This is a genomic window from Faecalicatena orotica, assembly GCF_003149245.1.
GTDB classification, from domain to species: domain Bacteria; phylum Bacillota; class Clostridia; order Lachnospirales; family Lachnospiraceae; genus Faecalicatena_A; species Faecalicatena_A orotica.
This window is the reverse complement of record NZ_QGDL01000010.1, coordinates 171,261-223,632: the sequence shown is the minus strand read 5'-3', so window position 1 is coordinate 223,632 and position 52,372 is coordinate 171,261. Positions and strand designations below refer to the sequence as shown.

46 protein-coding genes, 7 tRNA genes and 1 riboswitch are annotated in these 52,372 nt (G+C 44.5%); of the genes, 9 read left to right on the top strand and 44 right to left on the bottom strand.

All coding sequences use genetic code 11. From position 1 onward, the window contains the following. From A8806_RS27140 to A8806_RS17085, 6 genes are all read right to left on the bottom strand, one after another. Window positions 1-60: GTP-binding protein (locus A8806_RS27140; protein WP_141724521.1), on the bottom strand; the 60-nt coding region annotated here is incomplete at its 3' end. A gap of 365 nt (window positions 61-425) precedes the next feature. After that, on the bottom strand, window positions 426-800 hold the full coding sequence (locus tag A8806_RS17100; RefSeq protein WP_057491876.1) for a TnpV protein: 375 nt from the start codon (window positions 798-800) through the stop codon (window positions 426-428). A gap of 73 nt (window positions 801-873) precedes the next feature. Further along, window positions 874-1,041: a hypothetical protein gene (locus A8806_RS26280; RefSeq protein ID WP_181368762.1), complete on the bottom strand. Its 168-nt coding sequence runs from the start codon at window positions 1,039-1,041 to the stop codon at window positions 874-876. 154 nt (window positions 1,042-1,195) lie between these two features. Further along, window positions 1,196-2,674 carry an ABC transporter substrate-binding protein gene (locus tag A8806_RS17095; RefSeq protein ID WP_181368761.1) on the bottom strand — a complete coding sequence of 493 codons (1,479 nt, stop codon included), beginning with the start codon at window positions 2,672-2,674 and terminating at the stop codon, window positions 1,196-1,198. Window positions 2,675-2,737: 63 nt separating this feature from the next. Next, on the bottom strand, window positions 2,738-3,622 hold the full coding sequence (locus A8806_RS17090; protein WP_109732404.1) for a carbohydrate ABC transporter permease: 885 nt from the start codon (window positions 3,620-3,622) through the stop codon (window positions 2,738-2,740). Window positions 3,623-3,639: 17 nt separating this feature from the next. Next, a complete protein-coding gene (locus A8806_RS17085; RefSeq protein WP_207657869.1) occupies window positions 3,640-4,560 on the bottom strand; it encodes an ABC transporter permease in 921 nt (306 codons plus the stop codon). Between the two features lie 307 nt (window positions 4,561-4,867). On the opposite strand from A8806_RS17085, the gene A8806_RS17080 reads away from it, so the two are divergent. Beyond that, window positions 4,868-5,815, top strand: a complete 948-nt coding sequence (locus A8806_RS17080) for a type I phosphomannose isomerase catalytic subunit (RefSeq protein WP_109732403.1) — start codon at window positions 4,868-4,870, stop codon at window positions 5,813-5,815. Window positions 5,816-5,873: 58 nt separating this feature from the next. Here A8806_RS17080 and A8806_RS17075 read toward each other — a convergent pair whose 3' ends face one another. The 5 genes from A8806_RS17075 to A8806_RS17055 all read right to left on the bottom strand — a co-directional run bounded on the left by A8806_RS17075 (window position 5,874) and on the right by A8806_RS17055 (window position 11,496). Continuing rightward, a complete protein-coding gene (locus tag A8806_RS17075; RefSeq protein WP_109732402.1) occupies window positions 5,874-7,043 on the bottom strand; it encodes an ABC transporter permease in 1,170 nt (389 codons plus the stop codon). Further along, on the bottom strand, window positions 7,040-7,714 hold the full coding sequence (locus tag A8806_RS17070) for an ABC transporter ATP-binding protein (RefSeq protein WP_109732401.1): 675 nt from the start codon (window positions 7,712-7,714) through the stop codon (window positions 7,040-7,042). The genes A8806_RS17075 and A8806_RS17070 overlap by 4 nt, the downstream gene beginning before the upstream one ends. An 11-nt stretch (window positions 7,715-7,725) precedes the next feature. Continuing rightward, window positions 7,726-9,480, bottom strand: coding sequence for an efflux RND transporter periplasmic adaptor subunit (locus A8806_RS17065; RefSeq protein WP_181368760.1), 1,755 nt, complete (start codon window positions 9,478-9,480; stop codon window positions 7,726-7,728). A gap of 122 nt (window positions 9,481-9,602) precedes the next feature. Beyond that, the gene (locus A8806_RS17060; protein WP_109732399.1) at window positions 9,603-10,820 is read right to left on the bottom strand and encodes a sensor histidine kinase; all 1,218 of its coding nucleotides are present in this window, start codon (window positions 10,818-10,820) and stop codon (window positions 9,603-9,605) included. Next, window positions 10,813-11,496: a response regulator transcription factor gene (locus A8806_RS17055; protein ID WP_109732398.1), complete on the bottom strand. Its 684-nt coding sequence runs from the start codon at window positions 11,494-11,496 to the stop codon at window positions 10,813-10,815. Before A8806_RS17055 ends, A8806_RS17060 begins: the two co-directional genes overlap by 8 nt. A gap of 502 nt (window positions 11,497-11,998) precedes the next feature. Here A8806_RS17055 and A8806_RS17050 point away from each other — a divergent pair. Continuing rightward, on the top strand, window positions 11,999-12,640 hold the full coding sequence (locus A8806_RS17050; protein ID WP_109732397.1) for a hypothetical protein: 642 nt from the start codon (window positions 11,999-12,001) through the stop codon (window positions 12,638-12,640). 871 nt (window positions 12,641-13,511) lie between these two features. Here the strand turns inward: A8806_RS17050 and A8806_RS17040 are convergent. After that, window positions 13,512-14,906, bottom strand: coding sequence for an MFS transporter (locus A8806_RS17040; RefSeq protein WP_109732395.1), 1,395 nt, complete (start codon window positions 14,904-14,906; stop codon window positions 13,512-13,514). Window positions 14,907-14,921: 15 nt separating this feature from the next. After that, window positions 14,922-16,739 carry a beta-glucuronidase gene (gene uidA, locus A8806_RS17035; RefSeq protein ID WP_109732394.1) on the bottom strand — a complete coding sequence of 606 codons (1,818 nt, stop codon included), beginning with the start codon at window positions 16,737-16,739 and terminating at the stop codon, window positions 14,922-14,924. Between the two features lie 193 nt (window positions 16,740-16,932). Here uidA and A8806_RS17030 point away from each other — a divergent pair, with 193 nt between their 5' ends. Together A8806_RS17030 and A8806_RS17025 are read left to right on the top strand one after the other, a co-directional pair. Further along, window positions 16,933-18,171, top strand: coding sequence for a helix-turn-helix domain-containing protein (locus tag A8806_RS17030; protein WP_109732393.1), 1,239 nt, complete (start codon window positions 16,933-16,935; stop codon window positions 18,169-18,171). Window positions 18,172-18,301: 130 nt separating this feature from the next. Continuing rightward, window positions 18,302-20,572: a glycoside hydrolase family 2 protein gene (locus tag A8806_RS17025; protein WP_109732392.1), complete on the top strand. Its 2,271-nt coding sequence runs from the start codon at window positions 18,302-18,304 to the stop codon at window positions 20,570-20,572. Between the two features lie 71 nt (window positions 20,573-20,643). Here the strand turns inward: A8806_RS17025 and uxaC are convergent, their stop codons facing one another. From uxaC to uxuA, 4 genes are all read right to left on the bottom strand, one after another. Beyond that, window positions 20,644-22,056: a glucuronate isomerase gene (gene uxaC, locus A8806_RS17020; protein WP_109732391.1), complete on the bottom strand. Its 1,413-nt coding sequence runs from the start codon at window positions 22,054-22,056 to the stop codon at window positions 20,644-20,646. A gap of 27 nt (window positions 22,057-22,083) precedes the next feature. Beyond that, window positions 22,084-23,109 (bottom strand): sugar kinase, encoded by a 1,026-nt coding sequence (locus A8806_RS17015; RefSeq protein ID WP_109732390.1) that lies wholly within the window; start codon window positions 23,107-23,109, stop codon window positions 22,084-22,086. A 98-nt stretch (window positions 23,110-23,207) separates the two neighbouring features. Continuing rightward, entirely contained in the window at window positions 23,208-24,821 is a 1,614-nt protein-coding gene (locus A8806_RS17010; RefSeq protein ID WP_109732389.1) for a mannitol dehydrogenase family protein, read from the bottom strand. Window positions 24,822-24,823: 2 nt separating this feature from the next. Continuing rightward, window positions 24,824-25,891, bottom strand: coding sequence for a mannonate dehydratase (uxuA, locus tag A8806_RS17005; RefSeq protein WP_109732417.1), 1,068 nt, complete (start codon window positions 25,889-25,891; stop codon window positions 24,824-24,826). Between the two features lie 294 nt (window positions 25,892-26,185). Between uxuA and trhA the strand changes: the two genes are divergently transcribed. Next, complete coding sequence (trhA, locus tag A8806_RS17000; RefSeq protein ID WP_109732388.1) at window positions 26,186-26,845, top strand: PAQR family membrane homeostasis protein TrhA; 660 nt, start codon at window positions 26,186-26,188, stop codon at window positions 26,843-26,845. A gap of 108 nt (window positions 26,846-26,953) precedes the next feature. On the opposite strand, the gene A8806_RS16995 is transcribed toward trhA, so the two are convergent. The 7 genes from A8806_RS16995 to A8806_RS16965 all read right to left on the bottom strand — a co-directional run bounded on the left by A8806_RS16995 (window position 26,954) and on the right by A8806_RS16965 (window position 33,748). After that, the gene (locus tag A8806_RS16995; protein ID WP_109732387.1) at window positions 26,954-27,520 is read right to left on the bottom strand and encodes a nucleotidyl transferase family protein; all 567 of its coding nucleotides are present in this window, start codon (window positions 27,518-27,520) and stop codon (window positions 26,954-26,956) included. Between the two features lie 134 nt (window positions 27,521-27,654). Continuing rightward, window positions 27,655-28,281, bottom strand: coding sequence for a GTP pyrophosphokinase (locus tag A8806_RS16990; protein WP_109732386.1), 627 nt, complete (start codon window positions 28,279-28,281; stop codon window positions 27,655-27,657). Between the two features lie 144 nt (window positions 28,282-28,425). Then, a complete protein-coding gene (locus A8806_RS16985; protein ID WP_109732416.1) occupies window positions 28,426-28,959 on the bottom strand; it encodes a DNA-deoxyinosine glycosylase in 534 nt (177 codons plus the stop codon). After that, complete coding sequence (gene bilS, locus A8806_RS16980) at window positions 28,956-29,462, bottom strand: flavodoxin family protein BilS (RefSeq protein ID WP_109732385.1); 507 nt, start codon at window positions 29,460-29,462, stop codon at window positions 28,956-28,958. Before bilS ends, A8806_RS16985 begins: the two co-directional genes overlap by 4 nt. Before the next feature lie 156 nt (window positions 29,463-29,618). Further along, entirely contained in the window at window positions 29,619-31,859 is a 2,241-nt protein-coding gene (gene pflB / locus A8806_RS16975; RefSeq protein WP_109732384.1) for a formate C-acetyltransferase, read from the bottom strand. Between the two features lie 208 nt (window positions 31,860-32,067). Next, a riboswitch (ZMP/ZTP riboswitch) is annotated at window positions 32,068-32,149 on the bottom strand. Between the two features lie 114 nt (window positions 32,150-32,263). After that, a complete protein-coding gene (locus A8806_RS16970; RefSeq protein ID WP_109732383.1) occupies window positions 32,264-33,043 on the bottom strand; it encodes an SDR family NAD(P)-dependent oxidoreductase in 780 nt (259 codons plus the stop codon). Between the two features lie 81 nt (window positions 33,044-33,124). Next, entirely contained in the window at window positions 33,125-33,748 is a 624-nt protein-coding gene (locus A8806_RS16965; RefSeq protein WP_109732382.1) for an HAD family hydrolase, read from the bottom strand. Between the two features lie 118 nt (window positions 33,749-33,866). Here A8806_RS16965 and A8806_RS16960 point away from each other — a divergent pair, with 118 nt between their 5' ends. Continuing rightward, on the top strand, window positions 33,867-34,664 hold the full coding sequence (locus A8806_RS16960; protein ID WP_109732381.1) for a DeoR/GlpR family DNA-binding transcription regulator: 798 nt from the start codon (window positions 33,867-33,869) through the stop codon (window positions 34,662-34,664). Between the two features lie 7 nt (window positions 34,665-34,671). On the opposite strand, the gene A8806_RS16955 is transcribed toward A8806_RS16960, so the two are convergent. The 4 genes from A8806_RS16955 to A8806_RS16940 all read right to left on the bottom strand — a co-directional run bounded on the left by A8806_RS16955 (window position 34,672) and on the right by A8806_RS16940 (window position 38,965). After that, window positions 34,672-35,151, bottom strand: a complete 480-nt coding sequence (locus A8806_RS16955; protein ID WP_109732415.1) for an NUDIX hydrolase — start codon at window positions 35,149-35,151, stop codon at window positions 34,672-34,674. Between the two features lie 213 nt (window positions 35,152-35,364). Further along, window positions 35,365-37,107, bottom strand: a complete 1,743-nt coding sequence (locus tag A8806_RS16950) for a S8 family peptidase (protein ID WP_109732380.1) — start codon at window positions 37,105-37,107, stop codon at window positions 35,365-35,367. Window positions 37,108-37,182: 75 nt separating this feature from the next. Next, a complete protein-coding gene (gene rbr, locus A8806_RS16945) occupies window positions 37,183-37,788 on the bottom strand; it encodes a rubrerythrin (RefSeq protein WP_109732379.1) in 606 nt (201 codons plus the stop codon). A gap of 160 nt (window positions 37,789-37,948) precedes the next feature. Next, window positions 37,949-38,965, bottom strand: a complete 1,017-nt coding sequence (locus tag A8806_RS16940) for a glycosyltransferase family 2 protein (RefSeq protein ID WP_109732378.1) — start codon at window positions 38,963-38,965, stop codon at window positions 37,949-37,951. Window positions 38,966-39,129: 164 nt separating this feature from the next. Between A8806_RS16940 and A8806_RS16935 the strand changes: the two genes are divergently transcribed. After that, window positions 39,130-40,377: a 6-phosphofructokinase gene (locus tag A8806_RS16935; RefSeq protein ID WP_109732377.1), complete on the top strand. Its 1,248-nt coding sequence runs from the start codon at window positions 39,130-39,132 to the stop codon at window positions 40,375-40,377. Between the two features lie 27 nt (window positions 40,378-40,404). Further along, the gene (locus tag A8806_RS16930; RefSeq protein ID WP_109732376.1) at window positions 40,405-40,983 is read left to right on the top strand and encodes a hypothetical protein; all 579 of its coding nucleotides are present in this window, start codon (window positions 40,405-40,407) and stop codon (window positions 40,981-40,983) included. Between the two features lie 63 nt (window positions 40,984-41,046). On the opposite strand, the gene A8806_RS16925 is transcribed toward A8806_RS16930, so the two are convergent. From A8806_RS16925 to A8806_RS16855, 16 genes are all read right to left on the bottom strand, one after another. Next, window positions 41,047-41,126, bottom strand: a tRNA-Leu gene (locus tag A8806_RS16925). Window positions 41,127-41,192: 66 nt separating this feature from the next. Continuing rightward, window positions 41,193-41,265: transfer RNA gene (locus tag A8806_RS16920), tRNA-Lys, on the bottom strand. A 39-nt stretch (window positions 41,266-41,304) separates the two neighbouring features. Beyond that, window positions 41,305-41,376, bottom strand: a tRNA-Gln gene (locus A8806_RS16915). Window positions 41,377-41,423: 47 nt separating this feature from the next. Continuing rightward, window positions 41,424-41,497: transfer RNA gene (locus A8806_RS16910), tRNA-His, on the bottom strand. A gap of 5 nt (window positions 41,498-41,502) precedes the next feature. Beyond that, window positions 41,503-41,576, bottom strand: a tRNA-Arg gene (locus tag A8806_RS16905). Window positions 41,577-41,625: 49 nt separating this feature from the next. Beyond that, window positions 41,626-41,696 (bottom strand) — tRNA-Gly (locus A8806_RS16900). Between the two features lie 4 nt (window positions 41,697-41,700). Next, window positions 41,701-41,775, bottom strand: a tRNA-Pro gene (locus A8806_RS16895). Between the two features lie 156 nt (window positions 41,776-41,931). Further along, window positions 41,932-42,414 (bottom strand): metallophosphoesterase family protein, encoded by a 483-nt coding sequence (locus A8806_RS16890; RefSeq protein WP_109732375.1) that lies wholly within the window; start codon window positions 42,412-42,414, stop codon window positions 41,932-41,934. 81 nt (window positions 42,415-42,495) lie between these two features. Then, window positions 42,496-43,113, bottom strand: coding sequence for an XTP/dITP diphosphatase (locus A8806_RS16885; RefSeq protein ID WP_109732374.1), 618 nt, complete (start codon window positions 43,111-43,113; stop codon window positions 42,496-42,498). 11 nt (window positions 43,114-43,124) lie between these two features. Further along, complete coding sequence (locus A8806_RS16880; protein ID WP_109732373.1) at window positions 43,125-44,273, bottom strand: THUMP domain-containing class I SAM-dependent RNA methyltransferase; 1,149 nt, start codon at window positions 44,271-44,273, stop codon at window positions 43,125-43,127. A 194-nt stretch (window positions 44,274-44,467) separates the two neighbouring features. Further along, complete coding sequence (locus A8806_RS26020) at window positions 44,468-44,692, bottom strand: hypothetical protein (RefSeq protein WP_146203306.1); 225 nt, start codon at window positions 44,690-44,692, stop codon at window positions 44,468-44,470. A 395-nt stretch (window positions 44,693-45,087) separates the two neighbouring features. Beyond that, window positions 45,088-45,558 (bottom strand): DUF1700 domain-containing protein, encoded by a 471-nt coding sequence (locus A8806_RS16875; RefSeq protein ID WP_109732372.1) that lies wholly within the window; start codon window positions 45,556-45,558, stop codon window positions 45,088-45,090. 219 nt (window positions 45,559-45,777) lie between these two features. Continuing rightward, complete coding sequence (pepD, locus tag A8806_RS16870; RefSeq protein WP_109732371.1) at window positions 45,778-47,214, bottom strand: beta-Ala-His dipeptidase; 1,437 nt, start codon at window positions 47,212-47,214, stop codon at window positions 45,778-45,780. Window positions 47,215-47,289: 75 nt separating this feature from the next. Beyond that, on the bottom strand, window positions 47,290-48,885 hold the full coding sequence (locus tag A8806_RS16865) for an OPT/YSL family transporter (protein WP_109732414.1): 1,596 nt from the start codon (window positions 48,883-48,885) through the stop codon (window positions 47,290-47,292). A gap of 155 nt (window positions 48,886-49,040) precedes the next feature. Continuing rightward, window positions 49,041-50,105, bottom strand: coding sequence for a 2,5-dihydroxypyridine 5,6-dioxygenase NicX family protein (locus A8806_RS16860; RefSeq protein WP_109732370.1), 1,065 nt, complete (start codon window positions 50,103-50,105; stop codon window positions 49,041-49,043). 35 nt (window positions 50,106-50,140) lie between these two features. Beyond that, on the bottom strand, window positions 50,141-51,208 hold the full coding sequence (locus A8806_RS16855) for an aminopeptidase (RefSeq protein ID WP_242996154.1): 1,068 nt from the start codon (window positions 51,206-51,208) through the stop codon (window positions 50,141-50,143). A 193-nt stretch (window positions 51,209-51,401) separates the two neighbouring features. On the opposite strand from A8806_RS16855, the gene A8806_RS16850 reads away from it, so the two are divergent. Next, window positions 51,402-52,328 (top strand): LysR family transcriptional regulator, encoded by a 927-nt coding sequence (locus A8806_RS16850; protein ID WP_109732369.1) that lies wholly within the window; start codon window positions 51,402-51,404, stop codon window positions 52,326-52,328. The last annotated feature ends 44 nt before the right edge of the window (window positions 52,329-52,372 follow it).

The following is a 52,372-nucleotide window of genomic DNA, read 5'->3' as shown; positions in this document are numbered from 1 at the left end:
CGTTAAGGTTGTCTTTCCTGCGTCAACGTGAGCCAGAATGCCTAAGTTAATTATTTTCATGTGATTTTCCTCCTATTAACACCCAAAAAAGGGCATAAAAATACCCAGTGATAAATACTCCTATCACTGGGTAAATAACTCCAATAGCCCCAAAACACTTATATGTTTTCGGGCATATAAAATTACATGATAAAAGTATTCTTAAACTGGGTACAAAAAACTAAGCCCCATATTAAAAGTGAAACGAGACTGCTACTTTTGTTCCCACTATCAAATTGACAGTTTATTTAAGAATACCTTGCCGCATATTTATTAACTCCTTGTATAAAACTGAATTTAATTATATTCCTTAACCCTTTATTTGTCAAGCTGACAAACTAAAGCAGAAAAAGCGGCAGGATTTCACCCTGCCACTAATCATCTGTTTATGCAAAAATAATTTCTTTCCCCACAATCTCCCTCGCACAAGCCCTTATGTTATTCGTTCTTCCAGTCCATTCTAAGGCGTTTTCTTCCTTTAGGCATTCCGTTATGCCCTGTGCTTGCTTCATGCCCTCTATGAGCCGTTCAAAGTGTTCCTGTGCCTGTCTGTCAATGTCGGCAAGGTAAGCATTGAGCCTGCCGCTTGTGAGAAGATTGGTGTATGTAATTTTGCGGTACTCCCGCAGATAGTCCAAGTGCCGCCGTCCGAATAAGTCTATCGACTGTTCCTTTTCGGGTGGTATGGTAAGGCAGGGTAAAATGTATTCGCCTTGCCGTTCGTATCTGCCGCCCATTTCCTCAAAGATTGATTGTACCATTTGTTTTTCCTCCAAATAAGATATTCACTCCATACTCATGTCTGCTATCATTAACACAATTTACGTTTTCTCCTTATCTGGTTTCATACATGATGGAAAAACATAAAATAACAACTATAAACATCGCAATGGTTATGGTCAGGAAAATTTTTCTAAATGTCCGCTTCTGTTCAATTTTCCGAATGATTTTTCTGTTTCTTTTCCCATCGGCTCCCACCGTCTTCTTCGTAAACTTTTTCATAAACATCCATCCCCCATGTGCTTATTTTAAAGTATATTACTTCCCATATCAACAACGAAATCTGACACTCACACAGTTTCCCAACACTTTTTAATATAGCACAAAGCACCCGGCTGTTTATCACAGCCAGGCACTCTGCCTGTTTGCCCGTTATTTATTTTGCTTCCATAAAAGCATCTACCTGTTTCTGCATTTCCGCAAGAACAGTATCTATCCCCGCAACTTTTAACTTCTCAACAAATTCTGCGTTTGTCTCTTCAACAGGAAGCTCTCCGCCTGTAAGGCTTTCGTACTCCTTGACAACCTTGGACACACTCGCAATTTCCATCTTCACCGGATCGGGGTCGAAAGAAAATCCCAGAATCGGAGAAATCTTGGCACTGTCATTCAGAGCCTTTGTCTGCTCCCAGACATCTTCCGGCTGCCCTTCAATTGCATAAGAATTGAATACATTTCCAAATGCCCATGCCTGGCCGTGGGAATATCCACTATTTTCAATTGGTTTAATCATATTGTCAGATATCTTTTCATAATGAGTCCCTTCAATACCGTAAGAAAGGAGATTCATAACATACGGGTCTGTATTTACCAGTTCAAGATACTTTAAAGTCTCTTCCGGATGTTTTGAAGTCGTTGAAATACCATACATCGTAGCTATTACTGAATTTGTTGTAATCAATGGCTCTGTTTTAGACTTTGCAAATACCATATCATATCCTGCACGCGTAGATTCTTCCGCTTCTACACCCGGTTTATATGTTCCGGAAAAGTAAGCTGATGTTTTCTTTCCGATCCTCTGGCTTTCACCATATTCCGGGTTATATGCACACTGCCCGTCTAATAAGCCTGCTGAATTCAGATCATAAGATTCTTTTAACATTGCCTTCCACTCATCTGTTTCATAGAAGTTAACAACCTTGGCACTTTCGTCCCCCATCTTAATAGCACCTGCTGACATATAATCACTTATATGCTCATATCCGCAGTAATCGGCTGCCTGCTGCACATTGACACCACCCACTTTTGCACTGTAGTTGTCAAACGCATATTGAGCATAATCCTTCATTTCAGTCAGTGTCTGCAGATTTTCCACTTTTTCGCCTGATGCGTCTACGAATTCTTTTGGCATAAGCGCTCCAATCTGGCGTGCAGCAATCTGTTGGTTTGGAACCGCATAGATTCCGCCGTTTACAGTCACGGCTGTCCAGAAGGATTCCGGCATGCTCTCCATTAAGTCAGGAGCAACTTCCGGAAGCATTTCTTTAATATCGACAAATGCGCCCTTTGCAACATTTGTATTATAAGGATTTAACCAGTTTGAAGTAAAGCAGGCATCATACTCTTCTCCTGATGCAATAATAACCTGAATCTTATCCGCATAGGAACCACCGTGGAACACATAATCGACTGTCACCCCGATTTTTTCTTTCGTATACTCATTTACGGCTTCCATAACTTTAGCCTGGTCCTTTTGCTCCGGCACCATAACGTGGATTTTCAGATTAACAACATCTCCCTCCTTCTTTCCGCCGTCACCCTTATCACTTCCACCGTCGCTGCCTCCGCACCCTGCCAATGTACCGGCTGCTATTGCCAGCGTTAACAGAAGTGCTGTAATCTTTCTTCTTTTCATCACTTTTTTCCTCCTCTTAATGTGATTTTTATTGTAATTTGCCATGCAAATATACATTCCTGATTAACCTTTGACCCCGCCTACCGTAAGGCCTTTTACAAAATACTTCTGGAAAAATGGGAAAATCACCAACATCGGTCCTGCTGCAATTACGCACATTGCCATACGCATTGATTCTGTGGGGAGATCTGCTATGCTGATTCCCATTCCTGAAATTGAAGAGTTCTTTATCATTTCCTGAACATCCCTCATTAATATATAGAGACGGTACTGCAGATTGTACAGTTCTGAATTGTCAATATACATCAAAGGCTGAAACCAGTCATTCCAGTAATTCAGTGTAATAAACATTCCTACAGTTGCCAACGCCGGTTTTGCCAATGGAAGAACTATTTTCACAAATATCGTTAATTCGCTTGCGCCGTCCACCGTTGCTGCTTCAATCAGCGATGACGGGATCTGTGAGAAAAAGGTTCTCAGGAGAATAATAAACCATGGCACGATCAGCATCGGAAGAATCATAACCCAAATTGTATTCTTTAGGTGCAAATATTTAGTAATCCAGATATAGGTCGGTACCAGACCGCCGTTTAACACCATCGGGATAATAAGAAACACTGTGAGCTGTTTCTTATATTTATAATCTTTTCTGGACAGTACATAGGCTATCATTGCATTAAAAGACAACCCCAGTACACATCCGGTAACAGTAACAAAGATAGATATTCCATACGATCTTAATATAGATTCCATATCCTTCAGGACATATTTGTACGCTTCCAGCGTAAAGCCTTTTGGCAGTATTCCATATCCATCTTTTATAATCGCCATATCTGTAGAAAAAGAAATGGAGATAACCGTGATAATCGGTATGATACAAATGAGGCAGATTAATATCAGTACCCCATAAATAATCACTCTCTGATAAACAGGTAATTTTTTATTCATCAGTTTTTCTCCTCCCTTTAGAACAATGCACTCTCACTGTCAATCTTACGTACAATAAAGTTACTGACCATAATTAGTATAAACCCGGCCACCGCCTGGAAACAGCCTACTGCCGAACCAATACCAATATCACCTGTCACACGGAGCGCCCTGAATATATAAGTATCCAAAACATCCGTCGTAGCATACAATGCACCGGAATCTCTTGTCAACTGGAAGAACAATCCAAAGTCGGCATACATAATTCTTCCAATCTGTAGGATTACCATACAAATAATGATGCTTCGGATCATCGGCAGTGTCACGCTCCAAATCATCTGCCATTTACTAGCCCCATCCAATGCCGCCGCTTCATAATATGAATCGTCAATCCCCATCAATCCGGCGTAATAGATAACGCTGTAATAACCGGCTACCTTCCATGCGTACATAAATGTCAGAATAACAGGCCAATAAGCCGATTTCGCATACCACGCAATGCTTTCTAATCCAAAAAAGTTCAAAAGCTGGTTGATAATTCCATAATCATGATGCAGATATGCATACAGCAGATATCCTACTACAACCCATGACATAAAGTATGGGAAAAACATAATTGTCTGGATTGCTTTTACTGCTATACGGCTCCTGATTTCATTAATCATCAGTGCTACTGACACTGCTATTACAAGAGTGACTCCTATAAATAGAAGATTCAGCCCTATCGTATTTCTTAATACAATCCATGCATCATTGGACTTAAAGAAGAATTCAAAATTCTTAAATCCAACCCACTCGCTTCCCAGGAACCCCTTATCATATCGAAAATCCTTAAATGCAATCACTAAACCTGCAATTGGGATATACGAAAATATGAAAAGAAGAACCGATGCCGGAAGCGCCATAGCAGTCAAAGCCATAGTTTTTTTTCTTCCCGCTTTACCCATTCGTTTTTTCATTTTACACCCTTTTCCTTTCAAACGATATCTTTCTCACAAGGCCAATATTCTATTGTTATGTTTCTATTGCCCATGCCTCTGTTTCGCTTAAATTTATTTTTAACCAGAATTTGATTTTCTGCAACTACACAAATCTGAGATGATTCATCTTTCCATCACTTTTAGAGTACGAAAATCAAACAGAATTGCGTATTCTGTACTATCTGCATTTATAAAACAGATCGCAGATAAACGGAATAGACACCTCCTTTGGCTGTGTTTTAGTATGGATATGCAGTAGATAATAAACGTAGCAGGAGGAATGAAGATGTGTATTTTAAAAATGGTGCCCAGCTGTAAAGATTATTTGTGGGGCGGGCACCGCCTTATAGACGAATACCATAAAAACTATGACGGAAACATTTTGGCAGAGACGTGGGAACTTTCCTGCCATCCGGATGGTCCGTCAAAAATCCAAAACGGTACATTTGCAGGAATTACACTGGCAGAATATATAAAAAAAGCAGAAGGGAATGTACTTGGTATACATTGCCGGAGATTCAGGGAGTTTCCTATTCTTATAAAGTTTATTGACGCAAAGGATAATCTTTCTATCCAAGTGCATCCTGACAATCAATTTGCATTGGAAAATGAAGGCCAGTATGGCAAAACCGAGATGTGGTATGTAGCCGACTGTAAGGAAGGCGCATGTTTATATTATGGTTTCAAAAAGAAGGTAAGCAAAGAGGAGTTCAGACAGCGGATTCTGGATAACACCCTGTTGGAGGTATTGAACGCTGTAACGGTCCAGAAGGGGGATGTGCTGTTCATTGAAACAGGTACGATCCATGCGATAGGTAAAGATATTGTAATTGCAGAAATCCAGCAGAATTCGAATGTCACTTATCGCGTGTATGATTATGGAAGAGTCGGGAACGATGGGAAAAAGAGGGATTTACATATAGAAAAGGCCCTTGCCGTTACGAACCGTGTTCCTATTATCAAGAGCAAAACATGCTGCCCCCATATCGCCGACTGCGATTACTTCACAGTAGATAAGCTTAATCTGGACGGTGATGTCATGAAGAAAATGTGCGGCCATATTGGTAACGGCTCTTTTGTAAGCATACTGATGGTTGAAGGGGATGGAGAAATCCGCTGCGGCAAAGACAAACTCCGCTATCAGAAAGGAGATAGTTTCTTCCTTCCTGCCAATAGCGGAGAATACGAGATTAGCGGAACCTGTGAGGCACTGATTACAACTGTCAAGGGTTAAAGATTAGAACGCCGGAATACAGTTTACTGGAACACCGGGATGATCAGCCTCTGATTTTCTATGAGAACCGCAATGCCTCTATCGGTTTCTTGCGTGCAGCCTTGTTTGCCGGATAACTGCCGAATACAATGCCAATCGTTGTGGAGAATCCGACTGAAATCCAGATGACCCCCGGCGACAGGCTGAAATGATATTCTGTCATCACCTGATCTGCCACAGCTACGATTCCCCAGGACAGCAGAATCCCGATTGCACAGCCGATCAGACTAATAACCACCGCCTCCACGAGAAACTGAACCATAATATCCTTATATCCTGCCCCGACTGCTTTCCTGATTCCGATTTCCCGGGTACGCTCGGTTACCGATACGAGCATGATGTTCATGATGCCAATGCCCCCAACAATCAGTGAGATTCCTGCAATGCCTCCGAGCATCAGCAGCATTGTCCGGTTCGTAGATTCTACCATTTTAACAAACTCAAGTTCATTGTCTACGCGAAATGCCTTTTGATCGTTATGGAAACGTTCAAGCAGCAGACTGGTAATCTTTGATTCGGCGGCCCTCATGTCTGCTTCACTGTCCGCCCAGATCACAAAATTGTTCACGGCTTTTACTTTTTCTGAACTGCGCATTAATGTAGAATAAGGGATGTAAGCCTCCATCGTATTCATATTCCAGCCGTTGTTATCACTTTTTTTCAGCACCCCTGCAATTAAAAACTGTCTGCCTCCTATGATAACATTCCTGCCAACTACCTGGTCGGTGCCAAAAAGCTGCTGCGCCATATAATGATTGATCACGGCGGTGTAAGAGCTGCTATCCACATCTGCTTTTTTCAGGCTTCTGCCAGCCGCCAGTTTCAGATCCTGTATTTTGAAATATCCCGGCGTCGTACCCGTAACTGACACATCTCCGCTCTTCTTATCGCTTTTCGCCGTCACAGATTCTGTTTCTGCCGGTGCGATCTCGGTAATTTCAGGCTCCTTTCCAAACTGCGCCATATCATCCAGCGTCAGCGGCTTTCCTTTATCATTGCTGACCGTCACCGTCAGTTTCGTATTTCCGGCCGCGGACATACTTTCATCAATGGAAGTAACAGCCCCGTTGACCAGAGATACCAGTACGACGAGAGAAGTCACTCCTATAATAATTCCCAGCATGGTGAGAAACGACCTCATTTTACTGGACGAAATTGAACTTAATGCCATCTTAAAAGACTGTATCATGACTCCACCACCTCACTTACCTGTCCGTCCCTGATTCGGATCTTCCGTTCCGCCTCATCGGCAACATTCTCATCATGGGTGATGATGACGATCGTATTCCCCTGCTCATGAAGGTCTTTGAAAATCCCCATGATCTCCCTGCTTGTTTTGGAATCCAGAGCCCCTGTAGGCTCATCCGCCAGAAACAGGGACGGCCTTGCCGCAAGCGCCCTTGCAATCGCAACCCTCTGCTGCTGTCCTCCTGATAATTCTGCAGGCAGGTGTTCCCTGCGTTCATACAGCTTCACCTGCTCCAGAGCCCATTTTACTCTCTCTGCGCGTTCGTGTGACGGAAGCTTCTGGTAGATCAGCGGCAGTTCCACGTTCTGCGCAGCCGTCATCTTGGGAATCAGATTAAAATTCTGGAATACAAACCCGATCTTCCGGTTTCTTACTTTAGCCAGTTCCTTCTCCGAATAATTCGTAATGGACTCCCCGTCAAGCAGGTATTCTCCCTCATCTGAGTTATCCAGACAGCCGATGATATTCATCATCGTAGACTTGCCGCTCCCGGATGGTCCTACTATACTAACAAATTCACCTTTTCTTACACGAAGTGAAGCTTCCCTTAATGCATAGATATCCTCGCCTCCCATATGGTATATTTTTGAAACATGATTCAAACGTATCATATCAGCACCTCCTACATATCTGACATAACGCCGGCCGGAACATCCACATTCCCCGGACTGCTGTCAGCCATCGCCTCGAAATAAACAGCCGTACCTTCTTTGATGCCTTTTATGATTTCTATATAGACTCCGTCTGTCATACCTGTTGTCACTTCTTTTTTTCCGGTCAGTTCTCCTGTCTTTTTATCAGTCCCGGTATAAACATAAGACTTTCCGCCTTCCTCAAACACTGCGAATGCAGGCACCGCAGTCACGTCTTTTTTCTCCTCCACGACAACCGAAGCTGCCACATTCATTCCGGAAAGCATTTTATCATTCTTAGCCGCCGTAATTTCTGCTTTGTACTTTGTTACACCACTGTTTGCAGTTCCGACTTTGTTAATATGGGTGATTTTACCTTCAAATACTTCACCAGGAAGTGCGTTTAATGTAATGACTGCTTTCTGCCCCATTGATACGGAAAGAATATCCATCTCATCGATCTGGATACTTACCTTCATTTTATCTCCTGAGGAAATTGTAAACACATCTGCCAGTTCTGTATTCACACTTTTTTCATCCCCGGAACCTGAGCCCCCGGCACTTCCGCCTCCAAAAGAAGCCCCCGCTGAGAATCCGCCGCCCGAAAACCCATCCTCTGCTTCTCCAGCTTCCTGCGGTGTATTCTTATCGCCTTCATCGGAAGGTTTCTGCTGTTCACCCGGATCATCTTCGTTCTTATCCCCCGCTGACGGGTCTGAAGGTTCTTCTGCCGGTCCATTTGCTTCTGTTGCCGGGAAGACTGCTGTAAAGGCAATTGCATGAACAGCATCGTCTCCGGCATATTCTACATCAGTGATAGCTGCTCCCTCGATTTTTGGTTCAGCACCCTTTTCAAAGACAAAACCGGGCTTTGCAATCAATGTAATTCTGGCTGCATATACTGTCTTTTCCTCAAATTTGTCTGCCACATGGTTCCACTCGATTTTCCCCGTATAGCCATCTGTCTCCTCGATTTCCCTGAGCTGCGGTTCCCCTGTTACTGGTGCTTTCAGTTTCAATTCCGGAAACGGCATCGTTACAGGTTCTTTGTTTTCATTTTCACCCGCTTCAGTCAGGTTAACCAGTGATATATCCGACAGGTTCCCCCCTGCACTCTGGTTCTGGGGTGTACCTGAACTGTTTCCTGAAGAAGGATTCTGCTGTCCCGGAGTACTGCCTGATCCCCCGTTCTGGGAAGAAGACTTATTCACCTCACCGGCCGCGCCGTTCACAGCTGTAACCGTGCCATTTGCAGCCGCCGTGATACTGTTTGACTGTGATATCTGGTTCAGGATATTGATTTTCTCTTCCAGATTCTTTTTGTCATTTGCCAGATTATAATATGCCGATGTTTTATTATTTGTCTGCCTGAGTTTCTTATCTGTCTCTGCCAGTTTTTCTTTTGCCTCAAGAAGACTGGCAGTTACCGTACCGCCATCCGTAAGTGCCAGCACATCCCCCGCTTTTACTTCATCTCCGACCTTTACCTTGATTTCTGTAATACGGATTCCCGTCGGGACCTTCACATCAGCGCTGTTTTCAGGCTCCAGAACGCCCGTACCCTGTATGCTCTTACTGAGATCCATCTTCCGTGCCTCTGACGGTACGATGTCCACCGATCCATCATTTGACTTTCCTCCTGCAAACACGGTCCAGCCGGCCACGGCCAGAACCAGAATTCCGGCCACGCATCCGCCGGCCATCCATTTCTTATTCTTTTTTATATTGAAATTTTTGATGCCCATATCCTTCAACTCCTTTATCTTCATGTTATTTCATTTGTCTGGCTTATGGTATAACAGTTTTATTGAAGAAATATTGAAACAACATTTAATTTTTTTATTCTTTCCCGGCACACGGACAAATATTATCTGTAAACAGGCAGAAATATTGTAAATACAGTCTGCCCATTTTCACTGGATACTTCAATTCTGCCCTTATGCCGTCCGGCGATTCCTGATGCAATCGGCAGTCCCAGCCCATATCTGTTTTCTGCCCGGTTTCTTCCTTTGTCGATCCTGTAGAATCTCTGGAATATTTTTTTCTGTTCTTCTTTCGGAATCTCCAGCCCGGTATTGGATATAGATACGGAGGCCCATTTCCCTTTTTTACCCAGTTTTGCCCTGATCTCCCCATGTTCACTGACATGTGCAAACGCATTATCCAAAAGAATAATCACGGCCTGTTTTAAATGTTCTTCTTCACCCTTAATGAAAACATCCTCCTGTATATCAATCCAGAATTCAATTTCTTTTTCAAAAGCGATGCTTTCAAATGGTAAAAGGGCCCCTGTCACAATTCTGCTCAGATTTACTTTCTCCTTTGCCTCCGGTAAAGACGTATTCTCTACTTTAGCAAGTGTCAGTAATTCTTTCAGAAGTTTTCCCATCCTTACATTTTCCTCAAGAATATAATCAAGCCATTTATTCCCGCCAATCTCGCCTTTCAGACGCTGTGCGTTAGCACCTATTACAGCAAGCGGTGTTTTTAGTTCATGGCTTGCATCAGATATAAACTGTTTTTGCTGTTCGAATGCCCTTGCCGCTGGCTTTACAAGCCATCTTGCTATGAGCAGGGAACAGATTATGATCACTGCAAATCCCACCACACCGCTGATTAAGATGATTGCTGCCTGCTGTTCATAATATATGATAGTATCTGCATCGTTCATCATCACCAGAACATTGTCTTTATGCAGATACCAGTTCCTTTTATAGATCCCCTCACTCTTATCCAGATTCAATATCTTTTGTGCCGTCCCGAGCACTTTCTCATCGTCCTGCATAACCCCTGAGCTTTTCTGGGTTACTGTAAGACCGCCGTCCTCACCCGCCTGAAATACCCATATCGGCAGGTACCAGTCATCTGCCATATAATCCTCGCGGGTCCCCTCTATACTCTCACTTCTGTTTACTCCCGCATCCACATTGATATATCCGTCGGCGATCTGCTCCATAAGCTGCTTCTGGTATTCCGCATAATAATAGTAATTACTGATATAAAAAAACAACTGTAGTCCCAGCATGATCAGCATTAGGATTCCGGCCAGTGTAAATGCAATTCGTTTTTGAAGTTTTTTAATCATCCGCCATCTCCAATCTGTATCCGATCCCTCTTATGGACTTAATTCTTACGTTAGACGCAATAAACTTCAGCTTCCTTCTTGTAAACGAAATATATACTTCCACATTATTATACTCAGCCTCGGAATCATACCCCCACAGCTTTTCTGCAATCTGTTCCCTCGTTACAATCTGGCGTTTATTTTTAATCATAAATTCCAGAATCTGATACTCTTTTTTCCCAAGCTGTACCTCCACGCCCGTCTGCCGGTTACAAAGGATACAGGTGCGGATATCCAGTGAAATGTCCCCGAAACCGATCTGTTTCGTCTCTACTTTCCCCTGCCTTCTCGTGATTACCCTTACACGTGCAAAGAGCTCTTCCATCTCAAATGGTTTCGTTAAGTAATCATCCGCTCCCAGATCCAGCCCTTTCAGCTTATCCCCGAGTTCAGATCTTGCCGTCAGCATGAGGACGGGGGTGCTCACACCTTGTGACCTCCATTTTGACAGAATATCATAACCGTCCATTTCCGGAAGCATACCGTCCAGAATAATGACATCATAAATATCCGACATCCCCATATAATAGCCGTCCATGCCGTTATCCGCCGTATCTGCATCAAAATTTGCATCTTCAAACTCGGCTTTCAGGACATCGGCAAGTCCGGCCTCATCTTCTATAATCAGAACACGCATGTCTACGCCCTCCCGTATCTTTTTTACTATCTTAACACAGTACATGAAAAAGAACACTATTTTATGTTTCTACGATTGCCTATTTTTTATGGATAAGAATTCAGATTTTTAGGAATATGGGGATAATTTTTTCATTTTCAGCACTTTATGATTTGGTTACTCTTATAGTACTAGAGATGACACAGGCGTAAAGAATAACTATTAATGGTCAAAAAACAAGCATTTTATGGACAACTACTTGAAGATTCTATTTATATAAAATAGAATATCCATATAAAAATTTATTTACAGGCAGATCAAATAGAAACTACGTATGAAAAAATTATGTGTTAGAAATCTTTAGCCCATCAATATAATTTTTGTATAAATTAGAAATAAGGTGATACCAATGTTTTAAGAAAGTGAATAGTGAATCAAAATTATGTAGAAAAGGTAATTATTTAATAAAAACTAGAAATCAATACCTTAGGTTTAGCAATATATTAGGAGGGAGAAATCTAATATGAAAAAAACATGGAAAAAATTATTAGCAACTTTACTATCATTAGTAATGATGCTTTCACTTTCAATACCAGTTATGGCGGAAGACACCGAAAATCAGGTTGCCGTTCCTAATGAAGTTATAGGATTAGATAATTATATTACTCGTTCACAGGATGGAACATTGCATTTGGATTCTGACGCAGCGATAAGTGCAGGATATACTGAAACAATAGCAGATGCTATTACACAACACTTAGAAATGGTAAATGAACTGGTAACGTCTGGAGAAGCTATAACTGATAATGATTTAAATATCTATATAATTTCAGGAGGGCTTACACGGGCAGGCGTCAGAAAAATAGTTACATACTGGTGGGGACAAACAGATGTTTATTTGTCTTCAAGTGATGCTATGGTACTTGTACGTGCTTTAGAAGCAGCGGGTAATTCTTTAGCTAATCTAATTAGTATAGTAGATAATGGTTCTTATGATAATATTCAAAATGCTGCTCTCGGCTATCTTGTAGGAGCAGGGCTTCTAGCATTTGCTTATGGTGCACAAATACGTCAGGTGTCCGGTAATGGTACCGCGGGTATTATCCAACAAAATGTATTAAATTATGATACAGGTACAACTGTAATAAGCTATCACCCTCAATAAAGGTTCTTTTGATCTAACTATTAGAAAAAGCAGGTGGAGTTATTCTCCATCTGCGTTTAAAAAGCTATTATAAATAAGTAGGTTTAAAAGAATAATAAACTTGTTCTATAAAATCCATACTAGTAATACTCCTAAGGCCAATTCCCTAACTGTGGATTTTTCTTTGAGTGTAAACAGTTACAATATCATAAATGGAGCGTGAATATTATCAAAAAATTATATGTTTTTCTTTTTTATATTCTGGAAGGGGTTATACTTTTTCTGTTATGTCTCTTCTGGCACAATGTTCATTACTTTGAATATGCTGGAAAACCTACGATTCGTCTTCTGGCATTTATTATACCATTAGGGATAGCCGCTATCGTTACGAATGAAAAAGATATTGAATTATCTATATTTAAATTATGTCTGTGTTTTTCTGTCTTACCTGCAATTGTTTCATTTTTCATGGAATACTTATGGGGGGACGGGGCAGCCTCCGCGGTATATATAGGAATTGATGTATGGAGCCTGAATCTGTTTAGTTTATTTTGGTATCATATCCGCCATAATTATGTGAAATTAAAGGTAAAAGGCATTATAATATTGATTCTTTTAACTATTTTTATAGATTCTGTCTTTTCAGTTCTGAGAAACATATTTGGTTGGACGAATATGTTTTGGGGAGTGATGCCAATATATATAGTAGTGTTTTTTTATCATCTATATCTAAAAAGAAAAAATATATTTTTCCAGTAGAGTGATGAAACATTCTGGCCGATTAGCCTCTATAAACAGCAAGAAACGGTATACTTTCCCGCCGGAAAATATACCGTTTCTTGCTGCGATTACAACATTATTTATATTTTTAGTGTCTGCATGTAACCTGAATTTATGCTTCTCTTCTTGCCTTCAATGCTGCAACATTCGCTTCTACTCTCTTCTTATTCAGAGGATAGAGGAAGATCAGGCAGAGTCCCACTCCGATATAGAGTATGCCAGGGATCAGCGTTGCTATATTGTAGATTCCATTTGCAACTGCCTGTGTCTGCACCTGTACACTTGAATCATAACCTACCATGCCCAGTGCGAAACCACCGAGTCCGCCTGCAAGAGCCTGCCCGATTTTTCTGGCAAAGCTGTATACTGCATAAATTGTACCGTCTTCCCTCTTATATGTCTTTACTTCCTGATCATCAATAACGTCTGTGATGAATGCCCAAATAATCAGGTTGAAGATACCAAATCCAAAATATCCGATTACGTTGATTGCAATGTAAACTACTGCAGAATCTGTATGGATGAAGAATAAAGCGAGACATGCCAGTCCGCCGATGATACATCCAGTTGCACCAACTTCTTTTTTACCAAATTTCCTAGTGATAGGCACTGCAAATGGCGCAAGTAGCAGTGTTGGCACGATACCGCACATACTCATAACAGATAACGCATTCTTGTTTTTAAAGTAATCAACAAATACATACTGGTTAACAGACTGTGTCATAAGGGAAGCCAGAAGCAGTAAGATTGCCGCTGCTATAATTCCTAAAAGTGCACGGTTTGTAACGAGAGTTTTTACTGTCTGGAGGAAACTTACTTTCTCAGCATTCGGGTCAGGTTCAATCTGAACACGCTCTGTAGTCAGGAAGTAGCAAAGAAGGTAACATACAACTGCAAGAATGGAAAATACACCTGCGATCATTGTAAATCTTCCGCCTTCCACGATCTGGTTTCCGGCAGCATCTGTCGTATATACGAGCAGAGGAGCGCCGACACCGATTACAAGGCCTGCGAGAGTTGCTCCCACACTTCTGAATGTGGAAAGTGATGATCTGTGGTCAGCATCTGAACTGATAACAGAAGCCATTGAGCCGTAAGGGATGTTAATAGAGGTATAAAAAATGCTTCCCCACAGGATGTATGTTACAAACATGTAAATAATCTTGACTGTCATAGATGCGCCCGCCAGTCCTGACTGGTACATCAGGAAACTTGCGATTGCAACCGGTCCGCACATTCTGCGGATCCACGGACGGAATCTTCCGTCTTTTGCTGGTTTCATTTTATCTACGATACGTCCCATTGTAACGTCAGTGAACGCATCGACACACCGTGCGACAAGGAATAACACACCAACCATACTTGCGCTGATTCCCAGCACCTTTGTATAGAATACCATCAAAAATGAACTTGCAAAGATGAATGTAAAGTCGTTACCAAAGTCACCGAACATATATCCGATCTTATCTTTTATCCCAAATGGGCGTACATTACTATTGTTTTTCATAATTTTCCTCCTCTACTATCCCTTAAAATCTACCGGGAGACTTTCCCAGCGCTGTTTCAGTTTATAGGCTACATCCTTCGGCTGTCTCTGTCTCGTAAAGATCCCTTTCTTATTACCATTGACGCGCATGATTCCCTCTGTCGTCTGGAAGTCGGCAAAATTCCAAACTTGTTCTCCTTTTACGAAATCAAAGGAATCGAATACATCATGGGTCATTTTCAGATATTCTTCCTGATATTCCTGACTCCACATAACGGATGGAAGCTTGTGCTCAGAAGCAAGTGTATCTGCACCATATTCCGTGAAGATGAATGGTTTGTTCACATTCATGGCTTTCCAGCCTTCCAGTTCTTTGATCAGCATTTCTCTTGCATCCATCATCTCGTGGCCGCCCTTTACATACCATCCATAGTATCTGTTGAGTGCCACGATATCGCTGAACTGGTGGCATTTACATGTTCCGGGCACTGCATTCATGACCAGTGCGAATGTGCGCGGACGCTTCTGTACATCCAGTTCGTGAGCCTTGTCGAAGACTTCTTTGAAATACGGCACAGCGGCATCACTCGTCGATTCCGGTTCATTCAGAAGGCTCCATGCTATAACGCTTGGATGATTCTTGTCTCTTGCGATCATCTCTTCTAACGCATGTAAATGACTCTTGAGAAGTTCAGGCGTTGTCTCTTTCTCAAAGAATGCCGTCTGCTTTCCCGTGCTCGCTTCCATAAAATTCATCAGGCTTTCAAACAATCCGACCGCCGGAACCTCGTCGATAATCAGGAATCCTTCCCTGTCTGCCATCTGATAGATTTCCTCACTGTACGGGTAATGGGATGTTCGGAATGAATTCGCGCCAATCCATTTCATCAGCTCAAAATCACGCTTCATTACTCCAATGTTAAATCCGCGCCCTATAATGTCGCTGTCCTCATGCTTACCGAACCCTTTGAGGTAGACCGGCTTCCCGTTCAGAAGGATGCTGGTATCTTTCACTTCTACCGTGCGGATACCAATTTCCTGCCTGTATTCATCGATCACCTCCGCACCGTCTGTAATCTGCACCATCATGCTGTAAAGATAGGCATTGCGCACTTCCCAAAGATGTGCATTCTTTACATCCAGAACGCCCTCTTTTCCCTGGGCGGATGCCGCCACATTTCCTTCTGCATCACACAGTGTAACCAGAACGGTATGTTCTCCTGTCGTGTCTATCCTGTAGGATACCTTTGCATCTTCACCACAGAGTTCATAATCTGTTGTAATATCAAAGATGTATTCCTGCGGAACCGCTGTCAGATATACACTCCTCTGAAGTCCTGAATAATTAAAGAAATCAAAATATGGCTTTGCCATTTTCTTCCCATTACTTAAGGTAATGGTTGTTCCACAGGGGATATTTGTAACAGACAGTTCATTGTTTACCTTTACAACCAGTTTGTTCTGTGCATTGTAGCGTACCACGTCCGTAACATCCGCAGAAAATGGAAGAAATCCACCCAGATGTTCTGTAACCTTCACACCGTTCACAAAAACTTCAGCCCTGTGGGTAGCACAGCCAAATCTTACAAAAACTTTTTTCCCTTCCCATTCTCCCGGGATAAACATATCCTTTTCATACCAAAAGTCTCCCGCATATTCGCGAATATCCTTTTCTGTATAAAAATCCTGAAAACTGGCCGGTACGGGAATGCTGTCCGGGCTGGGAAGACCTTCCGTCCATCCTGAAGCAATTCCCTCCTCTTTCTCATCCAGCTGAAAGTTCCACATTCCATCCATAGAAACTGCTCTTCTGGATACCGTTGACTCTGGGTACAGCATTGAATAATCTAACATTGTATTCCCTCCTTCTTTATATTGGACATTCTAATCGAATTCTCATTTTACAGTGAGGAATTTTTTTGTTAATTTCCGTCTTTTTTTTACGGTATATTGAATTTCCCCAAAAATTATACTAAAACATGCGATAATATTACGATTGACGCAACGTATAAACTGTTAAAATATAGTTAGTATAAGGAGGAATTTTATGCATTACGAAGCGGAATTAATTTTTTTCAGAAAACTTTTAAGAAATTTTCACCTGAATACAAATATTTTAAATTCAAGTGAACCTGACATCCCTGTATTCGACTCAGGCCTTAGAAAGCTGATCTATTCTGAATCCGACTATTCCAGACTATTCCATGAACGTCTGGCCGATACGAAGCCCAATACCATTTACCGCGTTTCTGATGAATATCTGTGCAGTTATATCTTTTTCAGGCTGCCGGAGACAGAGGGAGACCAATGTCTGATCATAGGTCCGTATACACAGGTGGAACATCCACTCCGTGTTATATTGAACTGTGCCGAAAAACTTTCCATTCCGTCTTCACTGTTCCCGCAGCTGGAAAAGTATTACTCGGATCTGCCCCTGATTCCTGACGAAAGTACAATCTTTGCCCTTGTAAATACCTTCGGGGAAACTATCTGGGGAAGTCTGGATCATTTCTCTGTGGAATATATCGAGCGCAGCCTTCCGCAGGATTATGAGCCGGTTGCCTCCAGACCTGATTTTAAGGACACTGAGGAACCGCTTATCAGCATGCAGATCATGGAAGAACGGTATGCCGCTGAAAACAGGATGATACAGGCAGTTTCACAGGGACTTGTACATAAAGCCGAAATGATGATCTCTAACACGGCAAACCAGGGAATGGAAGACCGGATAGCCGACCCGGTCCGCAATCTGAAAAATTACTGTATCATTTTAAAAACGCTTCTAAGGAAAGGGGCCGAAGCCGGAGCCGTACACCCACTCCATATTGACAGTCTTACTTCTAAATTTGCAAAGAAGATTGAATTGATCCATTCCCCGGAGGAAGCATATGCCTTAAATCAGGAAATGGTGAGAAAATACTGCCTGCTTGTTAAAAACCATTCCATGAAGGGGTACTCTCTTCTTATTAGAAAGGTTCTGACCAGAATCGATTCTGACCTCACCGCGGACTTAAGCCTCAAGACACAGGCCGACCTTCTGAATGTGAATGCAAGCTACCTTTCTACATTATTTAAGAAAGAAACCGGAGTTACCCTGACCGATTACGTGAGCCGGAAACGTGTGGAACATGCAGTCTTCCTTCTAAATTCCACAGATATGCAGATACAGACAATCGCACAGTACTGCGGTATCCCGGATGTAAACTACTTTACGAAAACGTTTAAAAAATATGTGCAGAAGACGCCAAAAGAATACCGCGAAAGCGTAGCGCCTTACTCAGCGTAGATATTAGGGAATGCGCAAAAATATTACGATATTTCATAATAATTCTACTCACAGCTTTCGTTCTGAAATGCTAGAATAGCCATAAATAAGATTATAAAAATTGTTAACAATAGTAAATGGAGGAAATGAAATGCGAAATTACATGAAATTAGAAACAAACTGGCTTTTTACAAAGGAACCGCAGACAGATGTTCCTGTTACACTTAATGAAAGCTGGGAGACTGTTACCCTGCCGCATTCCTGGAACCGGTATGACGGACAGGATGGCAAAGCTGACTTCTACCGGGGAAAGTGCTGGTATGTAAAGGAACTGGATCTAGCCGGAAGAAAACCCGCAGCACGTGTATATGTGGAAGTCCCGGCTGCTTCTTCTGCCTGCGAAGTCTATATAAATGGTCAGAAAGCAGTGGAACACGAAGGCGGATACAGCCTCTTCCGCGCTGATATTACGTCCTATCTGAAAGATAAGGAAAACATATTATCCATCATGGTAAACAACGAGCATCAGGACCAGATCTATCCGCAGATGGCAGACTTCACATTCTACGGCGGCCTGTACCGGGGTGTCAATCTGATTTACGTGCCTGAGACACATTTCGATCTGGATTATTACGGCTCACAGGGGCTCATTGTATCCTCTTCCATTACAGGAGAAAAACAGGCAAAAGTAACGCTGCATGCTTATGTGGAAAATCCGGGAGAAAGTGATCAGGTTCTTTTTACCATCTATGACCAGGATAAAAAAGAAACAGCGGTAATCTCAAGGCCTGCCGAAAAAGATACTGCCGCCGAAATTACATTGACAGACATCCATCTGTGGCAGGGTGTGGAAGATCCGTATCTCTACGGTGTAGAAGCATTATTGGTGCGTCATAATGAAGTATTGGACGAGGTACACACAAGGCATGGTTTCCGTAAATTTTCCGTAGATCCCCAGAAAGGGTTCTATCTGAATGGAGTCCTCACTCCTCTGCGCGGTGTATCCCGTCATCAGGACCGTCTGGATCTTGGAAACGCACTGACTTACAAAGAGCATTTAGAAGATGCACAGCTTATCCGGGAACTCGGGGCCAACACAATCCGTCTGGCACATTATCAGCATAGTCAGGACTTTTATGATATCTGCGATGAAATGGGATTCGTAATCTGGGCGGAGATACCGTTTATCTCTTCCATGAACCCGCTTCCGGCAGCGCATGAAAACTGTATCAGCCAGATGAAGGAGCTGATCTTCCAGAATTATAACCACGCCAGCATCTGTTTCTGGGGAATCTCCAACGAGATTACAATCGGAGGCGACTCCAATCCTCAGCTGACAGAAAACTTAAAAGACCTGAACCGCCTTGTACATGAACTGGACCCGGGCCGTCTTTCCACGATGGCACAGGTTTCCCAGCTCTCTATGGAGGACGAGCAGAACCAGATCACAGACGTACTCAGCTACAACCATTATTTCGGATGGTATCAGGGAAAAATGACAGACAATGAGAAATGGCTGGATGCTTTCCACGCGATGCATCCCGGACGTGCGCTCGGTATTTCGGAGTATGGCTGTGAAGGAATCATTACGTATCACAATGACGATCCTAAAGCTGGTGATTACAGCGAAGAATATCAGGCACTGTACCATGAACACATGGTGAAAATAATCAATGAACGCCCCTGGCTGTGGGCAACACACATCTGGAACATGTTCGACTTCGGCTGCGACGCCAGAGATGAAGGCGGCGTAGCAGGACGGAATAACAAGGGGCTTGTCACACTGGACCGCAAGGTTAAGAAAGACATCTTCTACCTGTACCAGTCATACTGGAGCAAGAACCCGGTACTGCATATCTGCAGCAAGCGCTATGCAAAGCGGGCACAGGATAAGATTACAGTTAAAATATACAGTAACAGCCCGGAAGTTGAATTATTCGCAGACGGCGTACTGGTTGAAAAGAGATCGGCCGACCATGTATTTGTCTTTGAAAACGTCAGCCTGAATGACGGATTTACAACAATTACAGCAAAAGCCGGCGGACTTACAGATACTACCTGTTTCGAAAAAGTAACCGAGCCGTATGCACCTTACGTACTGGTTGAAGACGAATCCGATACAGGTGTAACAAACTGGTTCGATGATGTTGACGTAACCCAGAAACGTCCTTTAACCTTTGATGAAGCGTATTTCTCCATTAAAGATACGATGAACGACATCCTTAAAAATGATGAAGCAAGCTCAGTACTCGTCAATTCCATCAGCAGTATGATGGGCATGAAGCTGAAAAAATCCATGCTTGCAATCATGGGCAGCCAGACTTTGGAAGGAATGAGTTCAAAACTTCCCGCAAAGGAAGGAGTCGACGGGGAGGCAATTATCTCCTATATCAATTCAGAACTGCAGAAAATCAAGAAATAAGAAGACCATATAAAACAAGGGGGGCCGGAAAATCCGGCACCCCCTGTTTTCATTGCTGCTTTTTCTATTTTTTAGATCTCTAAGTCAAATCCGAAATATCTCACTGCATTGCGATAGGATATTCCCTTTACAATCTTCTCCAGTGCTGTATAGTCCTCCGGATACTCTCCGTTTTCTACCCAGCCCCCGATCAGCTCACACATGATCCGTCTGAAGTATTCATGCCTTGTGTAAGATAAAAAGCTTCTGGAATCTGTCAGCATTCCTATGAAGTTTCCAAGAAGGCCCAGATTAGCCAGAGAGATCATCTGCTCTGTCATTCCTGTTTTGTTATCATTAAACCACCATGCACTTCCCTGCTGAATCTTTCCGACTGCTGAAGAATTCTGGAAGCATCCGATGATTGTACCGATAGAGGCATTATCTGTCGGGTTCAGAGAATAGAGGACTGTCTTCGGAAGTTCATCCGTCTTAGCAAGGGCATTCAGATAATCTGCCATTTCAGCGGACGGTGCGTAGTTATTAATACAGTCAATTCCTGCATCTGGTCCCAGAGATTCGAATACCCTCCTGTTGTTGTCACGCTTTACTCCGTAATGTATCTGCATAACCCAGTTCTTTTTATGATATTCTTTTCCCATCACAGTCATAAAGGCCGTTTTAAATTTCAGCTCTTCCTGACGGCTTACCGCTTCCCCAGCCAGCCTTTTTGCAAAAATTGTTTCGATTTCCTCGTCAGATGCCGGGGCATACATTACGTATTCCAGACTGTGGTCTGATATTCTGCATCCATTTTCCTCAAAGAAATCCAGTCTCTTCTTCAATGCATCTGTCAGTGCTTTGAAGCTGTTAATTTCCACACCGCTTACTTCACTTAATTTTTTCAGATAGTCCGTGTAGTCCGGTTTTTCCAGATTCATTGCCTTATCCGGGCGCCATGCCGGAAGTACCTGTACATCAAAACTCTTATCTGAAGCGATCTTCTGATGCCATTCGAGAGAATCAGCGGGATCATCCGTCGTACAGATCAGTGTAACATCAGACTGTCTGATCAGATTGCGGGCAGTCATATCGTCCTGCGCAAGTTTTTCATTACACAGATTCCAGACTTCCTCTGCTGTCCCGCTGTTCAAATATCCTGTATATCCAAAGTATTTCTTCAGTTCCAGATGGCTCCAGTGATAGAGGGGGTTTCCGATTGCCATTTCCAGTGTTTCCGCCCATTTCTGGAACTTCTCACGGTCTGATGCATCTCCGGTGATGTACTTCTCCTCTACCCCGTTCGAGCGCATCTGGCGCCATTTGTAATGGTCTGCTTCCAGCCATGCCTGCGTAATATTTTCGAACTTCCTGTCCTCATAGATCTCCTGCGGGCTGATATGGCAGTGGTAATCCAGAACCGGCATTACTTCTGCATACTCATGATAAAGTTTCTTTGCTGTTTCTGTTGATAACAGAAAATCGTCATCCATGAATTTTTTCATAACTGTTCTCCATTTCTTCTTATATAATTATCTCTTCATCTCACTGTGGTAACCTGTATTTTCATGATCGTCTATAATATCCTGAATCTCAGTGCGTGTCAGAGACGGCATGTCTCCCGGTATCGTGTTTTTCACCGCACTGCTGGCATTTCCATATTTCAATGCCTTTTCACAGTCCCCGTTCTCCGACAGAAGGCCGTAGAGCACACCGGATACATAAGCATCCCCGCTCCCGATCCGGTCCACCACCTCGATATTTTTGTATGGCTTCTCCTCATAGTAACGGTCTTTCCCTGCGTCATAGATTACAGATGTAAAGCTGTGGACTTTTGGACTGTGGACTGTTCTTTGAGTCGATGCAATGACTGATATCGGGTAGTCCCGCGCAAAACTCTTCATGATCGTTTTGACATCCCCTTCCTTGCCGAATGTCAGTCTTGCAGTATCTTCCGAGCAGAAGAAGATATCTACATATGGCAGTATGCCTTCGATACATTCTCTTGCTTCCTCACCTGTCCACAGGTTTCCCCTGAAATTCACATCAAAGGAGATCAGTGTCCCGTGTTCTTTAAAACGTTTGATCATTTCCACGCCAGTCTTACGGCACAGCCCGCTGAGTGCCAGTGTAATCCCGGATGTGTGGAAACAGCGTGCCGCCTCGTAGATTTCTTTTGGAAATTCATCAGCCGTAATGCGGGTCATTGACGAGTGCTGTCTGTCGTATACGACTCCCGGCTTTCTCGGGTAAGCGCCATTCTCATAGTAGTAGACACCAAGTCTGGCGTCCCTGCCGGTGTCATAAACGAGATAATCATCGCTGACCCCGCTGAACCTGATTTTATTTTTTGCGAAAATGCCGATGCTCGTATCCGGTATCCTTGAAATAATACCGGATCTCAGGCCAAGCAGAGATACCCCGGAAGCGACATTGAGTTCCGCGCCCCCTACCTGCTTCTGAAAGGCATCCCCCCTGACAATCCGTTCATTATCCGGCGGTGATAGTCTCAGCAGTATCTCGCCGAGTGCTAACAGGTCAAACTCTTTTTTCTGCATCCAATCCCTCCTTCATACAATCGCTGTTCCTTTGAATAAAGCTGCCACTTAAAGTGACAGCCTCATTCCATGCAATACAACCTGATAGTTCTCCGTCCCTATTTCACGTATTTATTCAACACCCCGCGCACTGCCCCTGTTCCGGCAATCATTTCGCGGAAGTATCCGCAGACTTTATCAGCCATGCCGATTTCGAATAAGTTCACGCCAAAGATCTTCTCATTTTCCAGAACCGGCTTCAGTGCAGACTCAACGTCAGCATCTTCACCAAGTCTGAACCCTGTGACATACGGGCATACCGTATCCAGAAGCGGGTCAGGGCTTAATTCGAATGTATTTCCGTTATCATCTACTGCCATCAGATAGCGCAGCCATCCTGCAAATACAAGGGGAATCAGTTTTAGGTCACCTGTATTTCGTTCAGGGGATGCCTCATACGCTTTGATTGTCTCCCCATAACGGATTGCAAGCTTCTGTGAAGTATCTGTTGCAATTCTCTGCGGTGTGTCAGGCATAAACGGATTCGGGATACGCACATTGATTACAGTATCAATAAATTCTTTTGGATCCAGAACACCCGGATTAATAACAACAGGCAGTCCTTCTGTATATCCGATGCCCTCAACCAGTTTTTTCAGTGTATCATCTTTCATTTCTTTCGAAATCAGATCATATCCGAGTACACATCCGAATACAGCAAGTGCAGTATGGAGCGGATTCAAGCATGTGCAGACTTTCATTTTCTCAACTTTGTCTACTGTCTCACGTTCCGTGAACATCAGACCGCCCTTTTCCAGCTCAGGACGTCCGTTCGGGAAAGCATCCTCGATGACAAGATATTCACATTCCTCTGCATTTACAAATGGTGCAACATATGTGTTTTTAGATGTAACAACAGCTTCCAGTTCCTCTACGCCGTCCTTTTTCAGGATTTCCTCTACGGAGGCATCCGGGCGCGGTGTGATCTTGTCGATCATGGTCCACGGGAACGTTACTTTCTCTTTTGTATTGACATATTGAAGGAATCCTTCGTCTGTAAGCGAATTAGCGGTCCATTTTTCCGCAAAAGTATTCACTGCGGCGTACAGCTTATCTCCGTTGTGTGAACAGTTATCCATACTCACCATAGCGATCGGCTTCCCGCCGTTTTTGTAACGTGTATATAAAAGGGATGCAACTTTACCGATATAGCTTGCCGGCTTCTCCGGGCCATTCTTGAAATCTGCCTCCACTGCCGGAAGAAGTTCGCCTTTTCCGTTAACGAGGCTGTATCCCTTCTCCGTGATTGTAAAAGTTGCCATCTGGAGGGAATCTTTGCTGAAGATCTCTCTTAAGCGTCCGAATTCTGCATCATTTTCTGAATCCAGAATGCAGGATTCCATGACACTTCCTACGACTGTTTTTTCTACACTTCCGTCCGCTTTCAGGGTTACAAGAATGGAATAATCATCATGAGGGCGGTTCATTTTCTCAATGATCTCATAGTCAAATCCCTCTGCCACAACCAGACCTCTGTCGAGCGCCCCTTCATTCAGCAGGTTCTGCACTACATTTGCCTGAAATGCGCGGAAGATATTGCCTGCCCCGAAGTGAATCCAGAAAGGATTTTCTTTTGTAGCCGCCTTTACAGCCTCTCGGTCAAACTTTGGAAGCTGAAACCCTGCTGCTTCCCACTGTGCTTTATTTTCAAGACCTTTTTCATTTAATTTCATAACTATCTTGCTCCTTTCTCGATTGCTTCCCATAATCCATTCAGATAAGCTGCCCCTAATGCCCTGTCATACAGTCCGTATCCCGGCATTGCTACTTCATCCCAGATCATACGTCCGTGGTCTGGCCTGATCGGTCCGGTAAATCCGATCTCATACAGTGCTTTCATGATCTCATACATGTCGAATGTTCCGTCGCTTGACAGATGTGCCGCCTCTTCGAAATCGGTCGGGCTGTTAAATTTCAGGTTGCGGACATGTGCAAAATGAATTCTCCCTTTCAGTGAACGGATCATGTCCGGAAGATCATTCTGCAGGTTTGTTCCATAAGAACCTGAACAGAATGTTACACCATTGTGCGGGTTATCTACCATATTCATCATGCGGTGGATGTTTGTCTTGTTAATAATGATACGTGGGAGTCCAAAAACGCTCCATGCAGGATCATCCGGGTGGATTGCCATGTTGATATCATATTTATCACATACCGGCATGATTCTTTCGAGGAAATACTTCAGGTTTTCAAACAATTTGTCATCGTCGATGTCTTTGTACATTGCAAAAAGGTCTTTTACATGGGCCATACGCTCCGGCTCCCATCCCGGCATCACAGTTCCGTTCATATCCCCTGCGATGGAGTCAAACATTTTCTCAGGGTCGAGCGCGTCGACTGCCTCCTGTGTGTATGCAAGAACAGTAGATCCGTCCGGTCTCACTCTTGCGAGTTCTGTACGTGTCCAGTCAAATACCGGCATGAAATTATAGCATACAAGGTGGATATCTTCTTCACCCAAGTTCTGTAGTGTTTCGATATAATTGTCAATATACTGGTCGCGGTCAGCTGCCCCTGTCTTGATCGCATCGTGTACATTCACACTCTCGATTCCTGCAACATGAAGTCCTGCTGCCTCTACCTCATCTTTCATTGCACGGATGCGTTCCCTGCTCCAGACTTCGCCCGGTGCTGTATCATACAATGTTGTGATCACTCCGGTTACTCCCGGGATTTGTCTGATCTGTTTCAGTGTTACCGTGTCGAATTTTGAACCGTACCATCTCAATGTCATTTCCATAATATTGTTCTCCTTTTTCGTCCCATTCTGAGGCCTTTTTAGTTCCTTTTGTGCCTGTTCTTTACTTGTTGAGTTTATTATAAATCTTCCCTGAAAAAATCCAATTGGCAGAGTTGTTGTATACATTGCAAAAATTGTGAATTGAAGTTTTTTGGCAATTTTTAACACGAAAAATCCTTTGTTCTTCAAAGGAAGTACTTGCAATTTAGTTATAATCGTTGTAATATATGCATATACTAAACGTAGTTTTTAAAACTACATGCAAGGTTTTCATTTTCTAGGAGGCGTATCATTATGAACAAAAAACAATTACTGAAAGATCCCGGAAGCGCAATCACACATTTTATCGGAATGCTGATGGCAATATTTGCCGCCATTCCACTATTGATAAAAGCTGCACATGAACCAGGCAGGGTTTACATTATCTCTCTTGCCATCTACGCGGCAAGCCTGATTTTATTGTACGCAGCAAGTACCACTTACCATACGTTCGATTTATCAGAAAAAGTAAATACGATACTTAAAAAGATTGACCACATGATGATCTTCATCTTAATTGCCGGCAGCTACACACCAATTTGTCTGCTCGTGCTCAATCCCGGATCGGGGAAAATCCTGCTTGGGGTGATCTGGGGAATCGCAATCGTTGGTATCCTGATAAAAGCATTCTGGGTATTCTGTCCGAAATGGGTCTCTTCTGTGCTGTATATCGGGATGGGATGGACGTGTGTACTTGCATTTACACAACTGCTGAATAACATGTCCAGGCCGGCATTTCTATGGCTGCTTGCCGGAGGGATTATATACACGGTTGGGGGAATCATCTATGCACTGAAGGTACCGATTTTTGATAGTAAACATAAAAACTTCGGGAGCCATGAGATATTTCACCTGTTTGTGATGGGCGGAAGCGCGTGCCACTTCATACTCATGTATGCATTCCTTCTCCCATAAATTCTTCCATAAATGAAGGCAGACAAAAGAAGCCAACATAAAAAGAAACCGCGGGACCTCAAATCCTGCGGTTTCTCTATATGCCGGCTTCACTTTTATTTTCCCAGATTACTCGTACAAGTAATTCAGGCTGCGTATCCGTGTCTCTATCTCATTCTTTGTGATATATTCACTGACTGTCTTTGGAACGTATTGTTTCCATTCTTTTTCTTCTGCGATGAATTTCCTTATATCAGTCCCAGTGATCCCCTTTTCTTCCGGACTTTTTTTCCAGAGTACCTCTGTCTTAAGCCCCAGATCCCCGAGTATCCTGAGCTGCTCTTCATCCCACTCACTGCAGATGCTCACATAGTGGGTGGCACCTTTCGGAACATACTGTGGGATCAGGTCCGGCTGGCTGATCGGAAATGGGATAATCTCATATTCTTCTCTCGTTACGCCGAAATCCGCCAGAGCACCCTGTATCATTTCAAAACGCTCGAAGTAAGTAAGCGGATTGTCTCTTTTTGTAGTACCGTGCATATCCAGATCCGATGTTGCCGCATATGCCACAATGTCTGAATGTGTGATGCCGATAAACAGCTTTTTACACCTCATCTTTGCGGCTAGTAAATATTCCATATGCTTTAAATGAAAGATCTGGAATCTTCCATGTATAACCCCTGTCTCTACCATTCCCTCAGGCTCCTCTCCTGTATTTCACCAGACATTCTTCCGATTGTGACCGTCCGGTGCGTCAATAAATACAAGTATAATACAGATTTCTAAAGAAAGCAAATAAACGGGCGTTAAGATTTCCTTATGATTTCCTATATCTTATCAATCTTCTTCCTGATTTCCAGCATTTTCCTGTCAAGGGTCCCTATAATGTCTGAGCATGCCCTCAGTTCTTCATCGATTACTTCTGCCTCTTTGCGTCCTCTTTTATACCTCAGCTGATGATCCAGATTCGCCCAGTAATCCATTGCCGCAGTACGAAGCTGTAGTTCTGCCTTCATCCACTGCGTTCCGCCCTGAAACCCGATGGGGATTTCCATAATAATATGAAGACTCCGGTAACCGGAAGATTTCGGATCTCTGATATAGTCCTTAACCTTTACAATCTTAACGTCCTTCTGTTCCGACAAAATTTCCGCTATGCGGTAGATATCATCCACATAAGAACAGATTGCCCTGACACCGATCAGGTCATTGATTTTCTCAAGCGCATTCGAAAAGTTCTTCTCCAGTCCTTTTTTCTTCATCTTCTTGCACGTGCTCTCGTAAGACTTCATCCGCCCTGTCTTCATCTGGATAACATTGCGGTCCAGAATCATGGACAGCTCAATGTTAATAATATCCAGCTTTGTCAGAATCAGGCTGATCGCACATTCACCCTTCACGCTGAAATCACTGTTGACCAGATTTTCCTTTAACTTATTACTTTCCTTTTTCATTCAGACACTAACTTCTCTCTACTTAATTTGGGCATACAATATACCAAACATACACAATACAGTCTTTTACTAATATATGTTAACAACCACGGAAACATACATCTATCACTGCATAGTTAGCATCATGTTAAATTCATGTAAGGGCTAATAATCTGAATCTTCTGAAAACGGACCGCAAAGGGGTCTGACCCCTATGAATTCCCTGATCTCCCCCCAGCTTTCCATCAGCCGGTCTATTGAGTATGCGGCATTCGCCGGGCTCGTGGAGGGAAGCCCTGTTATGTCCCTTCCGGTCCGGCTTTTGCTGTACTTTTCGTACAATTTTTCTGCCGTTCTGCCATTGGCGTAAATCCGCCTGATATTGCATTCTTTTAGGATGCGGTTTAAGTCAGCAGGCACGACATTGCGGATGCTGCTGTCGCTGGAGCCTTTGATCTCACAGCTGGCGATGACGTCCCAGACTGCGATGCCGTGTTCTAAGAGTAAGGCCTTTTTCTCTTCTATCGTTTCCGGGACTTCACTGTCCGTGAGTCTTGCTATGACCTTCCAGAAGCGGTTCTGAGGATGGCCGTAGTAGAATTGGTTCTCCCGTGACTTGACCGAGGGAAATGTCCCCAGTACCAGAACTTTGGAATCCTGATTAAAAACCGGTTCAAATTCATGTGTTACCTGACTCATACCTTCCATATTTTCTTGACTTCTCCTTCCAGGGCCGTCAGATCGTTTTCATCCGGATGGGACAGTGCCCTGTCAAAGTTATCAAGCATTGCCTTTATCTTCTCATCCTGCGGGTCCTTTTCCTGCATGGCCGCGTAGCGCTGCCTCACTCTGTCCTGCATCCGTCCCTGACACATGAAACTTCCTTTTAAGATACCACTTTCCGGTACAAATGCTGATACCCGGTTCATTATCTGGTTAAAATATTCTTTTGAACCTCCGAATCCGGCGGTCCCGAACAAAAATATCTCTTTGCCTTCCAGCTTTTCTATAAATTCCCCGATATCTTCACTGCAAATACCCTTATCTGTCCAGAACCCTGCAAACACAACATCTGCATCAGGAATCGCCTCCGGCACGCCTCCGAAATAGACGCAGTCCTCTTCCCCCAATGCTTCCCGGATTCTCTCAGCCAGCATTTCCGTATTTCCTGTGAGACTGTTATACACTACTGCATATGTCATAGCCATTCTCCTCTCTGTGTGAATCATCTGCTCGTCTTTTATATTCCCACTATTATACTCTTCATGCTGTCAAAATACAACAGCCCCGCGTCAGCTGGTTCCGGCACGGCATCACTAAAAAAGCAGAAAACCTTTCACAGGCCCCTGCTTTTCGTTCTACATTGCTTCGTGGAAGGTACGCATGATCACTTCTTTCTGCTGTTCCCTCGACAATTTATGGAAATTAACCGCATATCCTGAAACACGGATCGTCAGATTCGGATACTTTGCCGGATTCTCATATGCTTCCATCAGCATTTCCCGGTTCATCACATTTACGTTGATGTGATGTGCAAGCTGCTTAAAATACCCGTCCAGTATATGTACCAGATTCTCCTGCCGCTCTTTCTCTGTCTTTCCAAGTGTGTCCGGGGTAATGGAAAAGGTATTGGAAATCCCGTCCCTGCAGTCATCATAAGAAAGCTTCGCAACAGAATTCAAAGACGCCAGCGCACCGTTTTTCTCTCTGTTATGCATCGGATTCGCTCCGGGGGCAAATGGTTCCTTTGCCTTACGCCCGTCCGGCGTGGCCCCTGTCTTCTTTCCATACATGACATTTGAGGTAATGGTCAGTACTGAAAGCGTATGGACCGCGTTTCTGTATGTCTTTGTCTTCTTCAGTTCTTTAGACATATCTGCCAGAATCTGCTTTGCTATATCATCCGCCCTGTCATCATCGTTCCCATAAGTCGGAAACTCTCCCTTGGTCTCAAAATCTACAATATATCCCCTTTCATCCCGGACCGGTTTTACCCGTGCATACTTAATCGCGCTCAGTGAATCTGTCAGTACTGACAGCCCTGCCACACCGCAGGCCATAAAGCGTTCCACCTCGGTATCATGCAGTGCCATCTGTGTCTTCTCGTATGCATACTTATCATGCATGTAGTGGATCACATTCAGGGTATTGATATATAACCTGCATATCCATTCCCTGTATTTTTCCAGCCGGCCCATGACCTCGTCATAATCCAGCACGTCGCCCTCATAGACAGGCATTTCCGGGCCTGCCGGGGATTTGGAAAATGTATCATAGCCGCCGTTAAGTGCAAGGAGCAGAAGCTTCGGCAGATTACATCTGGCCCCGAAGAACTGCATCTGCTTGCCAATCTTCATGGCTGAAACACAGCAGGCGATACCGTAATCATCCCCGTATACTGGCCTCATCAGGTCATCGTTTTCATACTGAATTGCATCCGTATCAATCGACGCTTTCGCACAGAAATCTTTGAATCCCTGAGGAAGTTTCTCAGACCAGAGTACAGTCAGGTTCGGCTCCGGCGCCGGTCCCAGGTTATACAGTGTATTCAGGAAACGGAAGCTGTTCTTTGTGACAAGCGTGCGCCCCTGTTCATCCATTCCGCCGATCGACTCTGTAATCCACATCGGGTCACCGCCGAACAGTTCGTTATACTCCGGTGTCCGCAGATGTCTTGCCATACGCAGCTTCATAACAAAGTCATCAATCAGCTCCTGTGCATGTACCTCGTCCAGTACTCCTGCTTCCATATCCCTCTGGATATAAATATCCAGAAATGTGCTCGTTCTTCCAAGCGACATCGCCGCACCATTCTGTTCCTTAATGGATGCAAGATATGCAAAGTATGTCCACTGGATTGCCTCACGTGCATCGGATGCGGGGTCTGAAATATCGTAGCCGTACATATTGGCCATCTCTTTCATCTTATTCAAAAAGTTAATCTGCTGGAACAGTTCTTCGGACAAACGGATGGACTCCACATCAAAATCACCTTCCCCGATTTCCTTCTTATCTCTCAGTTTTTCTTCGATCAGTATATCCACACCATATAAAGCAACACGGCGGTAATCACCGATGATCCGTCCCCGGCCGTATGCATCCGGAAGTCCCGTCAGAATCCCTGCGTGTCTGACCTTCCTCATCTCTTCCGTATATACGCGGAATACACCGTCATTATGTGTCGTGCGGTACTGGAATTCCTGCTCGATCTTGTCGGAAAGCTCATAGCCATATGCCTTGCACGCTTTCCGCGCCATATTAATCCCACCGAAAGGATTCACCCCCCTTTTCAGGGGACGGTTCGTCTGAAGCCCTACGATAAGCTCATCCTCCCTATCCAAATACCCCGGCTGGTACGCCGTCAAAGATGACACCGACTGTGTATCAATATCCAGCACACCGCCGAAATCCTGTTCCAGCTTCAGCAGACTATTCAGTCTGTCCATCAGTCTGGCCGTACGTTCAGTCTTTGCCTCAAGAAACTCATCTGTTCCTTCATAGGATGTTACATTCTTCTGGATAAAATCCCTTACATTAATCTCTTTCTGCCAATCCCCCGTTGTAAAACCTTTCCATTGCTCAAAGTTCTTCTGTTCCATGACATCTCCTCCGTTCAAATTACAGATTTTAGTATTTGCCCATTAGTTGGTGCCCATGAACACTAAATAGAGTTTCGCTTGCGAAACTCGCGCCTGCGGCGGTCGCCCTGCGACATCTACAGCTTACGCCGCAGTGCGCATCCCGCCGGGAGGGCTTTTTATTTCTTAGGACGTACTTTCCTATGAAATAAAAAAGGGCAACTCAATAATGAGCTGCCCAGACGGTCGGCGTTTACATTCTATGCTCCCACGTGGTATGCTCCACTTTTCCGTCAGTCACATAGAACCTTCAAATTCCCAATGAAGTCTGTTTCTTAATGTCGTACCTTCAGTATAAACACAAATGCATAAATTTTGCAATACTTTTTTTCATTTTCTTTATTCTTTAATTCTGAAACTATTTTCTATGGACGGAGCCCCAGCCCGCCTTCCAGAGTAATTGTCTCACCGGACATATATTTGAAGTCAGGAGAACCAAGATGTACACAAACCCTCCCGATATCCAGTTCCGTGTCTCCGAAACGCCCCATCGGCACTGCCTTTAGGTTCTTCTCATATGCCTCCGGATAGGATTCTTTAAAGTTTTCAAGCTGTGCAGTTAGTGCAAGCGGGCATACAACATTCACGTTGATATTATCCTTGCCCCACTCTGTTGCCGCGACACGGGAAAGTCCGCGAATCCCTTCCTTTGCCGCTGCATAAGAAGACTGTCCCGCGTTACCGAACAATCCTGCCCCGGATGCAAAGTTGATAACAGTCCCTTGTGATTCCTTTAAATACGGGTAGCATGCCCTCATATAATAGAAAGTCGCATAGAGTCCTGAATAAATACCGAGGTCAAAGTGATCCTTCGTCTGCATGGAAAGCGGAATTCCGGATGCAGAAGCCTGGGCGTTGTTAATCAGGATATCAATCCGCCCAAATTCCTCGATTGTCTTCTTAATCACATTTTTTACCGTTTCTTCCGACTCATCATCCGGAGTGACGTCAGCCTGTGCTGCCAGTACTTTCACACCGTAGAGGCGTTCGAGTTCTTCCTTTGCATCCAACAGCTTCTGCTCGTTTCTCCCTGTCAGGACAAGACTTGCACCTTCTTTTGCATAAGCAGTTGCGATACCGTAACCGATTGATTTTGCTTTTCCCCCACCGGTAATGATAGCAACTTTTCCATCAAAAACACCCATTTTACAACATCTCCTTTTTCAGAAAATTTATCACCTGCCTTTATAATAATCGTTTGTTAAAAAATAATCAAGCCTGATTGTCTAAATAAATAAACTTTTTATATCCATAATATTTGCAATTTTATGTACCGCATGAATCTGCTCCGGAAAATGTGCCCCCCACAATGCAAGTGCCCCGTCCACACCGGCTTTCCGGGCACATTCCATGTCATACACAGAGTCACCTATATAGAGAACCTTTGATGGCTCTGCCGCCATTTTTTCCAGTAAACACAACATTGGCTCTGGCTCCGGTTTATGCTTCACTGTGTCATCCGCATTGATTACTGTATCGAAATATTTTATAAAATTGTACTGGGCTGTACTCTTTTGGAATTCCGGTTTTGTACGTGAAGTTACGATTCCAAGGCGGACCCCGGCCGCATTTAGCCACTGCACGATTTCATCGATTCCGTCAAATGGTTTCTGAAGATATTCGTATCTCCCCATATAGGCCAGCCACATTTCCATTGCCTTGTCCGGCTCAGGCAGTTCGAGCCGGCGCAGCGCCTCGGCCCCGGTAATGCCAAGCGCAAAATACAGTTTTTCGAACGGATACAGATGTCCTGTCATCCGAAGCAGCATATGCTGCAGTGAAAGCAGTATCGTCTCCTCTGTGTTAATCAATGTACCGTCTACGTCAAAAACAACCACATCATATTTCATACTATTTTACCTCTTACCTTGCAATCCATGTTTGATACATTTATAATAGCACATACAAACACATTTTTTAATGTTCTTTTATGTTTTATTTTATTAATAACAGAGGAGATTTTGTGCCATGAATCATCAGAAACAACCAGAACGAACAGAAAATACACTTGACGGTATTGGCCGCCGCCAGCAGATCCTTCAAAAACTGGAGGAGTACGGAGAAGTTTCCGTCCATGCCCTGGCGGAAGAATTCTTAGTCTCACCGATGACAATCAGGCGTGACCTTCACTTCTTTGCCCGTCAGGGAATTCTGGAAACCCACTACGGAGGAGCCCACCTCTGTAAAGACAGAAGCACCATCCCTGATTTTCCCACACGAAGCGAAAAGCTGATGCTGTATAAGCAGGCGATCGGCAAAGCGGCCGCCGGTTTTATAAAAGAAGGGGACAGTATATTCCTCGATTCGGGCACCACCGCCATACAGATCATCAAATATTTTCCGGACGTCCATGCCACTCTGATTACAAACTCTCTGGCAGCGATCCAGCAGCTCAGCACGAGTAAAAAGGTGAAGCTGATCGTTGCCCCCGGAACGTACCGGGAGCAGATCGGGGGAAGCCTGGATATCTCGACCGTCGAATTTTTCCGGCGCTACCGGGCGGATAAGAGCTTTATCGGCACCCTGTACTGCTCCACAAGTATGGGCATGACTACCTCCGAAGAAATGGATGCAGCCCTCAAGCGTACACTGTGCATGCAGAGCCGCCAGTCATTCCTCATGGCGGACCACACGAAATTTACCGACGGCGGACTGGTCAAGTTCACCGAATTTACTGATTTTGACTATATCCTGACCAATAAAGAGCTTGACCCGGAACTTCAGGAAAGAGTCCGGGCATTGAATGCAAATCTGGTGCTGTGCTGACACATCCTTACTTTAATTCCATCGGCCTGCCGTCCAGAGCCGCATAGAGAAGAGTGTCGGCTTTGTCGTAGACCAGTTTCAGTGAAAAGAACTCCCGGCCCTCATTCAGCAGACGGAAAAATATCTTGTCACCTTCCCATATATTCAAATCTAACACGGCATCCTTGTCCACCCATTCCAGCTCTCCTTCATCACACATAATGGGTTCCCCCGTGAACCCGTCCGCCGTATACAGGGACATGTATTCCACAACATCGTCCCCATATACAAAGGTCACAATGCCACGGTACTTGTAAGAGGTCAGTGTATAGCCGGTCTCCTCCCGGACTTCCCTTAAAAGACATTCCTCGGGACTTTCCTTTTCCTCAAAATGACCGCCCACCCCGATCCACTTATCCTTATTGACATCATTCTTCTTCACGGTTCTATGCAGCATCAGATATTGATGATCCTTCTCGATGTAACATAGTGTACTTAATTTAAACATAGCTGTTCCTTTCTTCCTCATTTTCTGGTTCACAAAACCGTTGTTTTCACCTTTTCCACAACAGCCCTCCTATTACCTGAATCTTTTTCGTAATTCTATTATACATCAAAGCAGCGAAAAAGGGCAGGTCATAATGGATTGATATCCATGACCTGCCCCCTTGCTTATATCATTTTTCTTCTGCTGTTCTCTGTACCTTTTTTAAGCAGCTTATCAAACCGGCAGACTATCCCGCACACACAGTGCCCCCCACCCCAGCTGGTTGTTCGGCCATTCCGTAAATCCCGGGAGCTCCTTTGCCCCCCTTCGCATATAAGCCTTCACCTTCTCCCCGTACAGATACGGGTCATTCCCATTCACGATCCCCCACTCCATCAGAAGTGCGGCACTCCCTGTCACAAACGGTGTGGCAAATGAGGTGCCGCTGAATTCTGCATATCCGCCTCCTGCTGCTACGGTTGTTACCCGTACTCCGGGTGCTGCAATATCGGGTTTGGATGAGGATATTCCCTCATACACTCTGGCCGGGCCCCTGCCTGAAAAATCAGCATATCCGAAGGTTAGTGCATTGTACGCTCCCACAGTGATCACCCGGGAAGCTGTAGAAGGGATGGTGAGTGTTGTATCACTCCGCGGAAACAGAAAGGCGGTACCGATATTCAACGCGCTCTGGCTTGGAAGCCACATCTCAAATTCTCCCGTAACAATTCTCCTCGGCGTTAGTATAATCCGCCACACACCGCTGTCTATATAGGACTGTCTTGGCAGGAAGTCGATAAAGATCTCCTGGCGCACACTGTAAGGGCTCGGTTCGCCATAGTAGAGCAGAATCTCCGTGCCTCCCAGTACAAATCTCTGGGGGCCGAGTATTTCCTGAATCGGCCCGACGCGTATACCGGACGGACTGACCAGGGAGACATCAACCTGATCCACATAAGATTTCCAGATCTGTACATTTACCGTCGGCTCATTCATTTGAACTCCCAGCTGCACTTCCTCCTCCACATTCTCTGTCAGTATGCCCGAAGTATGCCCTGCGCTTGTTCCTTCGTTTCCGCTTCCCACACAGATCACGCTTTTCCAGTAATTTGATATATCATCCAGAAAACGTTCCAGCAGAGACATCCCATCATGTGAACCGTACGTGTTTCCAAAGCTGATGTTCACCGCCACAGGCATTTGATATTCCAGAGCTTTCCTGATCACATAATCGACCCCCTGCATCAGCTCCGTTGTCCTCGGAAATCCATCCTGTCTGGGGCTGCCAAGTTTCACGACCAGAAGTTCACTCTCCGGCGCCACGCCGGCATACTGCCGTCCCGGGCTTCCCGCCCCATTTCCAGCCGCGACCCCGGCAACAGCAGTCCCATGTCCGGAAATATCCCGGCTTGGCACGATCCGCTCACGCCCGGCACGGTCCGTCTGTCTGAGGGCCTCATTAATCTGTTCCTCCGTATATTCTGTTCCTATGTAATACCCCTCCGGCGGATTTCCCGGTATTGTCTGATCCCATAAGGCACGTATTCTTGTTGTTCCGTCTGCATTCCTGAAATCATTGCTGGCATAATCTATCCCGCTGTCAACAATAGCTGTCAAAACACCTTTTCCCAGTAAAGAAAAAGGAGTTTGCTGCACAGGACCTATGCAGGAAACTCTCTTTCCATTGGCAGCCTCAAAAAAAAGCCGCTTTGGTTTTTCTATAAATTCAATCTGTGGTATAACTGCCAGAGAATTAATAAGAGATTCCCTGACAGTAATAACCGCATATTCATTAGACAGTTCTGTTACGCCTGAAGCCAGTTCACGGACAGCATCAAGAGTGCCTGAGTATTTAATGATCAGGTCCCATTCCCGGTCAATCGGGTTGAATCCAACCTCCAGTTCCAGCGATTTCATTCTTTCTTCTTCCGTAGCATCCAATGCAAGATTCAGCAGATTTTCCACCTTCTGGCTCATAAAAGCACTCCCATCACTTATTGTTTTCCATACAACATGATCTTTTGCCTGCCACTTCCTTCAACCGGAAGAAAACTATCTGCCTTCTCCCTTATATGCCGCAAATGCATAAGGCAGAAAATATCCCTGATCGTGACGGCAGACCGGGCACACCTTTGGAGCCTGTTTCCCTTCATGGATATATCCGCAGTTCGTACAGATCCACTTAGATTCCTGATCACAGGCAAAATACTGATTTTCCTCAAGCAGCTTTGCCACTTCCCCAAAACGGACCTGATGTACATGCTCGATTTCCGCAGTCTGGTAAAAAGCAGATGCAGCCTCAAGAAATCCCTCTTCTTTTGCAATATCCCCGAATTTCTGGTATACATCTTCATACTCTTCTTTTTCATTGTGCTCCGCAGCACGCAGAAGTTCTGCCAGCGTCTCCTGCTGGTCAACCGGATAGCCGCCGTCAATAAAGATGGTCTCTCCGGATAAATCCTTCAGAAGTTCATAGTATCTCTCTGCATGGGCCCTCTCCTGCTCAGCCGTGTAAAGGAAAATGTCCTCAATTGTATACATCTTCTGGTCCTTTGCCTTTTCGGCAGCAATCGTATAGCGGTTTCTTGCCTGGCTCTCACCCGCAAATGCTCTCATCAGATTTTCTTTTGTTTTACTCTCAGAAAAATTAACAGCCATAATACACACTCCTTTTTTAATAGTAGTATGTACCAGCGGCGGTAAAATATACCTTCTCAGGCACCAGTTATTTAAATTTCATACAAAAAGGACACCCCGCGTACATGCGTAAGGTGCCCTGAATATTCCCCATGCTCCTTCTGGGCCGGCTTCTATACATCTAGTTGAATCCAATGAGCCTTCTTGCCACATTGTAAGCCAGAGAAGATACTTTTCGGCCGGTTTTTCCGGGGAGGTTGATAGTTTGTCCCAGAATTCCGTAGCGTATCTTCATATAAGCCCCGTAATCCTTCTTCTTCAGATACTGCCACAATTCCTTTTTCTTCTCCAGATTCTCCTTCTTCTTGGAACGGATACAGAGGATCGAAGAAACTGTCATCATAATCGCAAGATAATTGACCATATACTTTCTCAGCTTCTTACTGGAAATCATTCTTAATTCGTACATAGCGATCATACTCTTCGTCACGAATATCTGCTGGTCAATCCGGCTGATCATAATCTTTTCATTGACGGACTGGTCTTCGCGCCCGATGAAATAACGGTAGAAATCCACGTCCATATAGTACATCGTCCGCACATGCGGCAGAGGATAGTATACATAAATGTTGTCCACATAAAATGTATGCTTCGGAAGCCGCAGCTGGCAGAGCTTCAACATCTCTGTCCGGTAAATCACGGAATGCATCAGGATATACTGGTCAAGACGGAAATGCCCGATATCGTCCCAGTGGAAAATCTGGTTCTGCGGAAGTACATTTCTGTAATTTATCACTTTCTTATGTTCCATGCCCACTTTCTCATACACATAGTTGGATATAATCATGTCCACTGTCGTATCTGTCTGCACAAATGTCTTTACCGCATCGAGTATCTCCATCAGTGCAGCCTCATCCACCCAGTCGTCACTGTCAACCACCTTAAAATATCGTCCTGCCGCATGCGCGAGGCCGCTGTTAACCGCATCACCGTGGCCTCCATTTTCCTTATTTACCACCTTCACGATTGTAGGGTACTGTTCCGCATACCGCTTGGCTATCTTCTTCGTCTTGTCTGTGGAACCGTCATTCACGACGATAATCTCCACATCCTCCCCGCCTTTTAGAATAGACTGAATTGCTTTTTCCATGTATGCTTCTGAATTGTAGCATGGAATCGCAAAAGATATATATTTCATAATTAAGCTCCTCTTTACTAAGATAAAGCAATTATACTGCACATTTCACAAATTTCCAACTACTTTTCAAGAAAAAGGACTTTTCTTCATATTGTAAAAAGTCCTTTTATCCCTTATAGTTAACTTAAATGATATTGATTCTATAAACATCTGGAGGGTAGATTATGAAGAAAAATGTGATTGTAGGACAATCCGGCGGACCAACTGCCGTGATTAACGCCAGTCTTTACGGCGTTGTGTACGAAGCACTGAACAGAGAGGATACTTTTGGAACTGTATACGGAATGATCAATGGGATCGAAGGCTTTCTTTCGGATCATTATATCGATATGAAGCCGCTTGAGATATCCGGTGAACTGGAGCTGGTTAAAAATACACCGGGATCTTATTTAGGTTCCTGCCGCTATAAACTGCCGGAAGATCTGAATGACAGCGTTTATGTCCAATTATTTGAAAAATTCGAGGCGCTGGATATCGGTTACTTTTTCTATATCGGCGGGAATGATTCTATGGATACTGTCAGCAAACTCTCACGTTATGCCAGAAAAGTTTCCAGCGATATCCGGGTGATCGGAATTCCAAAAACTATCGACAATGACCTCGTGGAAACAGACCATACCCCGGGATTTGGGAGCGCGGCGAAATATATTGCATCGACAGTCCGCGAGATTGCAATTGACGCGTCTGTCTATGATAATAAGAAGTCTGTCACCATCGTGGAAATCATGGGACGCCATGCGGGCTGGCTGGCTGCTGCCAGTGTGCTCGCACGGAAATTCGAGGGAGACAACCCTGTATTAGTCTATCTCCCGGAATCTGATTTCAATCAGGACGTATTCATCAGCAAGGTCCGCAAGTCTATGGAAAAGACACCGAATCTCGTTGTATGTATTTCCGAGGGCATCCATGATAAGAACGGCACATTTATCTGTGAGCTGGCAAGTGATGTTGGTGTAGATGCATTCGGCCATAAGATGCTGACCGGTTCCGGCAAATATCTTGAAAATCTGGTGAAAGAACGGCTCGGTGTGAAAGTCCGTTCCATCGAATTGAATGTCTGCCAGCGCTGCTCTTCATCCATGTTATCGAAGACAGACCAGAAAGAGGCCATCGCCTCCGGTGCTTACGGTGTGAAATGTGCCATCGAAGGCGAGACCGGCAAGATGATTGCATTTAAAAGAGAAAAGGACGAGCCATATACCATCGGATATACCACTGCAGATGTAGACATCATTTGTAATAAAGAAAAAACCGTTCCCGATGAGTGGATTACAAAAGACGGGACAGATGTCAGTGACGAATTCATTACCTATGCGAAACCGCTCATTCAGGGTGAAGTCAGCGTGGCAATGGAGGACGGCGTACCGAAATTTGCATACCGCAGGACAAAATCTGGCTCTTCCAAATTTTAAAACCATTCTAAGAAAAGAGAGTATTTTATGAGCAAAAAGAGAAAGTTATGGAGTATTTACCTGGCAGTCCCTTTCGGAATCGCAGTTATCGTCTGCCTCATTACAAATTATGCATTAGACCGTGCATTCACCTGGTCCCTGATCGCCATCGGCGGATGCATCTTCGCCTGTCTGCTGCTGCAGTTATTGATAAATGGAGGAAAACACCGGTTGCTGCTTCTCTATGCTGCCATCTGTATCCTGACCATTCCATACCTGTATCTGATCGAGATGGTTTCCAATCTGTATTTATCTGATCCAGTATACTGGGTATCCGGTTTCGGGGCACCCATCAGCATATTCTGGCTGGCCGTCTTAGGAATTCTTGTACTGATCCGGACGCTGGCACATGCAAATGTGTGGATGATGGCCGGTCTTTTTGTTCTGACATTTTATATTGGTGAAAAGTATACGAACTTTAAAGTAGATGAGCTTGTGGGTACGAATCAGTCATGGCGATTGTCAGAGCATTATCCGGTCATCTATTTTGGGACTGCTGCTGTTTTTCTCTTTATTGGAATTGTACTGGCGGCTGTCAGATATGTTAAGGGCAGTGCCGTGGAATAATCAAGAAAATAGAAGCATAAAAAAGCGTTAAGCCCTGTATATCAGAACTTAACGCCTTTTTTATGCGGGTGACAGGACTTGAACCTGCACGGTCGCCCACTAGATCCTAAGTCTAGCGCGTCTGCCAATTCCGCCACACCCGCATTTATATAATTGTATTCTGCCAGATTCTTTGGCAAAAAATAGAACAAGCATAATGCTTGTTCCGATGAGCGTGCGGGGATTCGAACCCCGGACAACTTGATTAAAAGTCAAGTGCTCTACCACCTGAGCTACACGCCCGTATCATTTTGAAATTCATCCCTGCCTGTCCAGGTTAAACTGGGCTAGCTGGATTCGAACCAGCGAATGCAGGAGTCAAAGTCCTGTGCCTTACCGCTTGGCGATAGCCCATTGAAGACTTATATCTGACACTGCGTTGCCAGTACTATAAAATAAAGGGTGGGTGATGGGACTCGAACCCACGATATCCAGAACCACAATCTGGCGCGCTAACCAACTGCACCACACCCACCACAACGAGCCTGGGGGGATTCGAACCCTCGACCTACGGCTTAGAAGGCCGTTGCTCTATCCAGCTGAGCTACAGACTCATATGCAATTATCCCCTTACTCTGCTTCTTACAACATCTGCTGTAAGAAAGCGGGTGATGGGAATCGAACCCACGTATCTAGCTTGGAAGGCTAGTGTTCTACCATTGAACTACACCCGCACTATCGGGGTGACAGGATTCGAACCTGCGACCTCCTGGTCCCAAACCAGGCGCTCTAGCCAAGCTGAGCCACACCCCGATGTTCTTTTTGCTTGTCACGCTTACCCGTGACGCAAGAATTATTATATAATAGGCTTGGCAATATGTCAACAACTATTTTTTATTTTTTTACATTTTTTTCACCGCGCCTGATTTTACGCAGAAAAGTGTTAAAATAGCGCCTGATTTCAAACATTCAGTCAAGGTAACACTGCTGAAACCGGAGCTGGTTTTTGTCATCTAATTCCATAATCATATAACTGCCTTTTCGTCCTTCCTGTCTTGGATAAGATACGCTCCCCGGATTCAAAATTGTAATTTCTTCATTTTTATCAAAGTACGGCTTGTGCGTATGGCCGTACATTACAATGTCAGCACCGCGCGCTTTGCCTTCTTCTTTAATATATTCAGGATCGAGGGACACATAGTATCCATGCCCGTGTGTAATAAACACTTTATAGTCCCTTATCTTGAATTCCTCCTCTTTAGGAAGATCTGAAAAGAAGTCATTATTCCCCCTCACCATATGCTTCTCGCAGTCAAGGACCGCATCCAGATACTCTTCTCCGCCTTCTACATCACCAAGGTGGATAAACATGTCTATCTGTCCTGCCTGCTCCAATATCCTGTCCAGATTCTTATGATTTCCATGTGTATCGCTAACTATCAATACTCTCATATCACTCGCACCCTGTTTCTTATAATAATTGCCAAGTTCCTGCCTGTTAACCGGATTTTCCGCTTCATTTAAACAGCTCTTCTACTGTGTGTCCGAATCAAGCTGCTTTTCTTCCAGTATTTTACGCATAGCACGGAGTGCTTTTCCGCGATGGCTAAGTTCATTCTTCTGATCCGGGTTCATCTCGGCCGTCGTGCAGCCATATTCAGGCACGTAGAATATCGGATCATACCCGAATCCGTTTTCCCCTGCTATCTCATAACCGATTATACCCTCAATCGTACCTCTGACTGTCTCGACTGTCCCGTCCGGTAATGCTGCGGCTATCGCACATACGAAACGCGCAGTTCTTTTTTCATCCGGTACGCCCTTAAGCTTGTCTAAAAGCATCTGGTTTTTAATATCATAAGACGTATCAACACCCGCAAATCTGGCCGAATAGATTCCGGGAGCCTTGTCCAGATAATCAATTTCAAGTCCTGAATCATCAGCAAGTATAATATCATCCGGCAGTAATCTGGCTATTGCCTCTGCTTTTATTACGGCATTTTCTTCAAATGTGGAACCATCCTCAACAATATCAATGTCAATACCGGCTTCCTTCATTGAATAAATCGGAATTCCTAAATCAGCCAGAATCATATGAATCTCCTTCATCTTATTCTGGTTCCCTGTTGCGAAGATTATTCTCTTTTCCATATCCATACCTTCTAATTCTTTGGTTTTGGAGGCTTAGGCCCCATAAACTGGTAAAAATAAGTCTTAATCATACCATTATATATTTTTCTGTTCTTATCGGCCTGTCTGCCGAAGTAGCGTTCTGCATCCTCATAGCTGGTTATCATATATGCAGACCAGCTGTCCAGATTGCGGAAACTCTCCCCAAAATCTCTGTAAAGTTCCGGCAGGACTGCCTTTTCTTCCAGACGCTCACCATATGGAGGATTAGTGATGATGAACCCATATTTTTTAGGGTGTCTCAGATCCCTGACATCCCGCTGTTGGAAATGGATCAGGTGTCCAACTCCCGCATCCTCTGCATTCTGCCTTGCGGCCTTCAATACATCTGCATCAATATCATACCCTTGAATGTCCACATCAATCTCATCATCGATCAGATCATTGGCTTCATCTACCGCCTGATACCATTGAGACTTCGATACAACACTGCCCCACTCTTCCGCAAGGAAAGACCTGTTCATTCCCGGTGCAATCTTTGCCGCCATCATTGCCGCTTCAATCGGAAATGTACCGCTTCCACAGAATGGGTCAACAAGTACTCTGTCCCTGCTCCACGGTGTCAGCATGATTAATGCCGCGGCAAGCGTCTCCGTAATAGGCGCTTTTCCCGCCAGCTGCCGGTATCCCCGCTTATGGAGAGATACACCGGACGTATCAATACCCACGGTCACCATGTCCTTCATCAGAAACACTCTGACCGGATACGATGCCCCCTTCTCCTCAAACCATTTTATATGGTAGTGCACCTTCATGCGCTCCACCATAGCCTTTTTCATAATCGACTGAATATCAGACGGACTGAAAAGCTTACTCTTCACAGACGCCGCTTTTGCCACCCAGAACTTGCCATCCTTCGGTATATATTCCTCCCAAGGAATGGTCTTCGTGTTCTCAAACAGCTCGTCAAAAGTCTCCGCCTTAAAACAGCCAACCTTCAGCAAAACCCTCTCTGCCGTACGCAGAAAAATATTTGCCCTGCATATTGCCTCACTGTCACCATAAAATGCAACTCTGCCGTCTTCCACCTGAGAAATCTCATACCCAAGATCCTGAATCTCCCTCTTCAGTACTGCCTCAAGCCCAAAATGGCATGGTGCTATCAATTCTATTTTATCCATCCAAACGCCTCCATATGCTGTACTTATTCTGCCAGTAGTTCCCCGTGCATCAAACCGACACACCACAGAGTATATGTATCATATTACTATAAATTGGGGACGTAGTAAAGTTCAACTTTACTACGTCCCCAATTGAAGTTAGACGTGTACCAAAATGACTTTTGCCCTGTACCCTTTTGCAAAAAGTGTTCTATTTAGTAGTTGTTGCTCTCGTTGTTGTAAGAATTCATGTTCTTAGTGTTGTTCTGGCTGCTGTTAGATGTTGAGTTAGAAGATGAGTTCTTGTTTGAGTTCTTATTCTTGCTCTGCTCGTTTGAATAGTTTGAAGTAGAGTTTGAAGAAGAGTTGCTGTTTGTGTTCTTTGAAGAGTTGTTTGAGTTACTGTTTGAGTTATTTGAGTTGTTATAATTCTTTGACATGAGTGTCCCTCCTAGGAAAATTTATTTGGTACACTCATATTGTCTCATTAATATATATTTTTTATTCACAATTTACAAAATCCGCTGTATCTTTTTATTTAATATTTTTTTTATTTTTGCTTGCTTTTTCCAATTTGATATATTATACTTATCATTGTAGAAAGGTTACTTTCTACAACCCCTTATTAATTATTTATACTCCCCTCAAAAGACCGATGGCTCCCCCATCGGTCTTTTACTTTGTTTATTTCCGGGGGCAGAGTGCCAAAGCCACGCTTAATACGTGGTTTTTGATCCGCTTTTTAAAAGAAATAGAAAAAGGCCAGCGGATGCTTTTGTACGCCCACTGGCCCCTTTTAGTAATTCTTTTCCCGGCACTGGCTGTGTGTCTGGTGTCATCCCCGCCGGTTGCCGATGAACCGGATCACAATCATGATGATCAGGATCGGAACCAGTATGGGTGCCAGCAGGCTGATTACGCCTGATATGATTGCGAATACAGCCACTACTATCATCACTATTCCCAAAATAAGAAGCAGTTTTTTCCACCATGTGTTCAATCCAAACACGTGTACCTTTGGATTCTGCTCACGTGCCTGTTCCCTGCCGCTTTCATAACCGGTATATGAACCGCCGCCTGCCTCGTACACGGTAGACTTATCGGTTCCGTCTGCTGCATCAATGACGGTCCTCGCTATAATCCAGGGATCGCCCAGCATCTGAAGGACTTCTTCTTCGCTCTTTCCCTTTGCCATCTCATCCGTAATGTATTGGTTATAAAACTGTACATTCTCCTGAACGATGCTGCCAGACAGGTCATTTTCCAATGCCTGACGCAGTTCCTGAAGAAATTCACTCCGTGTCATCTTATTTTTTCCTCCTAACAGATATCTTCACACTTCTGTCCCATTTCATAAGATATCCACACATTCCGTCTTTTATCAACATCTGCTGCCGGTATTACTGTGAAAAAACAGGACCTTTCACTTAGAATACCACACTAAAGGGTTCTTTCCAAGTATAAGGTCCTTAAAATTTTCTTATAATTTTCTAAGTATATTACGGTCCACAAAAAACCAGTAAAATTAGGCCTTTGACAGTTCCTTCAGAAGTTCTTTCAGATACAGCCACATATGCCCGATGGATTCTTTCGATACTTTTTCCTTTGTTGAATGTACATCGAAAAGATCCGGTCCCGTAGAAATGATATCCATTCCCGGCTTCTTACTGTCCCAGTAGCCGCACTCGAGTCCCGCATGGATCGCCGCAACCTCCGCCTTCTTATGGAAAAGCTTTTCATACAGTGCAATAGCTGTATCGCGCAGCGGGGAATCCTTTCTGTACTGCCATCCCGGGTAATCGCTTTCAAAAATGCATGTATCGCATTTTGAGTCCGCAATGATCTGGATTTTATCACGCAGCATGTATTTCTGGGACGCCACAGAACTTCTCAGAGACATCAGAAGTGTCAGTTTTCCGTCTTCACAGGTCAGTGACCCAAGATTCATGGATGTCTCAATCAGGCCGTCAATCGCAAAGGAATATCCTGAAACACCGTATGGCAATAACATCAGGCTTTCCGTGATCTCCTTCTGGTATTTAGCCGTATAGACTTCTGCCCCTGTCTGTGCAGCGCCCTCTTCAATCTCGAATGAAATAGAATCGGTATACTGTAATTCCGTCTGGAATGTTTTCTCTGCTTCTGCAAGTTTTGCCTTAACTTCGTCTAGTTCTTCCGGCTTCACGTAGAGACACACACTTCCGTTGTTCGCAATCGCATTTGCCTTTCCCGGAGCATCCAGGTGGTTAACCCTAACCTGCATATCCTTCAGGAAATACAAAAGTCTTCCAAGGAGTACAATAGAATTTCCCAGTCCCATGCCGATGTTGATGCCCGAGTGTCCTCCGGCAAGTCCCCGGAATGTTACCCTTAACGGAACTCTTTCCTCTTCCATCTTTTCCGTCTCCAGATCCCAGATCATCCTGCAGCGTAATCCGCCGGCACAGCTCGTATAAAAGATTCCTTCCTCCTCGGAGTCCAGATTAATAAAACGTGTTCCTTTCAAAGAAGATATATCAATCTTATCCGCGCCGACCAGGCCGACCTCTTCTTTTACCGTAAATACAATTTCGAGGTCGGGGTGGGGAATGTCGTCACTATCGAGGACTGCCAGACAATACGCAACCGCAATTCCGTTGTCAGAACCAAGGGAAGTCCCATCGGCATAATAATACGCATCGTCCTCCTTCACCTCAATCCCGTTTTCATACACATGGCTGCTGCCATTCTCCTTTACATAGACCATGTCAAGGTGTCCCTGAAGTATAACCGGTTCTCCCGCATCAGGAACTGCTGCCGGTTTTCTGACAATCACATTATAGCAGGAATCCTGCGTCACATCGAGTCCCCTGTCCCTTGCGAAATCAACAATGTAGTCACTGACTGCCTTCTCATCCCCAGAGGCTCTCGGAATGGAGCAGACCTTTTTAAAATAAGAAATTACTTTTTCAACATCAGACATTTTTCTACCTTCTTTCTCTACCCGGATATCCTTATTATATCCTAAATGCCGGAACCAGAACAGTTCTAAACTCTTTTATATAAACATTTTTACAAGACTCGAGAAGAAGCTGAACAAGCCGTCTCCGGCGATGAGTCCCGCATCACGGCAGTTCATGAATTCATCACCGATAATCTTACGGAAGACCACTGCCACAATGACACCGATACCATAGATCGGGTTGTTGATGAGCAGTCCTGTCGCCAGCAGTACACCAAACATGTACTTTCTTCCCAGAATCTGTACAATCGCTCCCGGAACCGCCCATATCGCCAGTTCTTTCAAGAGAGCCAGATTACTTCCCATCTCAGCAGTCGTCGCAAACACAACGCTTGTTGCAGGAATCAGCCCGTCTTTCAGAGTCATGTCTGCAAAGAAAATGACAACAATAATACCGATGAATGCCCCCAGCATTTCAATGAACACCTGCTGTTTTCTCCCATATACTTCACGCTCTGAATTTTTGCCTTTTCCACGGATGATCCAGCCTGTCTTCAGGTCATATCCCATATCCGCAAAACATGGTCCTACTGAACTGATATACCCTGTCAGTACCGCTACTGCGATTGGGGAAAATCCCATCAGCACACCGATAGTCATAAAAATCGTTGTTACCGCAAAGCCCGGGAACCATCCTGAATACATTGCCGCCTTACCTATAATAATCATAGAAGCAACTGATGCAAACGCGGTCCAGATCACCCAGAGCACCATTTTGGCAGGAGACATGCCCGTGAAAATCCCACAGATAATTCCTACAAAAACTCCGCCTGCCACATGTGTAAGCAGTGCTGCGATCAGAGTTCTCTTTGTCTTTCCCCCGCTGACCGTCAGACCTTCCTCACAGGCTTCCTGATCGGCTTTTGTCTTTTTACTCTTTGAAGAACTCTGGTAGATAGAAACAATGGACTGGAGCAGTGCGATCAGTCCCGCACCTACCATGAAGCCCTGCGGAATACTTGTCGCACCAAGGTCAAATCCTGTAAGCGGTGCACAATATCCGCGGATCAGAAGTCCGATTCCGAGTGCCAGCATGGACACAATATTTGCAATAAATACGATACCTACAGCTCCCACAGGCAGTTTAAAGATACTTCCTACGATTCCCACTATGATTCCCTGAATAACTCTCTTCGCCTTATCGCCGCCTTCGTCCCCGGCCTCCAGTACTTCCGCCGTCGCAACTCCCGGTGCCCATGCTTCCCTTGCCGGAAACAGCGGAGAATCAAACAGTGACCCTACTGTATAAACAGAAATAACCGTTCCGAAGATACATCCCAGCGCCATCGGCAGGACTGCTTTTGTCTCTCCCATGACAAACAGGATCGCAACCGCAACGAATGCACAGTTAGCAGCGGAGAATCCCGCCCCGGATACGATCGTCTGGATATAGTTCTGACGTTCCAGACTCTTGAATCTTCCGAATAAAGTCATCGGAATCTTGGATATCAGCATTGCAAATACCGCACCTAATATGGATGTATTCGCTGAGACCCCCACCTTCCCCATGATCTGCATACAGATAATACCGGACAATACTGCCAGAATGGAACCAAAGATGATTGTGACCGGTTCTGAAAAGCGTATTTTCTCGAATGTGGACGCCCCGGTTTTTGAATTTTTTTCTTCCATAATCTCCTCATCAAACTCCTTTTCCTTAAATTTTTCCCGTTTCTTTATCACACAAAAAACTTGTTTTCAAGTTTACCTGCCATTTTCAGGCTAAATTTGCGCAAAAAAAGAGCACCCTGATAGAAGGACTATCCGGGTACTCTTTTCAAAGTAGTTTAATACCCTGCTACTCCCATTTTCCTGCAGATCTCAGCAAGATCCGGATCTACATACTTACCATTTTCTTCGATTGCCACACCGTCCAGAATGATAGATGGTTTGGAAACAACACCGTCTGTGTGTGAGGATGCGGTCCAATAACTTCCGCGGATCATTTTGCCCTGGCTGCCGATACCGAATTCCATACATCCGAAGATTCTCTCATCTTCTACAATACGGCCTGTCGCTTTTGAAACACCGGGGTTGAAACCTAATGAATAGTGTGCAAGACGGAACATGTTCGGGTCGTCAAATGAATGGAGCCATGCGCTGAACCTCTCAGCATCCTTTCCGCCTTCGATCTTTGTAACACGGCCGTTCTCCAGTGTCAGCTCTACATTTCCTGACAGGATACCCATATCTGTAGGCGGGAAGATCGCTGCATCAAATACAAGTTTTCCGTTGATCGTCTCCTCAATCGGGCACCAGCTGATCTGTCCGCACATCATAAACGGATATCCCTTGAAGGTAGCAAGCTGTCCGGAATGACGAACCGGTCTGCCTTCATTTCTTGCTGTCAGATATGTACCGTTTTCGTCTTTGATGATAATCTCGTTGCCTGCTTCCATCTTAGCCTTGAGAGCTTCTCCCAGCTCTACAACACGTGCTACATCTACTTTTCCGATGCAGTTTACGATCATAGTCACATCCATACCTGTAAGGTTGATGTAGCGGCATCCGAAATCAATTGCTTTTCTCCATGATTCACACAACATGATGGATGAATAAGATAATTCGATCCATACATCTGCTACCGCTACTGCATTGCCGAGAGGTGCAGCCGGCTCTGCATACGCTTTTTCATTTGTCGGGACATAGACAAGTACCGGGTTCGCACCCACAATGTAGGCTGCGTTCATGATTGCGTCCAGAACTCTCTTATCCGTAGAGGTATCACCTGTTACAACGACATTTTCCCCGGGTTCTACCAGCATAACTTCTTTCACAAGTTTGTAGGCGGCTTTGCTCACCTCATAAGATAAATAATCCGGTGCCATTTCGATTCCAATTGGGTATTCCATAATAATTCTTCCTCCTTTTTCTTAACCCTTTTTATTTATTCATAATCTGCAATTCCCAGTTTTTTGCAGAATGAAATACATGTTTCTTCTTTGTAGATTCCATTTTCCTCCAACACTTCACCGTCCAGGATGATGGTCGGTTTTGATACGACTCCGTCCGTATGTGACGCTGCATCCCAGAACGCGCCCATCAGACTTGCCCCCTGGCTGCCAATGCCAAATTCGATACATCCGAAGATTCTTTCATCCTCTACGATCCGGCCCGTGGCTTTGCGTACCCCCGGATTAAATCCGATCGAATAATGTGCCAGACGGTACATGTTCGGATCGTCGAAGGATGCCAGCCACTTCTTAAAGACCTCGGCCTGTGCCCCTCCGGTAATCTCTGTCAGACGTCCCTCTTTGAATTCCAGCCTGACAGGTTCTTTCAAAAGCCCGATTTCACTCGGCGGGAACAGTGCTGCGTCAAATACCAGCGTCCCTTCGATCGTTTCTTCCACAGGACACCAGCTTACCTGGCCTCCAAGCATAACAGGGTAGCCCTTCTTCGTCGCAAGCTGTCCGGAATGTTTTACCTTACGTCCCTGGTTGTAAGCCTTCAGGTTCGTTCCGTTGGCATCCCGTACGATAATTTCATTAGATGCCTGTACCTTCCGGGTCAGATATTCACCGAATTCCACCAGCACATCATATTTTACCCTTCCAACCGTATTTACAAGCATGATCGTATCCATACCGCACAGGCATGTGTACCTGGCCCCGTTTGCAATCGCTTTCTGGAAGCAGGGTGAATGCATAACACAATAATACGCAAACTCAATCCATACGTCCGCAGCAGCCACCGCATTAGCTATTGGGAGAAACGGTTCTTCAAAGGCTTTTCCGGTCGTCGGATATTTAATCAGCACCGGGTCCGCTCCAATGGTATATGCCGCACCCATCACCGCATCTACAACACGCATATCAGTTGAAGTGTCCGCAGTGATTACAACAGATTCACCAGGCTTTACAAGCATGACATCCCGCACCAGCTTCATTGCCGCACGCTGCACTTCATAGGACAGATACGTTTCTGTCATTTCAACTCCAATCGGGTAATCCATGTATATCCCTCCATTCTTTTTTGCTTCCGCGCCCTTCTAATTTCGATTCATTTCAAGGCTGCGGAAAAAAGTCCTTCATTTGTCTTGATAATAACACAAATTTCTTTTAAAATGAAATCATATTATTTTATGGCATAATAAGTTCCGATTATATGGATAATTGCCTGAAAATTCAGAAAGGATTTGTGGTGAAATGTTAGATTTAAAATTGGATACCTTCCTGACCTTATGTGAGACAAGGAATTACACAAAAACCGCGACTCTGCTGAACATTACGCAGCCAGCCGTCACCCAGCACATCAAATATCTGGAAGGCTACTATCAGACTAAGCTGTTGTATTACGATGAAAAGCGCCGACTGCACCTCACAGAACACGGGAAACTGCTCCGCGCGTATGCCCAGACGATCAAAGCAGACGCCCAGATCATCGAGCGGAAGCTGAAGAACCCTCCCGACCAGCCTGACGAGCTGAAACTGGGTACATTAACGACCACCGGTGAGTCCCTTGTGCCGCATATGGTTGCAGAATATCTCCGGAGATACCCCGAGAAAAAAGTCAGCATGTACCTCGGTGAGGCTGACGCGCTTCAGAAGCAGCTGAAGGCCGGACGTATCCAGTTCTGTATCATAGACACTTACTGTCCGCCTCTGGAATTCGAGAGTCGTGAACTGTTCGAAGCCCATACGGTCTGTGTCTGTTCTCCGGAGCATCCACTGGCAGGCAAAACGGTCGACTTCCGGGAGCTGAACGACTACCGCCTTATTTTCCGTGAAAATGATACCAACTCGTACCGTAATCTGATGCAGATTCTGCATGCGCACAATCAGGATATCAACAATTTCAGGTCATATGTGGAAATCGGAACGATCAATACTGTGCAAAAAATGGTCATGGAAAATATCGGCATCTCCTTCATTTACCGCTTTGTCGTACAGGAAAAGCTGGACAGCGGCGCCTTGAGCCAGATACATATCCGGAATTTTTCTTCCCACTCCATGTTTAACTTTGTCTGGATGAAAAACAGCTTCTTTGAACCTGCAAACCTGCAGTTTCTTGACGTATGTAATGAGGTACTGGATTCTTCCGTCTTCCACAGGCAGGACTCCCTCCCTGATTAGATACACTTGCACATGAAGACAGCCGGCTCTTCCAATATTAGGAA

Coding starts and splice junctions, on each gene's coding strand:
- pepD (WP_109732371.1), bottom strand. CDS start 47,214: ATGTCTGATGTTGAAAAAGTAATTTCTTATTTTAAAAAGGTCTGCTCC.
- uxuA (WP_109732417.1), bottom strand. CDS start 25,891: ATGGAAATGACATTGAGATGGTACGGTTCAAAATTCGACACGGTAACA.
- A8806_RS17060 (WP_109732399.1), bottom strand. CDS start 10,820: ATGATTAAAAAACTTCAAAAACGAATTGCATTTACACTGGCCGGAATC.
- A8806_RS16885 (WP_109732374.1), bottom strand. CDS start 43,113: ATGGAAAAGAGAATAATCTTCGCAACAGGGAACCAGAATAAGATGAAG.
- A8806_RS16890 (WP_109732375.1), bottom strand. CDS start 42,414: ATGAGAGTATTGATAGTTAGCGATACACATGGAAATCATAAGAATCTG.
- A8806_RS17075 (WP_109732402.1), bottom strand. CDS start 7,043: ATGATACAGTCTTTTAAGATGGCATTAAGTTCAATTTCGTCCAGTAAA.
- A8806_RS17070 (WP_109732401.1), bottom strand. CDS start 7,714: ATGATACGTTTGAATCATGTTTCAAAAATATACCATATGGGAGGCGAG.
- A8806_RS16965 (WP_109732382.1), bottom strand. CDS start 33,748: ATGAAATATGATGTGGTTGTTTTTGACGTAGACGGTACATTGATTAAC.
- A8806_RS17030 (WP_109732393.1), top strand. CDS start 16,933: ATGCATTACGAAGCGGAATTAATTTTTTTCAGAAAACTTTTAAGAAAT.
- A8806_RS17055 (WP_109732398.1), bottom strand. CDS start 11,496: ATGCGTGTTCTGATTATAGAAGATGAGGCCGGACTTGCCGATGTCCTG.
- A8806_RS17040 (WP_109732395.1), bottom strand. CDS start 14,906: ATGAAAAACAATAGTAATGTACGCCCATTTGGGATAAAAGATAAGATC.
- A8806_RS17090 (WP_109732404.1), bottom strand. CDS start 3,622: ATGAATAAAAAATTACCTGTTTATCAGAGAGTGATTATTTATGGGGTA.
- pflB (WP_109732384.1), bottom strand. CDS start 31,859: ATGGAACAGAAGAACTTTGAGCAATGGAAAGGTTTTACAACGGGGGAT.
- A8806_RS17080 (WP_109732403.1), top strand. CDS start 4,868: ATGTGTATTTTAAAAATGGTGCCCAGCTGTAAAGATTATTTGTGGGGC.
- A8806_RS26020 (WP_146203306.1), bottom strand. CDS start 44,692: ATGTCAAAGAATTATAACAACTCAAATAACTCAAACAGTAACTCAAAC.
- A8806_RS17085 (WP_207657869.1), bottom strand. CDS start 4,560: ATGAAAAAACGAATGGGTAAAGCGGGAAGAAAAAAAACTATGGCTTTG.
- uxaC (WP_109732391.1), bottom strand. CDS start 22,056: ATGAAAAAATTCATGGATGACGATTTTCTGTTATCAACAGAAACAGCA.
- A8806_RS16855 (WP_242996154.1), bottom strand. CDS start 51,208: ATGGATTACCCGATTGGAGTTGAAATGACAGAAACGTATCTGTCCTAT.
- A8806_RS16935 (WP_109732377.1), top strand. CDS start 39,130: ATGAAGAAAAATGTGATTGTAGGACAATCCGGCGGACCAACTGCCGTG.
- A8806_RS17100 (WP_057491876.1), bottom strand. CDS start 800: ATGGTACAATCAATCTTTGAGGAAATGGGCGGCAGATACGAACGGCAA.
- A8806_RS16860 (WP_109732370.1), bottom strand. CDS start 50,105: ATGGAATACCCAATTGGAATCGAAATGGCACCGGATTATTTATCTTAT.
- A8806_RS17010 (WP_109732389.1), bottom strand. CDS start 24,821: ATGAAATTAAATGAAAAAGGTCTTGAAAATAAAGCACAGTGGGAAGCA.
- A8806_RS17050 (WP_109732397.1), top strand. CDS start 11,999: ATGAAAAAAACATGGAAAAAATTATTAGCAACTTTACTATCATTAGTA.
- A8806_RS26280 (WP_181368762.1), bottom strand. CDS start 1,041: ATGAAAAAGTTTACGAAGAAGACGGTGGGAGCCGATGGGAAAAGAAAC.
- A8806_RS16990 (WP_109732386.1), bottom strand. CDS start 28,281: ATGAAAAAGGAAAGTAATAAGTTAAAGGAAAATCTGGTCAACAGTGAT.
- A8806_RS16850 (WP_109732369.1), top strand. CDS start 51,402: ATGTTAGATTTAAAATTGGATACCTTCCTGACCTTATGTGAGACAAGG.
- trhA (WP_109732388.1), top strand. CDS start 26,186: ATGAACAAAAAACAATTACTGAAAGATCCCGGAAGCGCAATCACACAT.
- A8806_RS16880 (WP_109732373.1), bottom strand. CDS start 44,273: ATGGATAAAATAGAATTGATAGCACCATGCCATTTTGGGCTTGAGGCA.
- A8806_RS17015 (WP_109732390.1), bottom strand. CDS start 23,109: ATGCAGAAAAAAGAGTTTGACCTGTTAGCACTCGGCGAGATACTGCTG.
- A8806_RS16955 (WP_109732415.1), bottom strand. CDS start 35,151: ATGTTTAAATTAAGTACACTATGTTACATCGAGAAGGATCATCAATAT.
- A8806_RS16950 (WP_109732380.1), bottom strand. CDS start 37,107: ATGAGCCAGAAGGTGGAAAATCTGCTGAATCTTGCATTGGATGCTACG.
- A8806_RS16960 (WP_109732381.1), top strand. CDS start 33,867: ATGAATCATCAGAAACAACCAGAACGAACAGAAAATACACTTGACGGT.
- A8806_RS16995 (WP_109732387.1), bottom strand. CDS start 27,520: ATGGTAGAGACAGGGGTTATACATGGAAGATTCCAGATCTTTCATTTA.
- A8806_RS17025 (WP_109732392.1), top strand. CDS start 18,302: ATGCGAAATTACATGAAATTAGAAACAAACTGGCTTTTTACAAAGGAA.
- A8806_RS16930 (WP_109732376.1), top strand. CDS start 40,405: ATGAGCAAAAAGAGAAAGTTATGGAGTATTTACCTGGCAGTCCCTTTC.
- A8806_RS16970 (WP_109732383.1), bottom strand. CDS start 33,043: ATGGGTGTTTTTGATGGAAAAGTTGCTATCATTACCGGTGGGGGAAAA.
- A8806_RS17065 (WP_181368760.1), bottom strand. CDS start 9,480: ATGGGCATCAAAAATTTCAATATAAAAAAGAATAAGAAATGGATGGCC.
- A8806_RS16985 (WP_109732416.1), bottom strand. CDS start 28,959: ATGAGTCAGGTAACACATGAATTTGAACCGGTTTTTAATCAGGATTCC.
- A8806_RS16940 (WP_109732378.1), bottom strand. CDS start 38,965: ATGAAATATATATCTTTTGCGATTCCATGCTACAATTCAGAAGCATAC.
- uidA (WP_109732394.1), bottom strand. CDS start 16,739: ATGTTAGATTATTCAATGCTGTACCCAGAGTCAACGGTATCCAGAAGA.
- rbr (WP_109732379.1), bottom strand. CDS start 37,788: ATGGCTGTTAATTTTTCTGAGAGTAAAACAAAAGAAAATCTGATGAGA.
- A8806_RS16875 (WP_109732372.1), bottom strand. CDS start 45,558: ATGACACGGAGTGAATTTCTTCAGGAACTGCGTCAGGCATTGGAAAAT.
- A8806_RS17095 (WP_181368761.1), bottom strand. CDS start 2,674: ATGAAAAGAAGAAAGATTACAGCACTTCTGTTAACGCTGGCAATAGCA.
- A8806_RS16865 (WP_109732414.1), bottom strand. CDS start 48,885: ATGGAAGAAAAAAATTCAAAAACCGGGGCGTCCACATTCGAGAAAATA.
- bilS (WP_109732385.1), bottom strand. CDS start 29,462: ATGACATATGCAGTAGTGTATAACAGTCTCACAGGAAATACGGAAATG.